This is a genomic window from Nocardiopsis sediminis (assembly GCF_042650565.1).
Taxonomy (GTDB): domain Bacteria; phylum Actinomycetota; class Actinomycetes; order Streptosporangiales; family Streptosporangiaceae; genus Nocardiopsis_B; species Nocardiopsis_B sediminis.
Window position 1 is genome coordinate 1 of the sequence record NZ_JBHSBH010000001.1, and the last position, 56,770, is coordinate 56,770.

Genomic DNA, 56,770 nt, shown 5'->3' on the forward strand with positions numbered 1-56,770 from the left:
GCACGGTTCTGAGGGGGCCGGGATGCAGCAATGCATCCCGGCTACCCGACTCCGCAAGCCCCAGCGGGTCGCGCTCCACTCCTGGGCCTTCGCCCAGCTGGGAGACTTCATCGTCTACAAGGCCAGACGGGCGGGTGTCCCGCTCGTGTTCGTCGACCCCGCGTACACGTCGCAGATGTGCGCCGAGTGCGGCCACACGGATGCGCGGAACCGTGTGGACCAGGGCCTGTTCATCTGCCGGGGCTGTGGCGTCGTTGCGCACGCGGACCGGAACGCTTCCCGCAACATCGCCCAACGGGGCGAGAGCGTGTGGAACGCGGGGCGTGAGTCACGCGTCCCTGCCACCCCATAAAGGGGTGACTGGACGGAGGAGTCCACCCGGCAGCCATCCGGGCACTACCTCCAAGCCCGGTCGTCCAAGAGACCGGGTCAAGCTGACGAAATCGCAGGTCATTCGATTCTGTACGGGTTTCCGGCCCGCCGGGGACCGATGCCGGCGGGCCGGGTGCGGCGGCCGGACCCCCGCAGGGGTCCCCACGGCCGCGGGCCCGTTCGGGGCGGGACGGGCCAGCGGCCGTGGCGCCGCGGCGGCGGTCAGTCCAGGAAGGTGACCGTGGAGCCGTCGAGCTCGTAGCGGGCGGCGACGACGCGCAGCTCACCGCTGTCGACGTGGCCGGCCAGCTCAGGGTCGGAGCGCAGCGTGTCGGCGATGTCCAGGGCGTTGGCCGAGATGCAGTCGTCGATGAAGTCGTCCCCGCTGTCGGGGGTGGCCTCCACGACGGGCAGCAGCTGCTGGACGAGGTAGCCGATGTGGCCTGCGGGCACGTCGCCGCTGCGGTGGGCCTCCACCGCGGCGGTGACGGCGCCGCAGGCGGCGTGGCCCAGGACCACGATCAGCGGGATGTGCAGGTGTTCGACGCCGTAGGCGATGCTGCCCAGGACCGATTCGTCGAGGACCTGGCCGGCGGAGCGGGTGTCGAAGAGGTCGCCCACACCGCGGTCGAAGACGAGTTCGGGGGCGACCCGGGAGTCGGCGCAGCCCAGGACGAGCGCGAAGGGGCTCTGGCCGTCGACGGCCTCGGCGCGGCGCTCGGCGTCCTCGTTGGGGTGGACCTGGTGGTAGGTGCGCCAGCGCCGGTTGCCCTCCCTCAGCAGGGTCAGGGCGGTGTCGGGGTCGGTGGCCAGGGCGGGGGCCATGACGGGTGCGGCGGAGGCGGAGGCGGCGGTGATGCCCCCGCCGGCCAGCAGCAGCCCGGTGCTGCTGAGGAGGGAGGTGCGTAAGGCGGAGCGGCGTGAGATCGCCATGGTCATCCCCGATTCAAGACGAAGGGGCGTAATGCCCGAATTCATGAAAAGCGGGGAAATCATAGATCCAAGTGACGCGACGTGCACACGTGAATCCGCGTGCACGTGCGCACGGGCGAACGCGCTCGGTGATCTTGCGCAAGCATGCGGGCAAACCCGCAGGTCACGCGAGTCGTCGGCGATAGGTGCATGGCCGGAATCGGCATTTGGGCCCCACCCGATCAGGGCGAGCGCTATGATCACCACCGTCGTCCCCCTGGGGGGCGCCGGTCCCGGCTCCCCCCAGGAGCCGGGTCAGGCGGCCGGGGCGGCCGGAGCGCAGGCGCCGGCCGGGGTGGTGGCGCGGGCCCGGTTCAGCGCCGCCGACCACGCCACGACGCCGAGCGCGGCCAGGGCCAGCGCGGCGCCCACCCAGGAGACCGACGGGTAGCCCGCACCGGCGTCGATCGCCAGCCCGCCCAGCCACGGCCCGGCGGTGATCCCGACGTTGAAGGCGGAGATGTTGACGGCGGCGGCCAGGGTCGGCGCGCCTTCGGCCAGCGCGAACACCCGGGTGTTGAGCGCCGGGTTGGCGCCGAACCCGAAGGCGCCCAGCAGCGCGGCCAGCACGACGGCCGCCACAGGGACCTGGGCCCACAGCGCCAGCGCGGCCGAGATGAGGACGGCGCCGGCGATGCTCACCGCCAGGGTCGCGAACGGGCGGGCGTCCGCGCTGCGCCCGCCGATGGTGATGCCGATGAGCGCCCCGGCGCCATAGAGGGCCAGGACCGCCGGGACGTAGGCGGGCGCGAGCCCGGAGGTGCCGGTCAGCAGCGGGGCGAGGTAGGCGAAGGTGGCCAGCAGCCCACCGGTGGCCAGGGCGGTGGTGGCGTAGGCCAGCCACAGCCGCGGCCGCGCCATGGTGCGCAGCTCCTGGCTCAGGCGCGGGGCCGGGCCGTCGGCGCCGCCGGCGGGGATGGTGGCGCGGATGCCGGCCATCGCCAGCACGGCCAGCGCCGCCAGGGCCCAGAACACCGTGCGCCATCCGAAGTGCTGGCCGATGACGGTGCCGGCGGGCAGGCCGATGATGGTGGCCACGGTCAGCCCGCCGGTGACGACGGCCATGGCCTTGCCGCGGGCGGTGGGGGCGACCAGCCCGATGGCGGTGACCGCTGCCACCGCCCAGAACCCGGCGTAGGCGAAGGCGCCGACGACCCGGGTGGCCATGAGGAGCCCGTAGCCAGGGGCCAGGGCGCCGATGGCGTGCGTGGCGGCGAAGACGGCCAGCAGGGCGAGCAGGGTGGTGCGGCGGGGCAGGCGCAGGGTGGCCACGGCCAGCACCGGCGCGCCCACGAGCATGCCGACGGCGAAGCCGGAGATCAGCAGCCCCGCGTCGGGGATGGACACCCCCAGGTCGGTGGCGATCTCGGGGAGCAGCCCGGCCAGCATCAGCTCGGACGTGCCCTGGGCGAAGATCGCCAGGCCCAGGATGTAGACGGCACGGGGCACAGTGACTCCAATTTTGGATTGATCGGTTCAAAACGGGGGCAGGCGAAGGCGGGCGGACGCGGGTGCGCCCGCCGGGGAGCCGGGGCTCAGAGGGCGGTCAGCGCGGTCCGGGCGATCGCCTCGAGCGTGGCGCGGTCGGCGCCGCCATAGGCGGCGACCTGCATGCCGCTGATGGCGGCGACGACGAAGTGGGCCAGGGCGGCGGGGTCGCGGCCGCGGTCGACCTCCCCCGAGCGCCGGCCGGCGTCGATGGCGGCGCGCAGCGCCTCCAGCCGCCGGTCCTGGTCGCGGCGCAGGCGCGCGGCGATGCCGGGGTCTTGCGGCGCCAGCTCGACGGTGGAGGTGACCACCAGGCAGCCGACGGGGTCGCCGGGACCGGGGTCGACGACGCGCCACATCATGTCGCGCACCTTGTCGCGCAGCGGCCGGTCCTCCTCCAGCAGGGCGACCAGCCCGGCGGTCTTGTCCGCCATGTAGCGGTCCAGAGCGGCCTCGTAGAGGTCGCGCTTACTGGTGAAGGTGTTGTAGATGCTGCTGCGCCGCAGGCCGGTGGCCGCGCACAGGTCCTGGGTCGAGGTGGCCTCGTAACCGGTCGCCCAGAACGCGCGCATCGCGGCGTCCAGCGCCCGGTCCTCGTCGAAGGCCTTGGGTCGTGCCATGCCGCACACGCTAACACGTTTTGAATCGATCGATCCAATATCGTGCGGTGCCCCGCGCACGGCGCCGCGGCACGCACGCGTAGCATCGGATGCGACCGCCGCACCGCCTGCCATGAGGGGACGCCGATGGCCACCGCCCTGCGCAGGGCCGGCCTGGTGCTCGCGTTACTCGCGGTGACCTTCCTGCCCTGCTGCATCGCGTTCGGGCTGGGCGTCAGCGAAGGCCCGCCCGCCTTCGCGGCCTCGCGCGGCCAGGGGACGGCGGGCACGTTCACCCCCACCGCCCGGGAGTGCACGGGCACCCGCGGGGGGCAGGCCTGCCACTGGCGGGGCACCTTCACCTCCGACGACGGCCGGGTCCGGCTGAGCGGCGTGACCGCCGGCACCGGCGACCCGCCGCCGCAGGACGCCGTGTTCCTCCTCAACCGGGGCCGCGTCCACCCCGAGGGCACCACCGAGTGGCGGCAGTGGGCCTTCTGGGGCGTCCTGGGAGCGGCCGGGCTGGCCGCCCACGCCGCGGCAGCGCTGCGATGGGCCGCGCGGCGCCTCAGCGGTGCCAGTCGTTGCCCTGGGTGAAGCAGCGGACGAGGTAGTCGCGCATCGACACCACGGTGAGGCGGCGCCGGTCGCTCTCGTGGTCCCACACCACGATCCCGGGCCCGTAGTCGGTGTGCACGTAGGCGAACTGCGGCCCCATGTCGCTGTCGCCGAAGAAGATCATCTCGTCGAAGGGGGCGTAGAGCTCCAGGTAGTCGGGTTCGGAGCGCATGGCGAGGTTGTCCTCGACGAGCCGCTCGGCCGGCCACACGACCGCGTCGCCGTACTCGTTGGTGACCCCGTTGGCCTCGCGCAGCAACGACGCCAGCTCGAAGGGCAGCGGCAGCGCCAAGGCCTTTTCGATCCCGGCGATCATCGCCTCGTCGGCCGGGCCGGGCAGCTCCGCTCCGGGGTACAGTTCACCGATCAGTTCACGCCACACATAGGGAATCATCACAGGTGGCGGCGTGGCACGGGAAACCGGTGGGCGCGAGTCCCCCGATTGGGACGCTGTTTTCCGGCCCGGATACCGCGTCGTGCCAGGCGGTATGCCCCATCTCCGTCCGGCCCGGCGGCCGCGCGATCCGTCTGCGCGCCCACACCGGGATGCGGTGGCCACCGGTGGTGACCGCGCCCTGCGCCGCGCCGCCCGCGGGCGGGCTCCCGGCGGCGCCGCGGGGGTGATCCGGTCGATCCGAAACCCCGGCGGCGCTGCGCGCAGGGCGTAGCCCGCTGTGGCGGGCGTGCCCCGAGGGGCGACCCGGCCGGCGCGGGAAAAGGCGGCCCGGCCTGGAATATCGCACCGGGCCCCCCGGTTACACTGTGTGCGGGCCGGTGCGGAACGTGTCCCCGGGCTCCATACAACTGCCTTCGTGGAATACCGCGCCTGCGCCCCGCTGTAGCGGGCGCGCCGGCGGACTTCGGAGCCGCGTTGTGCCACCGCCGTGAGGCGACCGCCGCACCGGTCCGCACACCTACCCATCCTGATGGCCGTGGCGCAGTCGACTGCGCCACGGCCATCAGGCGTTTCCGTACCCCCAGTCACCCCCGCAGGTACCCGCCGCCTGAGACCCCGCCCCGTGTCGCCGCAGGAGGCCGCCGGCGTGCACCATGAGGACGTGGTCCCCCTGTCGCTTCCGCCCTGGCCGCTCACGCCGCCGGCACACGGCGGCGTGCTCCTGCGCCAGGTGCGTGTGGAGGACGCGGATATGGCGCGGGAGCTGTCGACGGACCCGTATGTGCCCGAGACTGGCTCGCTTCCCCTCAACGCCAGTGGCGAGGAGGCCGTGGCGTGGGTGCGTCGGCAGCAGGGGCGTCACGCCGAAGGCGCGGGCTTCTCCCTGACGATCGTGGCGAGGGCGACCGGTGAGGCGGTGGGGCACTGCGGGCTCTGGCTCGGCGGCCTCGGCAACGGCCGTGCCACCGCGGGCTACGCGCTCGTTCCGTCGGCCCGGGGCCGCGGGCTCGCCACCGACGCGCTCACGGCGCTCACCGGTTTCGGGTGGACGCTGCCGGGGCTCTTGCGAATCGAGCTGTACATCGAGCCGTGGAACGCGGGCTCGATCCGGGTCGCACAACGGGCCGGCTACACCTGCGAAGGCCTCCTGCGCGGTCACCGGGTGATCGGCGGCCGACGACGCGACCTGCTGCTCTACGCGGTCGTCCGTCCCGGATAGGGGACCGGAGGGCCCCGACACCTCCGGGGCCGCCGGTGTCTCGTGTCCCCGCGCGGCCCCGGGCGGGGCGCCGTCAGGCGAACTGGCCGGGCTGGTAGTCGCCGGCGGGCTGCTGGACGATGACGCTGACCCGGTTGAACGCGTTGATGATGGCGATGAGCGCCACCAGGCCGGCGAGCTGGTCCTCGTCGTAGTGCTTGGCGGCGTTCGCCCACGCCTCGTCGGTGACGCCGCCGGCCGCATCGGCGATGCGGGTGCCCTGCTCGGTCAGCTCCAGGGCGGCGCGCTCGGCCTCGGTGAACACCTTCGCCTCCCGCCAGGCCGCGACCATGTGCAGGCGCTGCGGGTCCTCCCCGTCGTGCAGGGCGTCCTTGGTGTGCATGTCGGTACAGAAGCCGCAGCCGTTGATCTGGCTGGCGCGCAGCGTCACCAGGTGCCCCGTCGCGGTCGGCAGGCCCGATCCGGCGACCGCCTGGTGCGCCGCGATGAAGTGCTTCATGGCCTTGCCCGCGACGGGGTTGGTGAGGTCGAGTCGAGCGTCCATGGTGGGCTCCTTGCCGTTGTCGATGCTGACACCTCCTTGACGCAACGGCCCCGGCCGATGTGACAGGAGTCGATGTGACGTGCCTCTCCCCGCCCGTTCCGGACGCCGCACCGCGGACGGTGCTCGGGCGGACCTGCCGTGGGAGGGCGGCCGTGCCAACGGTGTTGGGCACGCCGGGGATGGCCGCCGCAGCGGCCGGTGTCCGCCCATCGCGGCGACGGGTGAGGTGGCCGGGCGTTCCGCCGCCGACGTGCCGCCGGGGTTCACGACCTCGCCGCGCCGACGGCGTCGCAGCGGCGACCGGAACCGGACAAGCGCCTCCGCTACGCCGGAGGGCGGATCGGCCTCCGGCGCACCCCGTCCGCCCAGGTCACCGCCCATCCGGCCGGCCGCGCACGCTCACCCGACCACAAGCGGTCACCCCGCCCCTACGCCACCGATTCCCACCCTTCGCCCCCCGGGTTGACCTGCGCCGACGCCCGTCCCGACGGTCGAAGCGGCGGGCGCGCCACCCTTGGGTTGCGCGCCGGTACCGGCCTGAACCCGCCCACCGCCCTGGGCGTCTCACCCGCAGTTGCCAACCCCGCACAGGCGGAGACTGCCATGGACGCCGTCATCGCATCCCTCCTCGTCGGCGGCTGCACCCTGCTCACCATCGGCTTGGCGCTGCTGCCCCGCATCCGCACCCTTGAAGCGCTGCCCCACCTGACGGTGGACGCCGCCCTGGCCGGCGCCGGCCAGGGGACCGCCGTGATCACCGGCCGCGCCGCACCCGACACCGCCGGCCCGCTGCGCTCCCCCCTCACCCGGCGCCCCTGCGTGTGGTGGGCGCTGGAGACCTCCCTGGTACCCGGCCCCCGCGCGGCCACCCTGCTCACCCGTCGCTCCGCCGCCTCGGCCGCCACCTTCCGGCTCACCGGCGCCACCGGCAGCATCCGCGTCCACCCCGCCGGGCTGCGCCCCCACCCCCGCCTCGTCGGCTCGCGCACCGCCGAGTCGCTGGCCGGCGCCGCCGCACCGCACCTGCTGCCCTGGGCCGCCCACCGCGTGGCCGCGCGCTTCCCGTGGATGCTGCCGCTGGCGCATGCGCCCTCGGGCCTGGAGGCCGTGGGCGTCGCCGAATGGCTGGTGGAGCCGGGCCAGCCGGTGACCGTCACCGGCCACCTGCACGCGGCCACCGGCCGCATGGTCGCCGCCCGTCTTCTGGGAGGCCGACGCGGCCCGGTATTCGGCATCTCCCCCGCCGGGCGCTCCGGCGCCGAGAGCCGCTGCCTGCGGGCAGGGCTGGGCACCCTGCTGGGCGCGGCCACCGCTGCCTGGGTCACCGCCGCCCTGCTCTTCGCCGCCGGCGCGACGTGAGAGGTGGTGGGCCCGCGGGTGGGCCGGGGCGGCGCGCCGGATCAGGGCCGAGCGCGCCGCCGGCGCCCACCGGGCCGCCAGGTCGCCAGGTCGCCGGCCCGCCGATCGCCCCGGCTCCCGGTCCCGGGCGCACGATCGCCGGGCATCGGCCCCGCGGAACGCCCGCGCCACGGCCCCATACGCCCGTCACCTGCACATTCGCCCTGGATTGACACAGAATCACCCAACGCTCACGGTGCGTGCTCGAACTACCGCCGATCCGGCTGAATGGGACAACGTCCCCCGTCCGCCGCACACGCCGGAGGCACCCATGAACAGCAGCCACCGCACCGCGACCCACCGCATCACCACCGCCCTGGCCGTCCTCGCCCTGGGCACCACGACCGCCGCCGCACCCGCCGCCGCGGCGTCCTACCCCGAGCACACCGTCAGCCGCTACACCCCGCTCAGCGGCGGCAACGCCGACCGCACCGCCGCCCGCGACGCCGGGTGCGCCGAAGGCCGCACCGGACGCGACGGCGTCCGCGTCCTGTTCTTCGGCACCCAGGAGAAGGGCGACAAACTCCGCCAGCCCGGAACCAACTCCGGCTCCTCCAGCGCCCGCGTCGCCGCCTCCACCGCCTCCGACGCCGCCACCGCCTGGGCCGAGGGCTTCAACGAATGCCGCACCGGCGGCGCCACCGCCGACCTCGCCATGGGCGTCAACAACAAGTCCGACGGCGGCCTCGACGGCGCCGCCGCCGGCCGCGCCTGGGCATCCGTCGTCAACGCCACCGACGACACCGGCGCCGTCACCATCACCGCCGCCATCGACGCCGAACCCGCATGGTCGAACCCCTCCTGGGCGCGCGGCTGGGTCGACGCCTTCACCCAGGCCAGCGACCGCACGCTCTATGCCGCCAACTCCGCCGACGGCTGCCCCACCCACGGCTCCACCTCGACCAGCTGCAACAACGGGTGGAAACTCTCCGACCTGCACTACGTGGCCACCGGCGCCGCCTCCACCATCCAGGCCATCCCGCAGATCTACCGCACCGACGGCATCCAGGCCCGCCAGTGGTCGGCCATCAGCTCCTGGGGCGCCACCAAGGGCTCCGGGCCGGTCCGCTTCGCCGGCGCCATGTCCCAAGAGGCCGCCTGCAAACAGCGCGGCGGCTGCTCCACCACCGACAACTCCCCCAAGGACGCCTGGAACCAGCTCTACACCGAACTCAACAACCACTCCGAGACCAAGGTCAGTTCACTGCCCAACGCCACCGACATGCGCTGGCCCTGACCCCGCCGGCCCACGCCGACGCCCGGCCACCCGTCCGGCCCCCGCCACCACCGGTGGCGGGGGCCGGACCACGCGCCACCACACGCCCCACCCCCAGGCGGTGCGCCGCGGAAGGCCGCCACCGTCAGGCCGCACCGGCCGCCCGGGGCCGGCGACCGGACCCGATCCACGCCAGCCGCAGGACACTCATGGCGAACAACACGACGCCCAACGGGACGTGCAGGGCCATCACGTGCATGATGCCCACCACGACCTGCGCCGACATCAGGACCAGGAACCCGGCCGCATACAGGACCGTCGCGAACGAGCCCCCGCCCGGCCGCCACACCACGACCGCCGCGACCACGTGCAGCATCGCCGCGGCGAAGACCACCCGCGCCCCGATGCTGTGCAGCGGCTCTCCGTAGGGCGTGGCCAGCACCAGCCCGGCGCTGACCGCCTGGACGAAGACCAGGAGCGTTTGCAGGATGATCGCGACACGCAGGAACGTGAGGAGCCCCTGCCGGGTCGTCGTGGAAGCGGCCATGGGAAGGCCCGCCCTTCTCGAGCTCGGCGGTGGCGGCGGCCGGAGGACCCGGCGCCCCATCCCCCCGACGAAACAGCCGCCCCCAATGTGAGGCGGCGCGCCCGCACCCTCCCCGCCGGCCTGCCGGAGCGCCCGCTACGCCACGCCCCGCCGCCGGCCCGACACCCTCCGCGCGCAGGGAGCCGGCCCGGCGACCGCCGCCCACCCCTGCTCATCGGCCCCGGATCCCGCACCACCGGGCCCGCAGCCGGCCACGAAACCGCCACCGGGCCCGCCCGGTAGGATCCAGCCGACCCCGCCCCCGCCCGCCCCGATTGGGGACCTGGCACCCCTGCCACCCGCCCGCCGCCCCACGACAATGAACACCGACACCCACCACCGCACCCCCGCCGGCGCGGCGGCCCCGCCCGGAAGGACCCCGCCCATGGCACCACCCGACGACGCCCCCCGGCCCGGCCTGCTGCACCTGCTCGCCTGGTCGCTCCTGCTCGTCGCCCACGCCGTCGCCGGAACCGTCCTGCTCGCCCTCTTCCTCATCGCCGGCGCCCTCTCCGCCATCTGGGTCGGCCTGCCCCTCCTGGTCACCATCACCCGCCTCATCCGCGCCCACGCCGACACCAACCGCCACCTGCTCGGCCGCTTCCTCGACGACGGCCCCATCCCCACCCCCTACCGGCCCCTGCCCGACACCGGCCTGGCCCCCCAGATCCGCGCCACCATCACCGACTCCGCCACCTGGCGCGACCTCGCCTGGCTCGCCGTCAACACCACCGCCGGCATCACCATCGCCGCCGTCCCCGCCGGCCTGGTCTTCCTCAGCGCCCTCAGCGCCGTCTCCGCCCTGTTCAACTGGACCTGGAGCTTCCACGACAGCTGGTACCCCCTCCTCATCGCCCTCGCCCTCCTGGTCGCCTTCCGCCTGCTGACCCCCCTGGCCGTCACCGCCTACGCCCACCTCAACCGCTGGCTGCTGGCCCCCACCGAAAAGGCCCGCCTCACCGCCCGCGTCGCCCACCTGGCCACCTCCCGCGCCGAGACCATCGACGCCCAGGCCTCCGAGGTCCGCCGCATCGAACGCGACCTCCACGACGGCGCCCAGGCCCGCCTCGTCGCCCTGGGCATGAGCCTGGGCATGGCCGAGGAGATGCTCAACGACGACCCCGCCAACGCCCGCAAACTCCTCGCCGAAGCCCGCGAGACCACCCGCCACGCCCTCACCGAACTGCGCGACCTCGTCCGCGGCATCCACCCGCCCGTCCTCGTGGAACGCGGCCTCGACGGCGCCGTGCGCGCCCTGGCCGTCGCCCAGCACCTGCCCATCACCGTCGACATCGACCTGCCCGGCCGCCCCGCCGACCCCGTGGAATCCGCCGCCTACTTCGCCGTCGTCGAACTCCTCACCAACGCCGCCAAGCACTCCGGCGCCGACCGCGCCTGGGTCCGCATCAACCACGGCCGCGGCCGCATGGTCATCATCGTCGGCGACAACGGAGGCGGCGGCGCCGACCTCCAGGGCGGCACCGGCCTGCAAGGCATCCGGCGCCGCCTGGCCGCATTCGATGGCACGATGAACCTCGTCAGCCCGGCAGGCGGGCCGACCATCGTCACCATGGAGCTACCGTGCGTGTTGTCATCGCCGAAGACCTCGCCCTCCTCCGCGACGGACTGATCCGGCTGCTACAGGCCCACGAATGCGACGTCGTCGCCGCCGTCGAAAGCGGCCCCGACCTCCTCAAGGCCCTCATCGAGCACCGCCCCGACGTCGCCGTCGTCGACGTCCGCCTGCCGCCCACCTTCACCGACGAAGGCCTCCAGGCCGCCATCGAGGCCCGCCGCAAGATCCCCGGCCTGCCCATCCTCGTGCTCTCCCAGCACGTCGAGCAGCTCTACGCCCGCGAACTGCTCTCCGACGACGGCGGCGCCGTGGGCTACCTGCTCAAGGACCGCGTCTTCGACATCGGCCAGTTCATCGACGCCGTGCGCCGCGTGGCCGCCGGGGGCACCGCCATGGACCCCGCCGTGATCTCCCAGCTCCTGGCCAAGCACGACGACGGCCCCCTGGCCGCCCTCACCCCGCGCGAACGCGAAGTCCTGGGCGAAATGGCCGAGGGCCGCTCCAACTACGCCATCGCCGGCCGCCTCTTCATCACCGACAAGGCCGTCAGCAAGCACATCAACAACATCTTCACCAAACTCGACCTGCCGCCCTCCACCGACGACAGCCGCCGCGTCCTGGCCGTCCTGGCCTACCTCAACCGCTGACACACCCGCACCCGGGGCGGACCGGCCCCGGGCGCTTGCGGGCCGCTTCGTGAAAAGGGGGCCTCAGTCCTCGTCACTCCGAGAGTCGGGAGCGGGGGCGGGCAGGGACCCGCTGCGGCGTTCCAGCCGCTCCAGCTCGCCCACGGCGTAGCCGAGCCCCGACTCCAGCCGCGCGCGGCGGTGGTCCTCGGCGGCCTCCACCACACCGCCGGCCTGGGCCTCCATGCGCTCCACCACCGGCGCGATCTCGGATGCGGCCGCGCCCTGGCGCAGGGCGGAGGCGACCTGCCATTCGACGTTGTACATCACCGTCACCTCGTCGGCGCGGTCGCGCAGCACCCGGTCGCCGCCGCGGACCGCGTCGGTGGCCCGCTGGGCGCGGGCCAAAAGGCTCGCGCCGTAGGGGTCCAAGTCATGGGCGCCGACCACGCGGTCCCTGCGGTCCCGGAGCAGCGTGCGGCGTCTGGAGCGCGGGGACGCGCGGTGGTCGCGCCAGGCGAACCCGGCGCCCAGGCCGGTGGAGCCCACGGCGGCGGCCAGGACCGCCGCCGTCGGCCCGGTGTCGGCCCCACTCACCCCCAGGATCACGGCCAGGCACATCATCAACGGACCCAGGACCGCCAGGATCCTCGCCGGCGGCCCCAAGGCCACCGGGGGCAGCGCACCGGAGCCCAGGAGCGTGCGCTCCTGCTCGGGCAGCTCGGGGTCCACGCTCAGGCGGTGCGGATACGCGGGACGGAACCGCTCGTACGCGCTCACAGGGGGCCTTCCATCGGCGAAGGGCGGACATGACGAAGGCCCGGCACTGTGCCGGGCCGTCATACTTCCCCACCGTCCGCGGGGCACGAGAGGCCTCGTGCGAGGGGTCCGACCCCGTGTTCGGGGGGTACCACAGCGTACCCGCGGGAAAGGCCGGCCCTCAACAACGGCGCCGGCCTGCGCCGCGATCCGCACGGCGCCGCCGTCCGCCGGCCACACCCACCACCCGCCCGGGACCGGAGCCCCGCACCCGCCGCTACTCCCGCGGCCCCGGCTCCGGCATGCGGTAGAGGCCGTCGATCTCCTCGGCGAACGCCCGCAGCACCGCATCGCGCCGCAGCCGCCCGTCCTCCAGCACCAGCCCGCTGCGCGGCGCGAACTCCTCGGCCAGCACGTGAAACGCACGCACCGCCCACACCGAGGGCACCGCCCGGTTGGCCGCGCGCACCCCCGCCTGGATCTCCCGCAGCAGCTCCGGGTCTTGCGCCAGGTCCTCACGCGACAACGACAGCGGCCGGTTGTTCACCAGCCGCCAGTACTCCAGCTGGTCGGCGATCAGCGTCACCAGCGCGCTCGCATAGGGCCGCCCCGACCCGATCACCATCGCCTGGCTGATCAGCGGATGCGCCCGCAGCCGCTCCTCCAGCACCGCCACATGATCCACCACCGCCGGCACCGCCACCTCGGCACGCTCCACAGCGGCCGCCGCCGGCGGCGGCGCGGCAAGGGCCCTGCGCCGCGCGGGCTGCTCCGGCGGCGCCGCCAGCGACGCCTGCGCCCGCAGCCGCCGCCGCACCGTCAAATACCCCCCGCTGTCCATCTCCCCGGCGAACCCGGTGGCCAGCCACCCGTCGCGAAACGCCGCCTGCCCTGCCTCGGGCGCCCCCCAGTACCCCGCGAACACCCCCGGGCCGCGCAGATGCACCTCGCCGTCGCGCGCCAGCCGCATCTCCACCCCGGGCAGCGGCCGCCCGGCCGTGCCCGCACGCCGCTCCCCCGGCGCGTTCGCGGTGAACGCCCCGGCGCTCTCCACCGTCCCGAACGCCTGGAACACCGCGATGCCGATCCCCGAGTAGAACCGGTCCAGCCGCTCGCCCAGCCCGCCCCCCACACACACCACCAGCCGGACCCGCCCGCCCAACGCCTCGCGGATCCGCCCGTACATCCACTCGTACATCGCCCGCGACACGCGCTTCCACGCACTCTTGCGCTCGGTCCCGTCGAACTCCACGGCCAGATCCGTCGCCGCCCGAAACGCCGTCAGGTCCTCATCGCCGCTGTCGCCCGTGCCCTCGGTCACCCGCGCATACACCTGGTCCAGCAGCTCGGCGCCGCTCACCAGCACGGTGGGCCGGAACGCGCGCAGATCGGCCTCCCACCCCGCCCCGGGCGCGCCCACCCCCACGCGGATGCCCCCCAGCACGCACGCCACCAGGGCGCCGTGCCCGGCCACGCCCGCCAGCGGCAGCCGCAGCAGCGCGCTCTCCTGCCCCGGGTCGCGCCCGGGCAGGCCCGGCGCCAGCCGCTCCACCAGACCCGCCGCCGCCGACAGGTAGTTGCCGTGCGTCAGCACCGCGCCCCGCGGCCGCACCAGCCCCGTCACCGGGTACACGATCGACGCCGGGTCGTCGCGGCGCGCCTCCTCGCGCCGGAAGCGCACCGCCGAGGAATCCATGTAGGCGCCCGGGCGCGCGATCGCCTCCAGCCCCTCCCGGTCCAGCCGGAAGACGCGCGCCAGATCGGTCAGCTCATAGGCGAGCCCCTCCACCACCGGCGCGTGGCGGCCGTCCTCCAGCACCACCGCAGCCGGGCCGCAGTCGCGCAGGATGTGGCGCAGCCGCTCAGGCGAACACACCGCCGGCACCGGAACCAGCACCGCGCGCACCGCCCACACCGCGAACGCGATCAGCGCCCACTCATAGCGGTTGGCGCACACCAGCACCACACGGTCGCCGGCGCCCACGCCCACGCCGATCAGGCCTTTGGCCACCGCGCCCATCTGGGTGAGGAACTCCCCGGCGGCCACCCGGTGCCAGTCACCCTCCGTGTCCCTGATCGCGAAGACGTGGGCGCGCGCGTCCGCGCCGGCACTACGGTAAGCGAGCTCACCCAACCCCGTGAGTTCCCGGGCCGCTGCCCCCGGGGCCGACCGAGACTGTCCCATCCCAGCGCTCGCCTCCACACCGATATCCCGCACGTCAAAACGGACGTGCCCTACTGTGCACGGTCTCCTCACCCGGCGGCAACCCGCACAACACCGGAAAACGACGCAAAACCGCCCACCTGAACAGGAACCGCCGTTCTGCGCGCCTTCCTCACCCACCGCACACACCCCAAAATCACCCAGCGTGACCGCATGCCCGCGCACCCCACCCACGAAAAAAGGCCCGGGCCCACCGCCCGCCCGGGCCACATCACACGATCATCCGACCTCACACGGCAGGACGCACCGACCTCCGCGCCACCACCACGAACACCGCCGCGGCCACCCCGCCCGTCGCCACCATCACCACCGCCATACTCGCCAGGCTCGCCTCACCCGACGCCGTCATCCCCGCCAGCGACGCCAACCCGCCGCCCAGCGCGAACTGCAACGACCCCATCAGCGCCGACGCCGTCCCCGCCACCGACGCCGGCTGCGAGGAGATCGCCAGCGACGTCGCGTTGGGGAACACGAACCCCACGCTGAACATCATCACGAAGAACACCGCCGCCACCGCCACCAGCGCACCCGGGCCGCCCACACCCGCCAGGGCCAGCACCCCCAGCGTCAGCACCGCCGCCACCATGCCCGCCAGGCCCGCCCCCAGCCGGCGCACCGTCTCCACCCGGCCGATCAGGAACCCGTTGACCTGGTTGCCCGCCATGATCCCCACCGTGGTCACCGCGAACACCATGCTGAACTGCTGCGCGCTGGCCCCGAACTCGTTCTGCGATACGAACGAGAACGCGGAGATGTAGGTGAACATGCAGCCGAAGCTCAGCCCCAGCACCAGCGTCGGGCCCGCGAACCGCACATCGCGCACCAGCCGCCCCACCGTTGCCACCAGCCCCGCCGGGTTCACCGGCCCCCGCTGCTCCCGCGGCAGGCTCTCCGGCAGCCAGAAGAACACCACCACCAGGCTCGCCAGCGACACCAGGCCCAGCGCCGCGAACAGCAGCCGCCACGGCCCCAACAGCAGCAGCTGCCCGCCCAGAACCGGCCCCAGCAACGGCGCCAGCCCCATCACCAGCATCAGCCGCGAGAAGAACCGCGCCGCGTCGTCCCCCTCGAACAGGTCACGCACCACCGCCCGCGAGATCACCGTCCCCGCCGCACCGGCCATCCCCTGCACGAACCGCAGCGCAACGAACGCCCCCGCCGAGGGCACCAGCACACACAGAAACGACGCCACCGTGAACAGCGCCGTCCCCACCAGCAGCGGAACCCGCCGCCCCCACGCATCGCTCATCGGCCCGATCACCAGCTGCCCCAGCGCCATCCCCAGCATGATCGCCGTCAGCGTCAGCTGGATCCGCGCCTGCGAGGACCCCAGGTCCTCCGCGATCGCCGGCAGCGCCGGCAGATACAGATCGGTCGCCAACGGCCCCGTCGCCGTCAGCATCCCCAGCACGAGCACCAACAGCGCCATCGAACGGCGCGACCGCGGCACCGCCGAAGCGGCCGCCGCCCCCACAGAGGAGGACGAAGGGGACAAAGACATGCGAAGACTCCCATCCACTACGGCGTCAGGGGGGACGGCTGCACCCGGCCACCGACCAATGCCAACACCCACCCCCCCACCACTACATCCGCCAACGCCGACCTCCCGAACGTGACCTCCATTACCCAACCCCCCACCAGCGACAAAACCCCGAACCCGTGGCCAACCGCCCCGGATCCACCCCACCCACCCCGCCGCACCCCCGCCGGCGCCCCCGCACCACCCGCACCCCCCGGCCAGGCCCACAACCACAAATGCCGTCGCCACCAGACCCGGCGGCGACGACGGCACCGATCACCGGGAGCCCAGCACGCGGCGAAGTGCTCGTCCCCGGCCCAGCCGCCCCGCTCAGCGACCTCGACCCGGCTCGCCCACCGGCGACCGGGGGTCCCTGACAGTACCTGGCACACGCACGCGAACTGCTGTTTCCTCGATATCGGCGGCACGCGGACGGCCACCCCGGACGGGTCCGGGAACCGTCTGCGGCCGCGCGAAGGGCCTGCCGCACGGGCAGCACGGAACGCATGGAAATCAACGCACAGGGTAATCGCAGGGCGGAGCAGACCGCACCGAAGGAGCACCAGCAAGTGAATCCCACCTACGACTTCTCCGGGCAGGTGGCCCTGGTCACCGGTGCCGCCTCCGGCATGGGCCTGGCCGCCGCCCGCGGCTTCGCCGACTCCGGCGCCGCCGTGGTCCTGGCCGACCTCGACCACGACGCCGTCCACAACGCAGCCGAGGAGATCACCGGCCGCGGCCAGCAGGCGATCGGCGTCGTCTGCAACGTCACCGACGAACAGCAAGTGCAAGCCGCCGTACGGCGCGCCGTGACCGAGTACGGCCGTCTGGACATGGCGTTCAACAACGCCGGCATCCAGGCGCCGCCCACCGGCGCCGCCGACGAGACGGCCGACTCCTTCGACCGGGTCAACGCCGTCAACCTGCGCGGCGTCTGGGCCGCGATGAAGCACGAACTCCGACAGATGCGCGAACAGGGCAGCGGCGCCATCGTCAACTGCTCATCCCTGGGCGGGCTCGTCGGGCTGCCCGAGCGCGCGGCCTACCACGCCTCCAAGCACGGCGTCATCGGCCTGACCCGCAGCGCCGCGGTCGAATACGCACCCCGGGGCGTCCGCATCAACGCCGTGTGCCCCGGCGTCATCGACACCCCGATGGTCGCCGACATGCTCGCCGACCAGGCCGAGGCCATGGCCGAGATCATCAAGGAACAGCCCATCGGCCGGCTCGGGAGAGCCGACGAGGTCGCAGCGGCCGTCCTATGGCTGTGCAGCCCCGGATCCAGCTTCGTCACCGGAACCGCCCTCCCCGTCGACGGCGGCTTCACCGTCCACTGATGCGCGCCTCCCCCGCCGGGACCGCCGACCGCGAGCTCGACGCCGGCGGGGTTTGCACATGACGTAGCGACATGTGGTGCAGTGAGCGGTGAGCACGACGCTGAGAGGCTTCCTTCATGCACCTGCCTGCAATTCCCCGCCGGGTCAAGATCGGCGACGCCGCCGCATTCACCGGGACCACTCCCCGGGCCATCCGCCACTACCACGCCATCGGGCTGCTCGCCGAACCGCAGCGGGGCGCCGACAACCGCCGCCGCTACGGCTACGACGACATGATCCGCCTCCTGTGGATCCGCAAAATGGCCGACGCCGGTATCCCCCTGGACGACATCCGCACCACCTTCGCGGGCGCCACCGACATCGAGCAGTCGCTCGCCCGGCTGGAGGAATCCCTCACCGCCAAGGCAGCCGCCATCGAACGCCAGCGCAGCGCCGTACGCCACCTGCGCGAGTCCGGCAGCCCCCTTGGCCTGCTCTCCCCGTTGGTCACCGGTCGACTGCTGCGCCACGTGCCGCCCGAGGCCCTGCGCCCTGCCGACCTCGATACCCTCCTGGTCACCGAGCGCATCTTCGGCCCGCTCGGCGCCGCCGTCCAAGCCGAGCGGTTCATCGTCCTGGCCATCCGGCCCGACCTACGGGCCGAGGACGACCGCCTGGCGGAGGCCGAGGCGGCCCTGGACGACAGTGTCTCCCCCGACGACCCCCGCGTGGACGCCCTCGCCCGCCGGCGGTGCGCACACGAGACCGCGTTGCTCTCCGCCAGCGAGAACGCCGAACTAGAAGAAGAGCGCGACGACCTCTTCGAGCAGTACGACGAGACCGCGGACGAGGACCAGAGCGAGACGACGATGAGCGCGGCGAAGGCCGTCGGCAAGATGCCGTACGACTTCTCCGCGGCCCGCATCCGCTACGAGGAACGCGCCTTCGAACTGCTACATGCCCAGCAGCACGGCGACACGCCCCACGAACTCAAGGCCTAGTTCTCCCGAAGCCACGGTGAGCCGCAAAGCACCCGGCTCACCCCACCAGCGACGCCGCCAGCCGCTCCAGATCGCCCTCCGGGTCCGCCGTCAGCCCCGTGTGAATGGGGCCCGGCTGCACGATCGTGCTCCGGGGGGCCGTCAGCCAGCGGAACCGCCGCCCCGCATCCTCACCGCCGGCGGCGCCCGCACCCGGCCCCCCGCGGCACACCCGCTCCACCGCCTCCAGCGCCAGCTCCACACCCGCCACGTCCACCGACGCGTCCAGCGCCCGCAGCCGCGCCTCGTCCAGCGCACACCGCGCCGCCAGGAACGACCGCGCCTTGCAGTACACGATCACCCCCGCGTTCACCTGCTCCCCGCGCTCCAGCCGCGGCACCACGCGCACCAGCGCATACTCGAACACATCGCGCTTCACCGCGGCACCTCCGGCAGCCACCCGCGCTCGGCGACCCGCGCCAGCAGATGCCCCACGTAGGCCTCGCGCACCTCACCGGCCGATGCGAACCCCGGCTCATCCAGCAGCCACGCATCCGGCACCAGCCCCACGACCTCCCACAACAGCTCCTCGGTCACCAGCACCGCGAACTCCGAATCCGCCCCCGCCACATCCGGCCGCGCCCCCACGAGCACGTGCTCCGAGGCGTCGTAGCGCCGCACCGCGGCCGACGCCGCGCCGGCCCAGTTGTGGTGGAAGATCAGCGTGGCCCCGTGGTCGATCAGGTACGGCCGCCCGTGCCACACCAGCATGTTCGGGTTGCGCCAGGTCCGGTCCACGTTGCCCACGAACGCGTCGAACCACACGATCCGCCCCGCGAGCTCGGCGTCGACCTCGTAGACGAGCGGGTCGAACGCCAGCGCCCCCGGCAGGTAGTCCATGCCCAGGTTCAGCCCGCCGCTGGCCTTCAGCAGCTCCTGCACCTCCGGGTCCGGCTCGCCCCGGGCGATCGCCGCGTCGAAGCCCACCAGCGCCAGCTCCGGCACCGGCAGCCCGAGCCTGCGCCCCAGCTCCCCCGAGATCACCTCGGCGATCAGGGTCTTGCGCCCCTGCCCCGCACCGATGAACTTCACCACGTACATGCCGAGGTCGTCCGCCTCGACCAGACCCGGAAGCGACCCGCCCTCGCGCAGCGGCAGCACATACCGGGTCGCCGTTATCTCTCGCAGCACGCCGCACAGCATACGGCCGATCCCCTCCGCTACCGTTCCACCATGCGGCTCGACGACCAGGCGTTCACCGCCCACGTGACCGATACCCTCGCCCGCCTCAAAGGGGTTCACGCAGTGGCGCTGGGCGGATCCCGCGCCACCGGCACACACACCGCGGACAGCGACTTCGACTTCGCTGTTTACTACCGGCACCGGTTCGACCCCGGCCAGCTCCGCCACCTGGGCTGGGAAGGGGAGGTCTTCGGGATCGGCGAGTGGGGCGGCGGCGTGTTCAACGGCGGAGCCTGGCTCCAGGTCGACGGCCGCCGGGTCGACGTCCACTACCGCGACCTCGACGACGTCGAGTTCCGCCTCGCCGAGGCACAGCGGGGGCGCTTCGACGTCGAACGCCTCGCCTTCCACCTGGCCGGCGTCCCGACCTACATCGTGGTCGCCGAGCTCGCGGTCAACGAGGTCCTGCACGGCGAGCTGCCGCGGCCCCGCTATCCCGGCGCACTGCGCACCGCCGCCCCGGACCGGTGGTGGGGCGAGGCCCGGCTCACGCTCGACTACGCCCGCACCGCCCACGCCCAGCGCGGGCACCTGGCCGACACCGTCGGCGCGATCGCGGTCGCCGCTGCCCAGGCCGCGCACGCCGTGATGGCCGCGCGCGGCACCTGGGTGACCAACGAGAAGCGGCTGCTGGACTCCGCCGGCGTGCGCGGCGTCGACACCATCCTGTCGGGGCTCGACAGCGAACCCGCGACGCTGATGGCGGCGGCCGATGCCGCCGCGGTGCTGCTCGGCGACGCGGTCGCCGCCGCCACGGAGGGCGGAGTCGCCCCCTGACGGCCCGGGCCCGTCGAGACGGCTCCGCCCTCACCTGCTCCCCCCGGCCTCTGGAGCGCCATGTCCGGGGTGCGGGCGTAGTAGTGAGGGCGGCGTAGCCGCTCCATTTTCTGTTTTTCGTGTGTGTTTGCTGTGTAGAAAAAACACAGCCGACACCTGTACTTTGTAGATTTTTGTAGAGGCTCTACAGGGAGCGTTCAGCGCGGCCGGGTGGCGTGCCGGGCGACCAGGATGAGGCAGCCCACCTCGGGCAACTCGTTGGTGACGGCGACGATGCGGCCGGAAGGCGTGTCCGTATCCGCCCGCAGCCCGCTTCGCCGGAAGCGCTCCGCCATGCGGGGCACGGTCGGCTTGGTGTGCTCCGAGGCGTCCACCAGCTCGACCACGTCGAGCCCGGCCGCGCGGGTGAGCCGCCGGTAGTCGGCGAGCGTGGCCCCTCCCCCGTTGAGCACCTCCGCCGACCGGCGCAGCGCCGTGCCCTCCACGTCCTCGGGCACCAGCACATCGGTGAGGACCAGCCGCCCCCCGCGCCGCAGCACGCGTGCCATCTCACGCAAGGCGATGCCCCGGTCCATGTGCAGGATCGACTCGAACGCCAGGACCGCGTCGAAGGAGGCGTCGTCATAGGGCATGCGCATGGCGTCTGCGCACTCGAAGGACACCGCGTGGGCCAGCCCTTCGGCCCGCGCCCGCCGGTTGGCGTCCGCCACCTGCCGTTCGTTGACCGAAATCCCCAGCACGGCGGCGCCGGTCGCCCGGGCCACCCGCAGCGCCGGCTTGCCGATCCCGCACCCGACATCGAGCACACGGTGCCCGGCGGCCACACCGAGCCGCCGGATGAGCACATCGGTGAACCGGTCGGTGGCGCTCTCGACCGTCCGCGGGTCATCGGGGTCGTCCCAGTAACCGAAATGGAAATTGTCGTCCCATGCACGGCTCAACAGCGGTCCGAGCGTGTCGTAGAAGCGGGCGACGCCGCCCGGAATCGACGGCTCATCGTGAAGTTCCACAGGTACCTCGTTATTTCTTGTCGCACGCCGCGTGCGACGCAGAGGGGCGGAAAGAGGCAAGGGAGGAGGCGCCGGCCATGGGGAACACCGACCGTGATGATCTCCGCCCATTCGGACGGATCGGTGAATTCCGACCGCAGGGGAACGTTCGGAATTCAACAGAAATCGCGTCCCAAGAACACTTTATCGAAATCCCTTGGGGCGTAGCCGTTCATCGCGGAAAGCCCGCGCATCCGTCGGCCCGGCGGCCCGGCCGCATGCCGCTGTGCGGCCCCGGGGAAAACCCGTGGCGCACGCCCGCCGCCGTCGGGTACGTTGCCCACCATGTGCGCCATCTGTGCTCTGACCGACCGCCGGGACGCGACCCGGTGGGGGGCGGCGCTCGTCCGCCGTCCGCGCCACCGGGCCGATGCCCTGGACCGGCCGGCCCGAGCCCGCCACTGACCCGCGTCGCGGCCTGATCACCCGATCACCGGCCGCCGCCCGCGGCACCACCGTGCCGCCCGACCGCCTGCGCGCCCACCGCCCGCAGGGGTCCCGACGCGTATCCGGCGCCCTCGCCACCACCGCCCCGTGCGGCGGCCCACCCCGGTCCGGGGTCCAGCCATGTCCACCGAACATCGGACGGGCGGCCCGGACACCTTTCGCATGCCCATGGCCGCAGCGCGGCCACCGCGCCGCCCGTCCCCGTCCGCCGCCCCAAGGCGGCAGGAACGGACAGTGCCATGGGATCCGCCCGACGCGACCGCACCCAGCCCGCCCCGCCCCGCACCGGCGCCCCTGCGCGCCGCACCGCGGACGGCCCCCGCCGCAGCGGCGGCGGCCGGCGCCGCGCCCTTTCGCAGAACTTCCTCACCGACACCGGCCTGGCCCGCGCGCTGGTGCGCACCTCCGGGGTCGGCCCCGGCGACCTGGTGGTCGAGATCGGCGCGGGCGAGGGCATGATCACCCGGTTCCTCGCCCCCGCCTGCCGCAGGGTCATCGCCTACGAGATCGACCCCGTCCTCGCCGCGGGCCTCTCCCGCCGCTTCGGCGCGCACGGGGTCAGCGTCGCCCTCGCCGACATCCGCACCGCGACACCGCCCAACGGGCCCTTCGCCGCCGTCGGCAACATCCCCTACTCCATCACCGCCGACATCGTCGACTGGTGCCTGACCGCCCGCGGCCTGACCTCGGCCACCCTGGTCACCCAGCTCGAATACGCCCGCAAGCGGACCGGCGGCTACGGCCGCTGGAGCCGGCTCACCGTCCGCACCTGGCCCGACTTCTCCTGGGAGATGGGGCGGCGGATCCCACGCGAGCGCTTCCACCCGGTCCCCCGCGTCGACTCCGCCGTCCTGCTGCTGCACCGGCGACGGCGCCCGCTGCTCCCGGCCCACCTGCGCGGCGGCTACCGGCGCCTCGTCGACCTCGGCTTCACCGGCACGGGCGGCTCCCTGCGCGCCTCCCTGCGCACGGCACACGCCACCCACCGGGTCGACGCCGCCCTGGCCGCCGCCGGGGTCGGCCGCACCACGGTGGTCGCCTTCGTCTCCCCCGGCCAGTGGATCACCCTGGCCACCCACCTCCTGGACACAGGCCGCCCCGGCCCCCGCCGCGGCGGATGACCTCGCAGGGCGGGGCGCCGGCCGTCACCGGCGCCCCGCCCTGCCTGGGTCCGGCCCCCGAGCGTGTCGTTACGGAAGCCGCCGACGATGACCTGGAAGATCAGGGTGGACCACATGCACCAGGTGCAGCAGCGGGTCGTCCGGCACAGCGTCCCTCTCCTCCTGCCGGCCCGGGGCACACCGGAGAATCTCGGTGGGGAGAGGGTATGGACGTCAAGATCCTTCCGCTGGCGATCACCATGATGGCGGGGCCGCAGATCATCGCCGCCCTCGTCCTGGTCACGACCAGGCGGGCGGTGCGCGTGTCCCTGGCGTTCCTGGCGGGCGTGGCCGTCGCCACGAGCGCCGGGGTGGCCATCGCCCTGGGCCTCTTCGGGCTCTTCGGCACCGCGGTGCCCTTGGGCAGTCCCGCCAAGGCCGGCTCGGTGGGCAGCCTGATCCAGTTCGCGCTGGTGGCACTGCTCGTCATCGCCGCGATCAGGGCCTTCCTTCACCGCGAGACGGCCAAGCCGCCCGGATGGCTCACGGGGCTCATGGAGGCGGGGCCCGCACATGCGCTCGCGGCCGGGCTGCTGGTGATCCTCGCGATGCCCTCGGACGTCATCGTCATGCTGACGGTGGGAGCGCACCTGGCCCACGGCGCCGAGGAATTCGCGGCCGCGCTCGGGTTCATCGCCGCGACCGTGCTGATAGCGGCCCTGCCCGTGCTCACGTTCCTGGCCGCGGGCCGCCGCGCGAGAGACGCCATGCCCGCCGTCCGGGACTGGCTGACCTCCCACAGCTGGGTGGTCACCATCGCCACGTGCGTCGTCTTCGTGTTCCTCATCCTGTGAGCGCGGCCGGTGCCCGCCCTGGGGAGCGGGTGTTCTCCGGCAGGCGGTGCCGGCCGCTCCCGCCGACCGCATCGCCCCAGGGGCGCTTTGGGGCTCGCCGGAGCGCCGGGAGCACAGTGCCGGCGCGCCCCCACGCGCCCCGGGCGGCGGCACACGCGATCTCGCCTGTGTGAATGGGCTAGCCTCACCTCCGGAGGGGGCCGGAACGCCGGAGGAGCCGCAGGGCCGGCGGGGCGCCGGATCGTGTACCGGCCGAGCCGCCGCGCCCCCGTCCGCCCCCGGGGAGGCCTCCGCCGGGGACGTCCACGACGCCGGAGGGGGCGCGGGTTGCTCGTCGTCCATGGAGCCTGGCGGACCTCGCCCGCGGGCGGGGAGCTGCTGGTGTGGGCGGAGGACTCCACCGCGCCCGCCCGCACCGCCTCGCGGGCGAGGCCCCACCCCCACCCCTATGCCGCACCCGAAGCCCTCCTGCGCGACACCCTGACCGGGCCCATCGGCGGCGCCCACCCCGACCACGGCGCCCCGCTCGCCAAGGCCCGCGCGATCACCTTCGACCTCCTCCTGCCCGGCTCGCCCACCCACCCCCTCCCCTCCCCCGCCCTGGGCCCCGTGCCCGGCGCCCCCGATGTCCGCGCGCCCGCCCTGCACCCCTGGCGCGTGCCCGCGCTCGCGTTCCCCGCCGCACACGCCCCTGCGCTCCTGACCGCCCTGCGCAGCACCCCCGCCGGCGACACCGCCACCGGCCCGGGCCTGCGCCACCTCACCGCCGTGCTCGACTTCGCCGGCCACCTCGCCTCGACCGGCCGGCTGATCCCCCGCCTGGTCGGGCACCCGCCCCGCGCGCTCTGGCGCCCCGTCCTCACCGGCGCCGACGCCGCCCACGCCGCCGAACTCGCCGCCGCCCTGCCCCCTGTCGCGCGCGCCCACACCGACCCCGACCGCGACCCGCCGCAGGCCCTCGCCGCCCACGCCCTCAACGACCTCCTCGACGCCGTCGCCCGCACCCGGCTCGTGGCCCCTTCCCGCGGCCGGTCCCCGCTCGCCGCGGCCCTCACCGCCGCCGGCCCCGCGCTCGCGGCCGACGCCGCCGGCGAGGCCGCCCCCCTGGCCGCCCGGCTGCGCGCCTGGCACCATGACGCCGAACGCCCCCGCACCCGGGCCCGGCTCCTGTTCCGCCTCATCGAGCCCGAGCGCGACACCGCCCCCGGACCCCACGCCGGCGCCGAGACCTGGCGCGTGGAGTTCTGGGTGCAGTCGAGCACCGACCCCAGCCTCCAGCTCCCCCTGGCCGACCTCTGGCTGGGCCACGGCGGCGCCTGGCTGCCCGACGACGTCGAATCCGCCATGCTCGCCGACCTCACCCGCGCCGCCCGCCACTACCCCGCCGTGCGCGGCGCGCTGCGCGAGCTGGCCCCCTCCGGCCTGACCATGGGCACCGGCGGCGCCCACGTCTTCATCCGCGACATCGCACCCCGGCTCGACGCCGCCGGGTTCGCCGTCGTCCTGCCGGAGTGGTCGGGCCGGCCGGCCCTGGGGCTGCGGCTCACCGCCCGCGAACGCCCCGCCGCCACCGGCGGCGGCATCTCCCCCGGCGACCTCGTGGACTTCTCCCTCGACGCCGTCCTCGGCGATACCCCGGTCGACCTCGACGAACTCACCGAGCTCGCCCGCCTCAAACAGCCGCTGGTGCGGCTGCGCGGGCGCTGGGTCGAGGTCGACCCCGCCCACCTGCGGGGCGCCCTGGACTTCCTGCGCCGCCGCGGCCGGGGCGCCATGCGCCGCGAGGAGGCCCTGCGCATGGTCATGGCCCCCGACGCCGGGGCGTTGCCCGTCACCGCCATCGACGCCGACGGCCCGCTGGGCGCCCTGCTCAACGGCGACACCGAGCACCGGGTCGCCCCCATGGCCACCCCGCAGGACTTCAGCGGGGCGCTGCGCCCCTACCAGGAACGGGGGGCGGCCTGGCTGCGCTTCCTCGGCGGACTGGGTCTCGGCGCGATCCTCGCCGACGACATGGGGCTGGGCAAGACCGTGCAGCTGCTCGCCCTGCTCACCGACGAGCGCGGGGCCGGCCCCTCCCCCGGCCCCACCCTGATGGTCTGCCCGGTCTCCCTGGTCGGCAACTGGCAGCGCGAGGCCGCCCGCTTCGCCCCGGACCTGCGCGTGCACGTCCACCACGGCCCCCAGCGCCTGCGCGGCAACGACCTCGCCCGCGCCGCCGGCGGCAGCGACCTGCTCATCACCACCTACGGCGTGGTGCTGCGCGATCGTGCGGAACTGGCGGCGCTGCCCTGGCACCGGGTCGTCTGCGACGAGGCCCAGGCCGTCAAGAACAGCGGAACCCGCCAGGCGCAGGCCGTGCGCGAGCTGCCCGCCGGCTCGCGCATCGCCCTCACCGGCACCCCGGTGGAGAACAACCTCGGCGAACTCTGGTCGATCATGGAGTTCGCCAACCCCGGCCTGCTGGGCTCCCAGGCCGCCTTCCGCGCCGCCGTCGCCGACCGCGTCGAGCGATCGGTCCAGGGGCGCAGCGGGGACGATCAGGGGCCCGCCGGCGGCGACGACGGCACGGCCCTGCTCAAGCGCCTCACAGGCCCCTTCATCCTGCGCCGCCTCAAGACCGACCGCTCGATCATCGGCGACCTGCCCGAAAAGCACGAGATCCGCACCTGGTGCACGCTCACCCCCGAGCAGGCGAGCCTCTACAAGGCCACCGTCGACGACATGACCGAGCGCATCGACGACGCCGACGGCATCCAGCGCAAGGGGCTGGTGCTGGCGACCATGGCCCGGCTCAAGCAGATCTGCAACCACCCCGCCCAGTTCCTCGCCGACGGCTCCCCCCTGGCCGGGCGCTCGGGCAAGCTCGACCGGGTCGAGGTGCTGCTGGAGGAGGCCATGGCAGAAGGCGACAAGGCCCTCTGCTTCACCCAGTACACCGCCCTGGGCGACCGGATCGCCCCCTACCTGGCGGCGCGGCTGGACCGCGAGGTGCTGTGGCTGCACGGCGGCACGCCGCGCGCCCGGCGCGAGGAGATGATGCGCCGCTTCCAGGAGTCCGCCGAACCCGCCGTGTTCCTGCTCTCCCTCAAGGCCGCCGGCACCGGGCTCAACCTCACCGCCGCCAACCACGTCGTCCACTTCGACCGGTGGTGGAACCCGGCCGTGGAGGACCAGGCCACCGACCGCGCCTTCCGCATCGGCCAGCGGCGCGACGTCCAGGTCCGCAAACTCATCTGCGTGGGCACCCTGGAGGAACGGGTGGACGACATGATCCAGCGCAAGAAGGCCCTCGCCGAAAGCGTCGTGGGCACCGGCGAGGACTGGCTGACCGAACTGTCCACCGAGGACCTGCGCGACGTCATCCGCCTGGCCCCCGAGGCGGTCACCCGGTGAGCGCCGCACCGGAGGGCCCCCGCGGGGGCCGCACCTGGTGGTCGCGCCGGTTCATCGAGGCGCTGGAATCCGGCACCGAGGCGGGGCGGCTCCAGCGCGGCCGCGGCTACGCCGGCCAGGGGGCGGTGCAGTCCCTCACCGTCCGCGCCGGCGAGGTCACCGCCCGGGTCCAGGGGTCGCGTGCCCGCCCCTACCGGGTCAGCCTCATCGTGCCCGTCCTCGACGACGACCAGTGGGCCACCGTCACCGCCGCACTCGCCGGCCAGCCGCTGTTCCGCGCCCACCTGCTCGCCGGAGAACTGCCGCCCGAGGTCGAGCGCGTCTTCGAGGTCCTGGGCCTGCGGCTGTTCCCGGCCGGGCTCGGCGACACCGTCCTCACCTGCTCCTGCCCCGACTGGGGGCACCCCTGCAAACACGTGGCCGCGGCCCTCTACGTCCTCGCCGACTCCCTCGACGACGACCCGTTCCTGCTCCTGGCGTGGCTGGGCCGCGAACGGGGCGCGTTCCTGTCGGAGCTGCGCCGCCGCTCCCGCAGCGCACCGGAGGACCCCTCGGACGAGGGCGGCGACGCCTTCGGCGACCTCCCGCCGCCCGCGGGCGCCGCGCCCGCGCCCCTGCCGGTGACCCCCGAGGGGTTCTGGTCGTCCTCCGCGCCGCCCCGGTCCGTTCCGGCGACGCGTCCGGAGCCGGTGGTGTGGGCGGTGGACCCGCCGGAGGGTTCCGCGGGTCTGGTCGGCGACCTCGCGCCGCTGTACGAGCGGCTGAGTGGCGGCGGTCCGGCCGGTGGCCCCATGGGATCGATTCCGGCAGACTTTATTGAGAAATCACCTATCGAACCGGACTCGGCTGGCTAGGATGCGCAGCATCCGCACGATCTTCGATGCCGCGCAAGGTGGGCGTTTCCCATGGCAGACCGCGAGCCCCCCGGCCGCTTTCCCCCCGACATCGACCTGAGCGTCCCCAGTGTCGCCCGGATGTACGACTACATCCTCAAGGGCAAGGACAACTTCGAGGTCGACCGGGCCGCGGTCGACGCGATGCTCGAACGTGTCCCCGAGATGTTCCGGTTCAGCTACGACAGCCGCGCGTTCCTGACCCGCGCCGTCGAGACCGTCGCGGCCCAGGGCCTGGACCAGTTCCTCGACCTCGGCGCGGGGCTGCCGACCAACGAGAACACCCACCAGGTGGCGCGCCGGGTGCGCCCCGGAGCGCGGACCGTCTACGTCGACAACGACCCGATCGTCCTCGCCCACGGCCGGGCGATCCTCGCCGACAACCCCGGAACCGCGTTCGTGCTCGCCGACATCCGCGACACCGACCGCCTCGTGTCACGGGTCGCCGCCACCCAGCTCATCGACCTCGACCGCCCGGTGTGCCTGATGCTGGTGTCGCTGTTGCAGTGCGTCCCCGACGCCCACGACCCCTTCGGCCTGCTGCGGCGGCTCCTCGAGCGGCTGGCGCCCGGGTCGGCGCTCATCTACTCGCACATGGTCTCCGACGACCCCGCCACACGGACGTGGCTGACCGAGAAGGTGCTCTCCCTGGGGACCGCCTGGGGCCGGGTCCGCACCCCCGAGGAGGCCGGGGCGGCCTTCACCGGCCTGGACCTGGTGGATCCGGACCTCGGCGCTGGGGGCGGGCCACCGCGGCCCGTCGACTGCGCCACCTGGCGCACGCCCGGCGAGCCGCCCGCCGACCGACCCCGCGGCCCCGCACAGCGGGTCTGGGAGACCGCGGGCGTGGCCTTCACGTTCTGAGCGCCGCCGCCGGGGGGTCAGGGGGCGGCGCGGCCGAGTTCGGCGGGGCGGATGCGGAAGACCTGGAGCCGGTTGTCGTAGTACTTCTCGGTCTCGCCGACCCACTCCATGCCGATGCGGCGGGCGGTGGCGATGGCGCGGGTGTTCTTCGGCCGCGCCACGGCGAACAGCTCCTCGATGCCCTGGTCGAAGGCCCACGCGCTGATCCGGCGACCCGCCTCGGTGGCGTAGCCGTTGCCCCAGGCATCGGGGCGCAGCTGCCAGCTCAGCTCGAAGTCCTCCTCATAGGGCGGCAGCTGCCGCAGCGACAGGCCGCCCACCAGGAGGCCGTCCTCGCGGCGGACGATGGCCCACCGGCCTGCGGGCGGGACCAGGTTGGGCTGGGCCTCGACCCAGGCGTGCAGGACCGACCGCATCGCCTCGACGTCGTTGACCGTGCGCATCTCGGGGGTCAGCCAGCGGGCGACCTCTTCGGCGCCGTACACCGAGAGGGCCGCAGGGGCGTCGGAGAGGTCCCAGTCGCGGATGATGAGCCGGTCGGTGCGCAACTCCGGGGTCGAGGTCATATCCGGCATGCTAACCAAGATCGCCGGATTGGACCCTCAAGACTCGGCAACGACGCACACGAGCGGGGGCCGCCCGGTCGCCCGGACGGCCCCCGCCGATATGGCTGTGAAGGTCTAAGGCTTAGAGGCCCTGGACGTTCTCGGCCTGCGGGCCCTTGGGGCCCTGCGTGATGTCGAACTCGACGCGCTGGTTCTCTTCCAGGTTACGGAAGCCAGAGCCGGCGATGTTGCTGTAGTGCACGAAAACGTCGGGGCCCCCGGCGTCCTGCTGGATGAAGCCGAAGCCCTTTTCGCCGTTGAACCACTTGACGGTTCCCTGCGCCATGCGCGATCTCCCCATTCCGAAGATCAAGTCCGGACCCGCACCCTGCGGTGTCCGTGGGTGCTGCGAACCTTCTCGGAACAGAAATGCCCGCTGGTCAAAAACTCCGCGGGCGATCACATGGGATCAGGCGAAATCAAGACTATGCAACCCACCTGTGACGTTAGCACAGTCGGCCGGGCTTGATCATGTGCCGCACGTCACACCTTCCGCGGGGGTCCCGCCGCGGTAGGGAAACCTGTCTTGCCGGCGGACCGGGGGCGGCCTACGATCAGGGGCACGAGGCCGCGAGATCGAGAACCCCCATTCTCCCCTGATCTCGACGAGGTGCCGATGTCCTCTGCCCGAAGCCTCCGATCCCCCTTCCGCCGCGTCTCCGTGGTGGCCTCGGCCGTCCTCATCCTGCTGTCGGTGTTCCTCGTGGGCAACGCCGCCGCCCACGGCTCCACCATCGACCCGCCCTCCCGCAACTACGGCTGCTGGCAGCGCTGGGGCGGCGACTTCCAGAACCCCGACATGGCCACCGAGGACCCCATGTGCTGGCAGGCCTTCCAGGCCGACCCCCAGGCCATGTGGAACTGGAACGGCCTCTACCGCGAACAGGTCGGCGGCGACCACGAAGGCGCCCTGCCCGACGGCACACTGTGCAGCGGCGGCCGCACCGCGTCCGGGCGCTACGACGCCATGGACACCCCCGGCGCCTGGCAGACCACCGATGTCGCCAACGACTTCACCGTGACCGTGCACGACCAGGCGCTGCACGGCGCCGACTACTACCGCGTCTACGTCACCCGGCAGGGCTTCGACCCCACCACCGACCGGCTGGGCTGGGGCGACCTGGAACTCGCCGGCGAGACCGGCGTCATCGCCCCCGGCGAGGGCGCGCCCAGCACCGAGCCCGACCTCAACGGCGTCTCGGTGGAGATCGACGTCTCCGCACCGGGCCGCACCGGCCACCACATCGTGTTCATGATCTGGCAGGCCAGCCACTTCGACCAGACCTTCTACGGGTGCAGCGACGTCAACTTCGTCTGACCCCGCCCCGCACCCTTCCGGAGCGCCCCCGAACGGGGGCGCTCCCCCGGCTCCGCACCTCCCGTCAGGCGCGGCGACGGATGGCCAGGGACATCGCCGCGGCAACCGCGCACAGCGCGCCCGCGCCGTACCACGCCGGGTCGTAGGCGCCGAAGTGGTCGCGGACGAGCCCGGCCAGCAGCGCCACGACGCCGGCACCGACCTGGTGCGACGCCAGCACCCACCCGAACACGATCGCGCCGTCCTCGCCGAAGTGCTCGCGACACAGGGCGATCGTCGGCGGCACCGTCGCCACCCAGTCCAGCCCGTAGAACACGATGAAGAACAACATGGGCGGGTGCACGGTGTCGGCGAAGAGCAACGGCAGCAGCAGGAGCGACACGCCGCGCAGCGCGTAGTAGGCGCCCAAGAGCACCCGCGGGTCGAAGCGGTCGGTGAGCCAGCCCGAGGCGACGGTGCCGATGAGGTCGAACACCCCGATCACCGCGAGCAGGCCCGCGGCCATGGTGGTGGGCATGCCGTGGTCGTGGGCCGCGGGGACGAAATGGGTGGCGACCAGCCCGTTGGTGGAGGCGCCGCAGATCGCGAAGGCCCCGGCGAGCAGCCAGAAGGGCCGGGTGCGGGCGGCGGCGAACAGCGAGGTGAGCGCGCGCAGGGCCGCCCCGGACTGCGGGGCGGCGGGGGCGGGGCCCTCCGCCCCGTAGGCGGTGAGGCCGACGTCCTCGGGGCGGTCGCGCAGCAGCCAGACCACCAGGGGCACGACCGCAAGGGCGACGGCGGCGACGGTGAGGGAGGCGGTGCGCCACCCGCGGTCCTCGATCACCACGGCCAGCAGCGGCAGGAACAGCAGCTGGCCGGTGGCGGTCCCGGCGGTGAGGACGCCGGTGACCAGGCCGCGGCGCTTGACGAACCACCGGCCGGTGACGGTCGCGACGAACGCCAGGGCCATCGATCCGGTGCCCAGCCCCACCAGCACCCCCCATAGGAGCACCAGCTGCCAGCTCGCCGTCATGAACACGGTCAGCCCGCTGCCGGCCGAGACCAGCAGCAGCGCGGCGGCGACCACCCGGCGCATGCCGAAGCGCTCCATCAGCGCCGCCGCGAAGGGCGAGGTGAGCCCGTAGAGCACGATGTTGACGGAGATGGCGGCGGAGATCGTCGCGCGCGACCAGCCGAACTCCTCGTGGAGGGGTTCGATCATGACGCCGGGGGTGGCGCGGAAGGCCGCGGCGCCGACCAGGGCCGTGAAGGCGACGGCGGCGACCCACCAGGCGCGGTGGATGCGCGGGGGCCGGGAGCGGGGGGTGTGCGGGCGGACGGGGTCGTCGGAGGAGGTCTGGGTCACCCGATCATCCTGGGCCGGGGCCCGGGGGCGGCGAGTGGCCCGGAGGCCAACATGTGCAAATATCGGGCCATGGTGCATCGTGTGGCGGTCTTCGTGATGAACGGGGTGATCCCGTTCGAGCTCGGCATCCCGGCGCGGATCTTCGGTGTCGCCCGCGGCTCCGACGGACGCCGGCTCTATGAGGTGCGGACCTGCGCCGCCCTGCCGGGCCCGGTGCGGACCGACAGCGACTTCGCGGTGGAGGTCCCCCACGGCCCTGAGGCGCTGGCGGAGGCCGACACCGTGGTCGTGCCCGCCTCCCACGAGCTGGGCACCGCCTACACCGAGGGACGGCTGGCCCCTGAGGCGGCCGCGGCGTTCGCCCGGATCCGGCCGGGCACGCGGACCGTCTCGATCTGCACCGGGTCCTACGTGCTGGCGGCGGCGGGGCTGCTGGACGGCCGCCCGGCGACCACGCACTGGCGCAACGCCGAGCATTTCCAGCGGCTGTTCCCCCGGGTCGCGGTGGACCCCGACGTGCTGTTCATCGACGACGGCGACGTGCTGACCTCGGCCGGTGTGGCGGCCGGGATCGACCTGTGCCTGCACATCGTGCGCCGCGACCACGGCACGGCGGTCGCCAACCGGGTCGCGCGGCGGTGCGTGGTCCCGCCGTGGCGCGACGGCGGCCAGTCGCAGTACATCGACACCCCGGTCCCCGAGCCGGCCGTGACCACGACCGCGGCGGCGCGGGCGTGGGCGCTGTCGCATCTGGACGCGCCGTTGACCCTGCGGGAGATGGCCGGCCGGGAGGCGATGAGCGTGCGCACCTTCACCCGCCGCTTCCGCGCGGAGATGGGGGTGAGCCCCGGGCGCTGGCTGACCCGGCAGCGGATCGACCGGGCCCGGCAGCTGCTGGAGGACACCGACCTGCCCGTCGACGAGATCGCGCGCCGCTGCGGCTTCGGCACCGCCGCCTCGATGCGCCACCACCTGCAATCGGGGCTCGGTGTGTCCCCCAGCGCCTACCGCCGCACCTTCCGCGCCGCCCGCCCGGTGGGGGCCGCTGCGGCCCCCACCGGCTGATCGCGCAGCGGGTCCTCCCCGCCCGTACGGCACCCCGGTCCGCGGGGTGGGCGACGGGGGAGCCGGCCGTGGCGACGGGCCGGGAGGATCATCGCCACGGCCGGGGATCAGGCACCGGTCAGGCCGCGGGGGCCTCGGTGACGTCGACGACGGTGCCGGCGTCGCAGTCGGCGGCGATCGTCGTGAGGGCGTCCTGCTCGGCGGGGTCGGCGGCCAGGCCCCAGCGCAGCTTCACCGCGACCCACTCGCTGATGTAGCGGCAGTGGACCTCGGCCGACGGCGGCAGCCATGTGGCCGGGTCCTGGTCGGCCTTGGACCGGTTGGCGGCGGCGGTGACGGCGACCAGGGAGCGCGGGTCGCCCAGGTCGTTGGCGTAGTCGCGGCGCCGGTCGGCGTCCCAGGCCGATGCGCCGCTGTCCCAGGCCTCGGCGAGGGGGACCATGTGGTCGATGTCGAGCCGGCGCGGGTCCGAGTGGGTGACGCCGTCGTAGTAGGAGGTCCACTCCCCTCCCTGCAACTGGCAGCGCGCGTCGACGACCGGGGCGGTCACGGCCTCCTCGATCAGCACCTCATAGCGGGTGTTGCACCCGTCACTGTCGGTGTCCACCCAGTGCCGGAAGGCGTTGCGCTCGTAGCCGGTGCGGTCCTCCTCCGCGGTCGTCAGCGAGGCGACCGCGTCGGTCAGGGGCAGGGTGAGGGTTTCGGCCTGGGCGGCGGCGGGGGTGAGCACCACAGCGGCGGCGAGGGTACCGGCGGCGACGACGGTCGAGAGACGCTTCACACGTGCTCCATTCGGCTCGACTGATTCGGCGAGCCGAATCGTGTCCGCGCGCCTACTCAGCGAAACCGCTCCCCGTTGTCATCGCCGCCGTGACCGGGCGGGAAGGCGGGGCAGAGGCGCCGATAGCGGGGCATGGCGCCCCCGCTGCCGGCGGCGGACCCCGGGATTCGGCCGCGCATCCACTGCCGTTCCCGCCGGGAAGGAATTCCCGCGGCGGACGCCGCCCGGAGCGACGGCCCGCGATTTGACGTCGGCAGGCCGGAGACCTCGCGTCTCCGTCGGCGGCCCGGTCCGGCCGTCCGGCGTTCCCCCGTGCCGGTGACCGGCGGTGATACCCCCGGGTCCGCGGTCCGCGGCGGGGCCGGGGCGCGGTCGGCCCGGGGTGGTCGGCCCGTCCGGCCCCCGCCGTCCCCAACCGCCCGTTGTCGCGTTCCCGATGCAGGACCGGGGGCGGCGGCTAGCATGGCCTCATGTCGGGCGTCGAGTGGCTCTCGTTCGTGGCCGCCGCTGCCGTGGTGGCCGTCTCCCCCGGTGCCAATCAGCTCCTCGCCCTGCACAACGCCCTGCGGCACGGCGCCGCCCACGCCGTCGTCGCCCTCGCCGGCCGGTTCACGGCGTTCCTGGTGCTGCTCGCCGCCACCGTCGCGGGCCTCGGCGCCCTTCTCCTGGCATCGGAGGCCGCGTTCACCGCGGTGAAGTGGTGCGGGGTCGCCTACCTGCTGTATCTGGGCGCACGGTTGCTCTGGCGCAGCCGGGCCCCCGCCACCGACGGGCCGGGCGGCCCCGATGGCTCGGCGTCGCCGCCCGGCCCCGCCCCGAGCCGGTGGGACCTCACGCGCGGGGAGTTCCTGGTCGCGTTGTCCAACCCCAAGGCGATGCTGCTGTTCGCGGCCTTCCTCCCGCAGTTCACCGACCGTGCGGCGGGCGCGGTCCCCGGCCAGCTCGCGGTCCTGGGCGCCGCCTACATCGGGGTCGAGGCCCTCGCGGCGCTCGGCTACGCGGGGGTCGGCGGGCGCCTGTCGCGGTCCGGCCTCTCCGCCGGCGCCCGGCGGCTCGCCGACCGCGCCGCCGGGACCGCGTTCCTCGCCCTGGCCGCCTCGCTGGCCACCGCGCGCCGATGAGCGCGTCCCCGCCCGCCCCGCCGGGCGACCGGCCGCTCCGGCGGACGGGGACGCGCCAGGGTCAGCGCCGGTACTCCCCCGCCAGGTAGCGCTCCCGGCACAGCGACCGCTGGAGCTTGCCGCTGGAGGTCTTGGGCAGGGTCGCCTTGGGGACCAGGACGAAGTCGTGCACCGTGACACCGTGGTGCTCGGCCACGGCCCGGCGGGCGGCGGCGCGCACGCGTTCGGCGTCGTCGCCCTCCAGTGCGGTGCCCGGAGCGCGCTCGGCGACGACCACGAGCCGCTCCCGGCCCCCGGCGTCCACCGGAACGGCGGCGATGTGCCCGCGCCGCAGCCCCTGTGTGGCGTTCTCCACGCACACCTCGACATCGGCCGGGTGGTGGTTGCGGCCGTCGATGATGATGACGTCCTTGATACGGCCGACCACGAACAGGTCACCGCCGTCGGTGAACCCGAGGTCACCGGTGCGCAGCCAGTCCTGCTCGGGCGCGCCGACGAGGCCGGCCCCGAAGGCGTCGGCCGCGGCGGCGTGCTCCCCGTGGTAGCCGGCCGCGATCACGGGCCCGCGCACCCAGATCTCGCCGACGTGACGGTCGGCCAGCTCGATGCACGTCTCGGGGTCGACGATCGCGATGTCCTCCCCCCAGGCGATACCGCAGGAGACGACCCCCCGGGCCTCGCCGGGCGCGTCGGCCGGCGCCGGAACGGCCTGCCCCTTGGCCAGTTCGCGGCGGTCGCAGGAGAAGACCCGCGGTTCCTGCCCGGGCGGGGTGGCGGTGACCATGATGGTCGCCTCGGCGAGCCCGTAGGAGGGGGCGTGGGCGCCGGGGCGGAACCCCAGGGGCGCGAACGCCTCGGTGAACCGGCGCAGGCTCTGCTCCCGGACGGGTTCACTCCCGTTGACCAGGGCGGTCACCGACCCCAGGTCGAGTCCGGCGCGGTCGCTCTCCGGTGCCCGCTCCAGGGCGTCGGCGCACATGCCCAGCGCGAAGTCGGGACCCGGCACGAAGGTCGCGCGGTGCCGCGAGACCAGCCGCGGCCAGCGCAACGGGTGCTGGACGAAGGCCATGGGGTCGAGGGCGACGACGTGCGCGCCCACGGCCAGCGGGATGGTGACGGCGCTGGCCAGGCCGAAGTCGTGGAAGAACGGCAGCCACGTGGCCGACACCGACGTGTCGTCGACCCGGAAGGCGGCCGAGCACTGGTCGGCGGTGTGGGCGAGGTTGGCGTGGGTGACCCGGACGCCGCGCGGCCGGGCGGTGGAGCCGGAGGTGTACTGGAGGTAGGCCAGGGTGTCGCCGGGCGGGTCCTCGGGCTCCCACGATCCGGCGTCCCCCCGGCCCATCGTGGTCACGTCCAGCACGGGCCGGGCCTCCGCCAGGCCGGCGTCGTGCAGGTAGCCCGCGATCGCCCCGGCCAGCGCCCCGTCGGCGAGCACGGCGGCCGGGCCGGCGTCGGCCAGCAGCGCGTTCAGGCGGTCGTTGGGCCGGAAGGGGTGCGGGGGGTGCAGGGGGACGGCGCACACGCCCGCGAAGAGGCAGCCGAGGAATGCGGCGACGTAGCCGTGGCCCTGGGTGCACATGATGGCGACCACCTCGCCGGGTGCGCAGGCGGCGCGCAGGGCGACGGCGACCTCGCGGGCACGCAGGTCGGTCTCGACGTAGGTCCAGGTGGTCTCGTGTCCGGCGGGGTCCGCTGCGAAGTCCGCGAACGTCATGGCCGGGGCGTCTGGGCGCCTGTTGACGTGCCCGCGGAACCGCGTGATGAGCTGCGGTGGAGTCGGGTGGGCCGGCATGCCGGTGGTCATCCTTTCGTGGCTGTCCGGCGCCGCGGCGTGTGGGCACGCGCGCGGAACCGGGGCGGTCGCTGTCGCTACGGGGGCGGCCGGGCGTGAGAGGGCCCGGAGTCGTCGGCCCGGCGCGGGAGGGGATCCGGCTCGGGCGGTGCAGGCGGGCGGCGCCGGAGAGGGGAGGGGTGCCGGTAGGGGTCCCGGGACGGGGACGGGTCGGCACCGGACGGCGGCGGCACGATGGTGGGACGGCGGCGCCTGAGGGGACGCCGGCGGGTGCGGGGGCGGGGACGTGCCCCGCGGAGGCGGTATCGCTGCATGCGCACACGTGGCCCGGCCCGGATGTCGGCGGTGCGGCGCCGCGCCGGCCTCCGCCGCCGGGCGGCACCGTGGCCTCCGGCGCCGCGGGCCCGCTGTCGCCACAGGAGTCCTGCGGGCTGCGCGGCGGCCCCGCACCACGACCACGACGGAGCGGGGCACGTCATCGCCGGCGCTGCTCCGTCACCGTGGCCGCAACGGTCTCCAGGGTCCCGCCGTCGCCACACTGGCCCGACGGGCCGCGCGGCGGCCCCGCACGGCGGCCGCGATGGGGCGGGGGCGCGGGTCATCGCGGCCCCTGCTCCGTCACGGTGGCCGCGATGTGGGCGGCGAGGCCGCCCAGGGTGCCGTCGGCCCACACGAGTTTGGCGGGGACGCGCACGCCGAGGCGCTGCTCGACGCGGGTGCGCAGCTCCAGGGCGCGCAGCGAGTCGACGCCGAGGTCGGTGAGGCGGGCATCGCCGCCGATGTCGCGCGCACCCGCGCCGAGGATGTCGCGCAGCTCGGCGGCCAGGTGCTCGGTGACCAGCTCGGCGGCGCGGGCGCCCCCGGCGGCGCGCACCCGCCCGAGCAGGCCGGTGTCGCGCGCGTCGTCCACCCGGCCCGTTCCCTCGCCCACCATGTCGGCGAAGTAGGGGGAGGCCGCGGCGTGGGGCATGGTCTTGCTCCACAGGTCGGCATCGGCGGGCAGGTAGCCCGTACACGTGCGGTCGTGGCGCAGCAGCCGGTCGATCGCCGCTATCCCCTCCTCCGGGGTGATCATGGTGTACCCCTGCCGGGCCAGGTGCGCCCCGGCCCCGAGGTCGGCCCAGGCGCCCCAGGCGATGCTGGTGGCGGTCAGCCCTTGGGCGCGCCGCCAGGTGGCCAGGGCGTCGAGCCAGGCGTTGGCCGCGGCGTAGCCGGCCTGCCCGGGCGGGGCGACCAGGGCCGCGGCCGAGGAGAACGCCAGCCACCAGTCCAGGTCGCGGCCGGCGGTGGCCTGGTGCAGCCGCCAGGCGCCTTCGGCCTTGGGCCGCCACGTGCGGTCGAGGGTGGCGTCGTCGAGCAGGGCGACGGTGCCGTCGGCGATGACGGCCGCGGCGTGCGCGGCGCCGCGCAGGGGCACCCCTCCCGCCTCGGCCTCGGCGACCAGCCGTTCGGCGGTGCCGGGCGCGGCGATGTCGCCGGGCACGACGCGGACGTCGGTTCCCCCGGCGCGCAGCCCGGCGACGGCCTCCTCGGCCGCGGGCCCGGGCGCGTTGCGGCCGTTGAGGACCACCCGGGTGGCCCCGTTCGCGGCGAGGTGGGCGGCCAGGCGCAGCCCGATCCCGCCCAGCCCCCCGGTGATGACGTAGGCGCCGTCGCGCACGACGGGCACGTCGGCGGGGTCGGTGACGGCGTCGGCCGTGCCGTCCGGTCCGGGCAGGGTCAGGACCAGCTTGCCGGTGTGGGCGGCGGCCGCCATCGTCCGAAACGCCGGGACCGCCTCGGCCAGCGGCAGGGCGGTGACCGGCAGGACCGGGAGGCGCCCGGCGGCCAGCTCCGCGGCGACCTCGGCGATCAGCTCGGCGAGCAGGTCGGGGCGGTCGGCGGCGATGCGCGCCAGGTCGACGCCGGCGAAGGAGATGCTGTTGCGGAAGGGCGCGGGGTCGATGCCGGCCCCGGAGTGGATGTCGCGCTTGCCGATCTCGATGAAGCGGCCGCCCACCCGTAGGGCCGCCATGCCGGCCCGCTGCGCGGGGCCGGTGAGGCTGTTGAGGACCACGTCCACCCCGGCGCCGCCGGTGGCCTGGCGCGCCTGGTCGGCGAAGTCGAGGGTCCGGGAGTCCATGACGTGCTCGACGCCCATGGCGCGCAGCAGGTGGCGCTTGGCCTCGCTGCCCGCGGTCGCCAGCACCCGGGCGCCCATGGCGCGGGCCACGTGGAGCGCGGCGAGGCCGACCCCGCCGGTCGCGCAGTGGATGAGCACGGTCTCGCCGGGGCGGGGCCGCGCCAGGTGGCGGAGGGCGTACCAGGCGGTGACGTAGGCGCAGGGCAGCGCGGCGGCGTCGGTGAGGTCCAGTCCGGCGGGCAGCGGGAGGACGGTGCCCGCCGGTACGGTGACGTGCCCGCGCAGGGCGCCGTCGGCCATCAGGGCGACCCGGTCGCCCGGGGCGAGCCCCGGCACACCGGGCCCGACGCGCTCGACGGTCCCGGCGGCGTCGGCGCCGAGGGGGCGCACGCCCGGGTACACGCCCATGGCCTGGAGGACGTCGGCGTAGTTGAGGCCCGCGGCGTGCACCCGCACCTCGGCCTCGCCGGGTCCGGGCGCGCGGCGCGCGGCCAGGGCCGGTTCCAGGCTGGCGAGGTCGCCGGGGGTGCGCACGCGCAGGGCGACGGTGGTGCGGCCGGGATCGCAGGGGGTGCGTCGGCGCTCGTCGGGGCTGAGGGGGGCGCGGCGCAGCCGGGCGGTGTGGCGGCGCCCGGCCCGCAGGGCGACGTCGGGGTCGGTGCCGCCGCTGAGGAGCTCTTCGGCGATGCGGGCGGGCGGGGTCGCGGTGTCGGTGTCGATGTGGACGATGTCGAGTTCGGGGTGCTCGTGGCCGGCGGTGCGGGTGAGCGCGCGCAACGGGGCCTGGTCCACGGCGAGCCCCTCCCCCGGCGACACGGGGCAGGCGTCGGTGGTGACAACGGCGAGCCGGGGCAGGCGCCCGGTGTCGTCGGCGACGAGCCGGCGCAGAAGACCCAGCACCGCGCCGACCCGCGCACGGGCACGCCCGGGGTCGGGAACGGGGGTCGGCGGGGCCGTGACGACGACGATGCCCCGCAGGTCGCCGGGGTGGTCGTGCAGGACATCGGGGAGGGTGCCGTCATAGGACAGCTCAACGATGGTGACGGCCCCGCCGCGGTCGATGATGTGATCCCTGATGCCCGCAGCGAGCACCGCCCCGGGCTCGGCGAGCACCGTCCACGCCCCGATGGATACGTCGCCCTCCCCGGGACCGGCGATGTCCACCCGGCACGCACCGCCGTCATCCGTCCCAGTGGCGGTACCCTCGACGCGCCCCCCGGCGGCACCGACAGCGGCGCCCGCGACGCCCCCCGGAAGCACGCTCCCGGCGAGGACGGCACCCGGCTCGGCGAACGCCGCCCCGGCGCCCGAGATGGTCGCCTCCCCAGCGACGACCGCGTCAGCTCGGGAGACACCGCCGTCATCCGCTCCGGCGGGTACAGCGACGACGCGCCCGCCCTTGGCACCCCCCGCAGCGGCCGCCGTGGCGCCGACGGCGGCCCCTGTAACGGTGCCCGCAGCCGTGGCCCCGGCGAGGACGTCATCGGCACCCGCCACGGAGAGCGCCGCTGGGGCGGGGCCGGATTCGGCGCGTGCCGGGACGGCGAGGGTCTCACCGAGGGTGAGGTGCTCGGGGCCTTGCGCGACCTCGACCGTCCCGGTGGCCGTGTCGGCAGGGGGCACAGAGCCGGCACCGCCCGAGAGACATGCGGCCGCGCCGATACCGGTCAGGCCGTCGGCCTCCCCCACGGCCGCGGTGAGGGACGGGGCCGGGCTTTCCGACCAGACGATGCAGTGGAGGCGTTCGGCGAGGTGGGGGTGGTCGTCGGTGTCGACGACGATGCGGACGTCCTCGGCGTCGAGCAGCGGTGTGCCGTCGTCGGACCGTAGGCGGAACCGGCCGGTCACGCTGCCGGAGGCGGTGCGACGGCCGTGGATCTCGCAGTGCGCGCCAGCGCCGACCAGGCCGTGTAGCCGGACCCTGCCGACGGCGTTGGGCAGGCCCACACGGCCGTCGAGCATCCGGTCCAGCAGCGGGGCGGCGAAAAGCTGGAGGCAGGCGTCCAGGAGCAGGGGGTTGAGGGTGCAGGCAGCGGCGGCGGTGCGGGCGGCGGAGGCCACGGCCAGCCGCCCCACGGCCGCGACGGTGTCCGCGGGAGCGTCGGCGGGCATCCGCACGGCGCGGACGCCGCGGAAGAGCGGACCCAGGCCGATGGGGGTGCGGTCCAGCCGGCAGTAGAACTCCTCGGCGGTGATCTCGTGGGAACCGTCGCCGTCGGGAGACGGCGCGTCTGGGGCCCGGTCGCCGCTGGAAGGCGCGGTGGCCGGGACGGTACGCCCCTCAACGTGCGCCGTGTCCGGGGTACCATCCCCCGTCGGGCACGCCGCGTCCAAGGCGTCGCCCCCCTCCCGGTAGGCCGCGTTGACAGGACGGGCATCGGCCTCCCGGCCCCCGGCCGCGGGGGGCCGGCCGGTGTGGTGGAGGCGGGCCGATGCGGTGCGGACCCACTCGGCGCCCTCTTTAGCGAAGACGGAGAAGGCCGCGGTGCCGCCGCCGACGTCCAGGTCGGCGCGGGTCGATACGAGCGTGTGCTCGTCGACGGCGAGGAAGGTCTCGAGCCGCAGGCCGGTGACCTCGATGTCGGTCTGGTCGGCCGTGAAGACGGTGCAGGCGGCGGTGACCGCCATCTCGACGTAGGCGGCCAAGGGCACGAACACCACCCCGTTGAACCGGTGGTCGCCCAGCCACGGGAGTTCGGCGGTGCCGATGTCGGCGTTCCACACATGGCGGCCGTGGTCGTCGGGCAGGACGGTGTGGACGCCCAGGAGCGGGTGGTGCGGCGCGCCCCGGTGCACCGCGCCGTCGGCCGGGGGCAGCAGGAACGTGTGGTGGTCCCAGGCGCTGGGCGGCAGGTCGGCGGCGTGGGCGCGCCCGGGGTGGGCGCGGTCCCAGGCGACGGGGGTTCCGGCGCAGTGGAGGGCCCCGACCCGGGCGCGCAGCGCGGTGGGGCCGTCCTCGTCGCGGCGCAGGGAGGGCAGCGCGGTGACGGTGCGCCCGGCCGCGCGGGCGGTCGCCTCGACGGCGCGGGTCAGCAGCGGGTGGGGGGCGAGTTCGACGAACACGCGGTGGCCGTCGTCGACGAGTGCCCGCACCGCGGAGTCGAAGCGCACGGGGCGGCGCAGGTTGTCGGCCCAGTAGGCGGCGTCGAAGGCGGGCACGGCGCGGGGGTCGGGATCGACCGTGCCGTAGCACCGCACGTCCGGCCTGCCGGGCCGGATCCCGGACAGCGCCGCGGTGATGCCGTCCAAGAGGGGGTCGACCGCGGGCGAGTGGGAGGCGACGTCGACGGCGACCCGGCGGGCGGGGGCGCCGCCGTCCTGCCAGACGCCGATCAGCCGGTCGACCTCGGCGGGTGGACCGGCCACGACCGTGGACTCCGGGGAGTTGCGGACGGCGACCACGACCCCGGCCGCGCCGTGGACGTCGAGCGCGCGCTCGACGTCGTCGCCGGAGAGCTCGACGGCGGCCATGGCGCCATCGCCGCGCAGCCCCGCCAGCAGGGCCGACCGGCGGCAGATGACCGCCACGCCGTCGGCGAGGCCGAGTGCCCCCGACACGACGGCGGCGGCGGCCTCGCCCATGGAGTGGCCGACGACGGCGCCGGGCTCGACCCCGTGGGAACGCCACACGGCGGCGAGCGCGACCTGGAAGGCGAACAGGGTCGGCTGGACGCGATCGATGCCCGCGACGGCCGTCTCGCCCGCCAGCGCATCGCGGACGGAGAACCCGGCCTCGGCGCGCACGAGCGGATCGACGGCGTCGACGGCCGCGGCGAACGCGGGCTCGCCGCGCAGGAGCCCGGCACCCATCCCGGCCCACTGCGAGCCCTGCCCCGAGAACACCCACACGGGCGGTCGCCCCCCTGCGGCGGGGGCGGTACCGTGGGCGATGCCCGCCGCCGGGTCGCCGTCGCCGGTGGCGGCGGCGCGCAGCCGTCGGGCGAGCCCGGCGTGGTCGTCGGCGACGACGGCGATGCGGGCGGGGCGGTGCGTCCTGCGGCGGGCCAGCGCGTGCCCGATGTCGGCGAGGGGCACGTCGGAGCCGTCGGTCTCCACCCACGCGGCCAGCCGCAGCGCGGTGGCGCGGGCGGCGGCGGGGGTGGCGGCCGAGATCGGGAACACGAGGGGCGGGCTCGCGTCAAGGCCGGCCGCGGCGGCGGTGACGTCGGCGGATCGCTCTTCCGGACGGTGCGGACGCCCGCCGCCCGGCTCATCGGCACCTTCCTCGTGAGCGACACCGCCATGACGGCGATCGTGTCCGCGCATGTCAGCGGTGTTCTGGACCGGCCCGCCGCCGCCAGCGGCCAGCGGGGTGCCGCGCCGCTCCGGGGGGCTTTCGACGATGGCGTGGGCGTTGGTGCCGCTGAGGCCGAAGGAGGAGACGGCCGCCAGACGCGCGGCCCCGGGCACCGGCCACGGGACGGTCGCGCCGGGGACGAACAGCCCGGTGCCCTCGGCGGCGATCTCGGGGTTCCAGCTGCGGAAGTGCGGGGTGGCCGGGACGGCGCCGTGGCGCACGGCCAGCACCGCCTTGATGAGCCCGACGATGCCCGCGGCGCATTCGGTGTGGCCGAGGTTGGCCTTGACCGATCCCAGGGCGGTGCGGCGGTCGCCACCCGCGGCCCCGTAGACCGATGCGAGGGCGCCGAACTCGATGGGGTCGCCGAGCGGCGTGCCGGTACCGTGCGCCTCGATCATGCCGATGTCGTCCGGAGCGCTGCCCGCGGCGGCCAGCCCCCGGCGCAGGACGTCGGCCTGGGCCAGGGGCGAGGGGGCGGTGAGCCCGTTGGAGCGCCCGTCCTGGTTGAGCGCCGAGCCGCGCAGCAGCGCGTGGACGGCGTCGCCGTCGCGCAGGGCGTCGCCGAGCCGCTTCAGCACGACCGCCCCGCAGCCCTCGCTGCGCACCAGGCCGTCGGCGTCGGCGTCGAAGGGGCGGCACCGGCCGGTGGGTGAGAGCATGCCCCAGCGGGCGAAAGAGACGCTGACGCCGGGGTCGAGGATCAGGCTGACCGCTCCGGCCACGGCGGTGTCGCATTCGCCCAGGTGCAGGCTCTGCGCGGCAAGGTGCACCGCGGTCAGCCCCGATGAGCAGGCGGTGTCGACGGCGAGGCTGGGGCCGGTCAGGCCCAGCAGGTAGGAGATGCGGCCGGCGGCGACGGCGTGGGAGTTGCCGGTGGGGCCGTAGGTCTGGACGGCGTCGTCGGCGGTGCGCGCGGCGGCGCAGCGCAGGGCGTAGTCGATGTGGGACAGGCCCGCGAAGACGCCGGTGTGCGAGGCCTCCCGCACGCCGGCCGGAAGCCCGGCGTGCTCCAGGGCCTCCCAGGCGACCTCCAGGAGGACGCGCTGCTGGGGGTCCATCGCGGTGGCTTCGGGGGCGGTGATGCCGAAGGAGGCGGCGTCGAACCCGCCCACGTCGTCGAGGTAGCCGCCGGCGCCGTAGGCGGGCCGGCCGGGCGCGCCGGGGTCGGTGTCGGGGTGGCGGGCGGGGTCCCAGCGGTCGCGGGGGGCCGCGCCGATGGTGTCGCGGCCGTCGGTGAGCAGCCGCCACAGCGCCGCGGGCGCGTCGGTTCCGCCGGGCAGGCGGCAGGCCATCCCGATCACGGCTATGGGTTCGCTCCCAGCGGGGGCGAGGCTGGAATTCCCGGTGTGCGCGGCAAGGGGGCCATGACGGGTCGACCCGGCGCGCTCGGGGTCGCCGGCGCGGGTCGGCTGGCTGCCGGTCATGTGGGTGGTGCTCCGTTCGCGGTGGGCAGGGCGACGGCGGGGGCCGCGCGGCGGCCCGGGACCGGCTCAGCGCCGGAAGGGCTCCTCGGCGGGGGCGCCGGCGGCAGGTGCGGGGCCGGCGGCCGCTGCCGGGTGGGCGCCGGTGACCAGGTGCCGGGCCAGGGTGTCGATCGAGGGGTATTGCCACGCCAGCAGGGTGGGGACGGGCCGCCCCATGTGTACCTCCAGTGCCCCGGTCAGTTCGGCCGCTCCGCGGGAGGTGAGCCCGAGCGCGGAGAACGGCAGCGCCGGATCGACCCGGCGGGGATCGGTCGCGGTGCGCCGGGCGACCTCCTCGATCAGCCAGGCGCGCAGCTCGGAAACACCGTCGACCGAGTCGGTCATTTACTTGCCCCAATTTCGAACCGGATTTCAGCGACAGAAATACACGCCACGTCGGACGCCGGATGCGAGTATCCTCCCACATTCACCACGGTGCAACACGCACCGCGCATACCCACGTGCCACGGAAGCGGACATTCCGCCCGTGCGACTCACCGGGTCGGCAAGCATCGCACAACAGAGAAGGAGCACCTCAGAGCGCACGGGAAGAAATATCGAAGGAATCCGTCAAAGGTTTTCAGAATGCCAATGCGAAACGGACACCGACGCCGTTGATCGCATTTCAGGCGACTTGCGTATCCGAGCAACCGATGCCCGCGAGACAACGGATCCGAAATTGCACGAGCGCCCCGCGCGCGGGCCGATGCGCTCCCGCCCGGAGGGGGCGCAGGAATGGCGGTGCGCGGCCCGATGCCCGCGGGCCGCGCACGGCGGGGCGGCGGACGGGGACGCCGCCCCGTCCGCCGCCGGGGTCAGCCGGCCTGGACCGGGACCTGGGGGCCTTCGGACGCCTGCACCAGGACGAACCCCTTGCCCTCGAACGCCAGCTGCATCGCCTCGCCGCTGCCGCGGCCGATGAGCGCCCCGGCTCTGACCGTGCGCCGCACACCGGTGTGCAGCGACGACGACCAGGCGACCGCGGAGTCGGTGTCGACGAAGGTGGGCCGGTCGACGTCGAGCAGCACCGGTGTGCCGTGGCAGGCGATGGCGATGCGCCCATGGCCGGTGAACACCGTGTTGAACAGCCCGCCCGAGGCGATACCCGCGCCCTCGACCCGCTTGATGTCCCAGTTCAGGCCGGATTCGAAGGCGAGCACGTTCTCGCCGCTGACCGTCACGGAGTCGCCGTCGAGGTCGATGACGTGCACGTCCCAGGCGTCGCGCGCCAGGAAGACGTCGCCCTCCCCGGTGACCTTCATCAACGGTAGGCCCTCGCCTGTCACCGCCTTCTTGAACAGCTTGCCGATGCCCCCGGACCCCTGGTAGGCGAAATCGACGTCGCCCTGGTAGGCGACCATCGCACCCTGGCGGGCGAAGAACTCCCCGCTGAAGCTCACCCGGAGCATCTTGGGGTTCTGGAGGCTCATCCCCGGCCGGTCGGATTCCCGTACCTGATCGAACAGTTCGCTACGCATGCGCTTATCCTGCCCGATCGCCGCACAAATGGGGCCGGATTGGGGAGGTCGGCGGTGGCCGGGTCAGGCGGCGGCGGCGCGGATGCGGGCGATGAGGGCGTCGTCGCGCGCCGCGGCGGCCAGGCCGGCGGCGAAGGCCGCGGTGTCCTGGCCGGGCACCAGGGCCCCCAGGCGGGCTTCGGACTCGGGCAGGCCCAGGCGTGCGGCGCCGTCGCGGGCGCGGCGGTCGGTGTAGGGGCGCAGCCATGGCCAGACCTCCTGCGCCTCGCGGCAGAACATCGCCGCCCCGGTGGGGCCGATGCCCGGGAAGCGGCGCAGCGCCTCTTCGAGCCGCCCGCGCGAGCCGCCGGCCGCGGCGCCGAGGCGGCGCAGGTCGCCGCCGTAGTCGTCGAGCACCATGCGGGCGCACTCCCCCAGCCGGGTGGCGGTGCTCTCGTCGTAGCGCACGTAGTGGCCCCGCCCCAGCGCGTCGACCCGTTGCTGCCAGGTCAGCCCGGCCATCCCGCGCGGCGTCGTGCCGCCGGCCGCGTTCAGCTCGCGGGCGGCGGCCACCGCGATGCCGGCCGAGATGCGCGCGGAGAGCAGGTTCACCAGGACGAGCAGCTGCCACAGGGGCGCGGGCCGGTCGGCCAGGCGGATCCCGGCGCGGCGCGACAGCGGCCCGCCGGCCTCGTCGATGACGGCGCGGGCGGTGTTCTTCTGCGACGCCATGGTCTCTCCCCCTTTCCGAGGGGCCGCGGAAAGGCCCTCGGCGGCGCCACTACCCGCACGGGCGCCCTTCCACCGTCCCGGCGGGGTGGCCGCCCCGCGGCGTCCGGCACCGGGGCCGCCGGATCCGCCGGCCCGCGCGGCGGTGCCGGCGGGTCCTCCTGCCCGTCCGCCGCGGGGATCCGGCCGAAACCACCGGCCCCGGCCGGGTGCGCCCAGGTAAGCTGAACCCATGACCAGCAGCCCCGAAGCCGCCCCCGCCGGGAGCGCCGGCCTCTTCGACGACGTCGCGTTCGACGTCTTCGCCCGGCGGTGCGCGTCACGCAGCGCCCTGGAGAACATCACCGGGCGCTGGGGCGTCCTGGTGCTCGCCGCGCTGCACGACGACACCTACCGCTTCAACGCCTTGCGCCGCCGGGTCGACGGCGTCAGCGAGAAGATGCTCGCCCAGACCCTGCACACCCTCGAGCGCGACGGCTTCGTCGTGCGCACCGTCCAGCGGCAGATCCCGCCCCGCGTCGAGTACTCCCTCACCCCGCTGGGCCGCGACACCTCCGCCAAGCTGCTGGAGCTCATCGGCTTCCTCGAACACCGCATGGACGAGGTCGTCGCCGCCCGCGACGGTTACGACTCCGCCCGCGACTGACCCGCGCCGCCGCCCGCCCCCGCGGGTCCGGCCGCCTCAGCGGTCCGGCCCGCGGCCCGACCACGTCCAGGCGTAGCCGGGGTCCTCGGCGGCGGCCCCGCCCTCGCCCAGCTCCAGCGGGCGGAAGGTGTCGACCATGACCGCCAGTTCGTCGAACGCCTGCACGCCGATGCTGCGCTCGTAGGCGCCCGGCTGCGGCCCGTGGGAGTGCCCGCCCGGGTGCAGCGAGACCGACCCCTGGCCGATCCCGGATCCCCGGCGCGCCTCGTAGTCGCCGCCGCAGTAGAACATGACCTCGTCGGAGTCGACGTTGGAGTGGTAGTAGGGCACCGGGATCGACAGCGGGTGGTAGTCCACCTTGCGCGGGACGAAGTTGCAGATGACGAAGTTGGTCCCGGCGAACACCTGGTGCACCGGCGGCGGCTGGTGCACGCGTCCGGTGATCGGCTGGAAGTCGCCGATGTTGAAGGCATACGGGTAGAGGCAGCCGTCCCAGCCCACGACGTCGAACGGGTGGTGGGGGTAGGTGTAGCGGGTCCCGGTGATCCCGCCGGGGCCGTTGCCGCGGTGCTTGATGAGCACGTCGACATCGGTGCCCTCCGCCGGCAGCGGCGCCGAGGGGCCGCGCAGGTCGCGCTCGCAGTAGGGGGCGTGCTCCAGGAGCTGTCCGTAGGCCGACAGGTAGCGGCGCGGGGGCGCGATGTGGCTGTTGGCCTCGATGGCGTAGGCCCGCAGCGGCTCGGCGCCGCGCGGCACCCAGCGGTGGGTGGTGGAGCGCGGGATGATCGCGTAGTCGCCGGTGGCGACCTCCAGGGCGCCGAACACGGTCTCCAGGGTGGCCGATCCCGACTCGATGTAGACGCATTCGTCGCCGATGCCGTTGCGGTACAGCTCTGAGGGGCGCCCGGCGGCCACGTAGGAGATGCGCACGTCGTCGTTGCCCAGGATCAGGCGCCGCCCCGTGACGGCGTCGGCCTGCGCCCAGTCGTCGGCGCCGAAGAGCGTGTGCAGCCGGAGGTGGCGCGGGATGAGCGGCGCGTTGGGCGTGCGGGTCTGGTCGGGGGGCTGCCAGGGGGCGGCGTCGACGATCGCCGAGGGGATGTGCCGGTGGTAGAGCAGGGAGGAGTCGGCCGAGAACCCCTCCTCGCCCATCAGCTCCTCGTAGTAGAGGCCGCCCTCGGGGGTGCGGTGCTGGGTGTGGCGGGTGGGCGGGACCTCACCCAGGAGGCGGTAGTACGCCATCGCCGTGCTCCTTCCGTGGTGTGGGGATGCGTGTGGCCGCAGGGCCGCCCGGCCGGCCGTCCGCGGCGCCGGTGGCGGCGCGCACGGCCGCGGCGATGCCCGCGGGGTCGCCGGCGCCGGGGACGGCGGCGATGTGGGCGTCGGGGCGCAGCAGCCACACGTCGCCGGGGCGGCTGTCCAGGGCGCGTGTGAGGGCGCCGGAGGGGTCGATGCGGGGCAGCGCCCAGGCCGCGACGGGGGCCGGGGTCGCCCGCTCGGCGGCCGTGCGCACCGCCTCCAGCTCGGCGGTGCCGGTGGTGAGCAGGGTCAGCCCCGACCGGGCGAGCGGGCGCAGCCGGGTGGCGCCGGGGACGGCGACGGGCGTGTCGGGCACCAGGACGCCGGGGCAGGGCGCGGGGGCGCGGCCGCGGGGCGGGCGGCCGGGGAAGGGGCGGTCGGCGGCGGGGGTGGTCAGCGGCGAGGCGGTGTACCAGAAGGGCTCGCTGAGCCGGCCGGAGTCGACCAGGGCCTTGGCGGCGTCGTCGGTGAGCGCGCGCCGCAGGACGTCGCGGCGGTGGGCGTGGCCGGCGTCGTCGCGGGGGACGAGGAAGCGCATGGTCGCGCCGGTGACCTCGGCGTTCTCGCGGGCGGCGGCGCGGCGCTCGGTGTCGTAGGTCTCCAGCAGGTCGTGGCCGGCCCACCCGTTGCGGTCGAACGCGATCTTCCAGGCGGCGTTCTCGGCGTCTTGGACGCCGGAGTTGAGTCCGCGGGCGCCGAAGGGGGCGTAGAGGTGGGCGCAGTCGCCGGCCAGGAGCACCCGGCCCGCCCGCATCCGGCCTGCCACGCGGGTGTGGAAGCGGTAGACCGAGCGCCACACCACCTCGTAGGGGGTGTCGCCGATGATCTGGCGGATCCGGCGCTCCAGCCCGCCGGTGGCCTCTTCGCGGCCGAGGTCGAAGCCGGGCGGGACCTGCCAGTCGATGCGGTACACCGACCCGGGGCAGGGGTGGATGAGGACCTGTCTGCCGGGGTTCCAGGCCGGGTCGAAGTAGAAGCGGCGCTCGCGCTCCCATCCGGCGAGGTCGGCGCGGATGTCGCAGATGAGGAAGCGGTCCTCGAAGCTCTCGCCGGGAAAGCCGATGCCCAGGCCCTCGCGGGCCACGCGCCCGTGGGCGCCCAGGCAGGCCAGGGCGTGGGTGCCGCGCAGGCGGACCGTCCCGGTGGGGGTGCGGCAGTGGGCGGTGACCCCGTCGCCGTCCTGCTCGACGGCGACGACCTCGTGGGACCACCGCAGGTCCAGGCCCAGGTCGGCGATGCGCTCGTCGAGGATCTGCTCGGTGCGCGCCTGGGAGATGTTGACGAACGGGGGCAGGGTGGCGGTGCCGGGGGCGGCGGGGGCGAGGCTGAACAGTTCGCGGTCGCGGTAGAAGGTCCGGGCGGTGTCCCAGGTCAGGCCCTCTTCGGCGATGGCGCCGGCCCCGACGGTGTCCCAGATGTCGAGGACGTCGCGCTGCTGCACGATGGCGCGTGACCCGGAGTCCTCGCGCCGGGGCCGCGCGTCGAGCAGGGTAACGGGGACGCCCCAGCGGGCCAGGAGCAGGGCGGCGGTCTGGCCCACGGGCCCGGCCCCCAGCACCAGGACCGGGGGGTCGGTTGCGGTGGTGTCGGCGGGCACGGGGGCCTCCCTAGTCCTGGAGGAGGTCCCAGACCTCGCGGTCGCGTTCGGCGGTCCAGATGACGGGGCGCTCGATGCCGGAGAGCTCGTCCCAGAGGCGGGAGACGTCGAAGGGCAGGCAGTGCTCGAAGATGGGCCAGTGGCCGTAGCGTCCGGCCAGGGCGGCGCGGGTGGCCTCGAAGGCCTCCTTGAGGGTGCCGCCGCGGCCGTGGACGGCGCCGACCTCGCGCAGCATGGTCGCCAGGAAGTGGCGGGTCTGGCCGATGGCGGCGTCGACCGCGGCGCGTCCGCGGGTGACGGGGCCGCGCCCGCCGATGAGGGTGTCGGGGCGCAGGGCGGCGACGGCGTCGAGGGTGGGGCCGGCCCAGTCGCGGTGGTAGGCGTCGCCGGTGTAGAGGGCGGCTTCGGCTTCGACGAGGTCGCCGGCGAAGAGGATGCGCCGCCGGGGCAGCCAGGCGACGATGTCGCCCTCGGTGTGGCCGCGGCCGGGGTGGCGCAGGACGAGGTCGCCGCGGTCGCCGCCCAGGGCGATGGTGAAGGTGTCGGAGAAGGTGGCGGTGGGCCAGGTCAGCCCGGGGACCGACGCGGCGTCCTTGGCCAGGCGGGGCATGCGGCCGAACTCGCTCTTCCAGTCGGCTTCGCCGCGTTCGGCGATGAGGGCGCGGGTGGCGTCGTGGGCGACGATGGTTTCGGCGTCGAAGGCGCTGGCGCCCAGGACGCGGACCGCGTGGTAGTGCGAGAGCACCAGGTAGCGCACGGGTTTGGCGGTGTGCTCGCGCAGCAGGGCGAGCCATTCGCGGGCGGCGGTGGGGGTGGCCAGGGCCTCGAAGCAGACGAGGAAGTCCTCGCCTTCGATGGCCCCGATGTTGGGGTCGCCCTCGGCGGTGAGCGCGTAGACGCCGTCGTCGAGGATCTCCAGTGTCCGGGGTTTGTCCGTGAGGTCCGCCGATGATGCGAAGGGTTTGGCTGCCATGGTCCTGCACCTCCGGGCCGCTTCCGGGTGAACCGGGAACCGGGAAAATATGATCAAATATTTGATTAATAGGACCGTAACGTGACGGCCTGGACTCACCATAGAGAGGGGCATCACTTTCTATGGTGACGTGAATCACATGATCTCCGGAAAGCGCCCTACCTGGAGCGATGTCTGCCCTAGCCTTGGGGAGTGACCCCGGATCCCGTATCCCCCGACCGGTTGGACTTCTGGTCCTTCGTCGACTACGCCGTCGGCGAGGCCCGGCGGGAACTTCCGGGTATCGACACCGACGCCATGCGGCTGGTGCTCACCCTGCACCGGGTCACGGGCATGGTCGTCTACGACCTGGAGTCCACCGTGCACCGGCCCAGCGGCTGGACCTGGCCGGGGTTCCGGGTCCTGTTCGTCCTGTGGCTGGCCGGCGACGTCGAGGCCAAGACCGCCGCGGAGCTGTCGGGCATGAGCCGCGCCTCGGTGTCGGCCCTGCTGAAGACCTTGGAGAAGGACGGCCTCGTCACCCGCCGCCCCGCCGAACACGACCGCCGCGCCGTGCGCCTCAGCCTCACCCCCACGGGCCGCACGGCGATCACCGAGGCGTTCGGCGAGCACAACGCCCGCGAAAGCTCATGGGCCTCGGCCCTCTCCCCCGAGGAGCGCACGACCCTGGTCGCCCTCCTCAACAAACTCATGACCGGCCCCACCTCGACCCGCGCCAAACGCCGCACCTGAGCGCCCTGCCGGGCGGGCGCGGGACGCCCGCCGCACCACGACGAACGCCTCCGGGCGGCGGCCGCAGCGGGGTAGTGCGGGCCGTCGCCCGGAGGCGTGGGCGTGCAGGGGTCAGACGGCGCGGGCCCGGACGGCCAGGTGGGCGGCCGACGTGCCCAGGCCGGTGGGGCGCAGGGGCAGGGTCGGGCGCGGGGCCTCGGCGGCCGTGCGCGCCGCGGTGGCCGGATCCGCCGGGACCGCGGGTCCCGGGGCGGCCACCGCCGCAGGGCGCGCGGGGGTCGCCGCAGGACGGGCGGTGGCCGGCGGGCGCGGGGTGAGGCGGCCCCCCGGCAGGCCCGGGAGACGCGGGGCGTGGGTGGTGCGGAGTTCGGCCTCGGTGTAGCGGACGCACTTACGGTGCCATTCGAGGATCCCGGACATCCAGTCCTTGAGCTCCTCGGCGTGGCGGGTGAGCGCGGCGCGGGCGGTGTCGTCGAGGCCGAGCCGGTCGAACAGGGCGGGCAGCTCTTCGCCGGCCAGGTGCTCGAACTGCTCCATGCGCGCGGTCATGAGGTCGGCGACGATGTCGCGCGCGGTCCAGCGGTCGACGTCCAGGAAGTTCTGCACGACCACGACCATGTTGTGGACCTCGCCCTCGAACTCCACCTCCTTCTGGTAGGAGTGGATGTCGTTGGCGAAGCAGGCGTAGTCCTGGGCCGATGTCTCCAGCTCGCGCAGGACCCGGTGGTCGTGGAGGCCGTCGGGGACCGCCCCCATGTGGGCGATCCGCGCCAGGCTCATGGTCATGTCCGACCCGAACGTCCGGCGGCGCATCTCGATGTAGTCCACGGGGTCGGGCACCCGGTTGGCGGCCTGGTTGTCGAGCTCCCACAGCCAGCTGTCGACCATGACCTCGACCGACTCACGGAACTGCACGCGGGCGGGCATCTCCAGGGGCCCGGCGGTGCGCCGCCACAGGTCGGCGAGGCCGCGCTCGATGGGGTCGGCCGGCTCGGGTGTGGCCCCGGCGTCGAGCGGCATGAACGCCCCCAGCCGCTCGGTGGCGGCCCGGGCGGCGATGAGGTTGCGCGTCGCGCCGTAGACCGCGGGGTAGTAGTCGTCGCCGTAGGTGCCCCAGGCCAGCCAGTGGCTCGACAGGTTGAGCGCCTCGAGGTCGGAGTCGGGGTGGATCATGGCCGCGCAGTGGGGCAGGTCGATCCCGGCGCACCGGCGCTCGTCCCACACCCCGCCGGCCTCGACCCCGGGCAGGGAGTCGAAGAAGCCCATGCGGCGCGACCAGTCGATGCAGTCGCGGCGGGCCTGGTCGAGGTGGGGGCTGGTGCGGACGGGGAAGGGCATGTACAGCTCGGGTACCGGCAGGTGCCCCACGGACTGGAAGGGCCGCCGCGTCAGCTGCCGGGCGCGGTGGCGCAGCCCGGGTGCCAGCGCCAGAGACGGCAGGAGGGAGGCGGTGCCCAGCCCGGTGGGGCCGCCGAGGACGCCGGGGGCGGGGGTGGCGGCGCCCTCGTTCATGTACCGGCTGGAGCGGGCGTGCCATTCGTGCCCGCCGGCCTGCCAGTCCTGGAGGCCCTTGACGTAGGCGGCCACCCCGGCCTGCTGGTCGGGGGTGATGGCGTGCTCGGCGAAGAGCGGGGCGACCTCGCCCAGCGCGGTGTCCTCGAACTGGATGAGGCGGGAGGTCAGCAGGTCGTTGACGAGTTCGGCGGCCTCCTGGGTGGGCCGGTCGAAGAACCGCTCGAAGACCAGGACGGCGTTGGAGTTCTCGCCTTCCTCGCGGACCTCGCGCTGGTAGGAGAACAGGTCGTTGCGCAGGTGCACGGCGTCGGCGAAGGTGTCGCTGAGCACCTGGAGGGGGCGCGAGGCGGCGATGGAGTCGGGCACCTCGGCGCCGACGGCGACCTCGACGAGGTTGGCCGACCATGGGGCGCCGCCGACCCGGCGCCGCATCTGGATGTACTCGATGGGGTTGGCGATGCGGGCGCGGTTGATGTTGTCGAGCTCCCACATGGACTCGACCATGAGGTTGTGGGTGCTGGTGATGAAGCGCCGCCGCCACTCGTGGGACATCATCGGCACGGTGCGCCGCCACAGGTCGTCGAGCCCGGCTTCGGCGGCGTTCTCGGGTTCGGGCGCCTCCTGGCCCTCAAGCGTCATGAACAGTTCGAGGCGGTCGAGGTAGTCCTGCGCGCCGTCGAGGTCGCGGGCGTACTTGAACTGCTCCAGGAAGTGGTCGTCGAAGAAGAACACCCACGTGTACCAGTCGGTGATGAGGTCCAGGGTGGGGGCGTCGCAGTCGGGGTGGGTGTAGGCGCACATCAGCGCGTAGTCCATGGCGGCCAGGGCGGCGTGGTCCCAGACCAGGCCGCCGCCGGGGGTGGGGGTGTCGAGCATCCCCATGCGCCGGGCCCATTCCATTCCGTGCGCGCGGGCCCCTTCCATGTGCGGGTTGATCCTCGCGGGGTGCGGAAGGTAGAAGTCGGGCAGGGTGAATGCTTGCATGAGCGCGCCTACTCTCATCGGCCGCGGACGGTCGTATGTTCCGGACGGTATCGGCCGGGGCGTGCGGGGGCCGGCCGTTTCCCGAAAAAAGTGCGGGATAGGCGGGATACACGTTGATTCGGCGGCGGCGCGGTACGTGTAGGCGTCCCGCCGTATCCCGGCGGGAGGCGCCACGACCCCTGGCCGGCATACCGGACCGGCCTGAATGCGTTCTTCGGATTCCCGATTCGCAGATGGCGTGACGTCCGCGGTTATCGCATTTCGGCGGACATGACCCTGAGTTTCGGATATCGGGCGCTATTCACCGGAACTCGCGGATGCCCGCCCCGCAATGTGTGCGGGTGCGTCCCGTTCCGCCGGACCCCGCACCCGGGCGCCCGCGCCCCGGGCCGCGGCGGACGAACGGCCACGGCCACCCCCGCATCGGATACCCGGCGCCATTTCACCGCAAGGAGGTGCGCTCCGGTCCGGCGCGCGGGTTCCTCGGCTCCGGCGGGCTCGCCGGACCCAGGGCGGGTAAATACCCTCCGTGGTCACATCGGCACTACGGGGAGATCCGACGGCGTGTCGCACCGGAGGGACACATGCTCAGAGTGATAGGAGCGGGATTCCCGCGCACCGGGACGAGCTCGATGAAAGCCGCACTCGACCGGCTGGGGTTCGGCCCCTGCCACCACATGTTCACCGTCATGGGCACCCCCGGCCTTCCCGGCCGGTGGGCCGAGGTCCCCGCCGCCTGCACCGGGCGGGGGCGCACACCGGTCGACTGGAGCCGCGTCTTCGCCGGCTTCGCCTCGGCCGTCGACTGGCCGGCCTCCTTCTTCTGGCGTGAGCTGTCCGCGGCCTACCCCCAAGCCAAGGTCGTGCTCACCGTGCGCGACCCCCGCAGGTGGTACGCCAGCGCCCGCGACACCGTCCTCGGCGAAGCGGCGGAACGGGTCACCGATGGGACCTCTCCGGCTCTCAGGGAGATGACGAGCTTGCGCCCGGTACTTGATCTGATCTGGCGGACCTACTTCGGCACGCGCTCCGGCGTCCTGCCCGACGAGACGACGGCGATCGGCGCCTACGAGCGGCACAACGCCCGGGTGCGCGCCGAGATCCCACAGGAGCGACTGCTGGTCTATGAGCTGGGGCAGGGGTGGGAGCCGCTGTGCCGGTTCCTCGGCGTGGACATCCCCGCCGACGAACCGTTCCCCCACCTCAACGACACCGCGTCCACGCAGCGCCGGCTCGGCGAGGCCCTCAGCGGGGGGGCGGTGAGGTCCCCGTTCACATCGCCCGACTGACCGGGACCGGCGGGCGGCGGCCTCTTGCAGCGCCTGCCGCCCGCTCTAGAGGCCGACCCCCTCGGCCGCCAGCTCGCGCACCGTCTCGGCGAACGCCGGCACCAGCCGGTGCCCGCTGTCCAGCGGCCAGCCCAGCGCCACCCGCAGCGGCTCCACCCCCGTCAGCGGCCGCCACACGATGTCGGGCCGCTGGTAGTAGGCGGAGATGGACCGGGACACGATGCAGATCCCCGCCCCCGATGCGACGTACTCCAGCAGCTCCTCGGCGTTGTCGTTGGCCGGCCCCCACACCGGCTCGGAGCCGTCGGGGCGCGGCACCACCCCCCACCACTCCACCCACTCCCGCGGGGCGTGGCGGGCCCAGGGCATGGGTTCACCGCGCAGGTCGCCGATCGTCAGCGGCCCCCGCCCCGCCAGCCGGTGCCCGGCCGCCATCCCCACCGCCCGCGGCTCCTCGGCGACGATCTCGGTGTGCAGCCCCGTGAGGTCGTTGGGCAGCCAGACGAAGGCGACGTCGACCTCCCCCTCGCGCAGCGCCGGCACCTCGCCGCCCCAGTCGAACCGGTGCGGCACCACCGTCACCCCCGGGTTGCGCTGCTCGAA

General features: G+C 74.4%; 47 protein-coding genes (1 of these 47 cut by a window edge). 21 read left to right on the forward strand and 26 right to left on the reverse strand.

Annotated elements, in window-relative coordinates; all coding sequences use genetic code 11:
* Nucleotides 1–352 (forward strand): zinc ribbon domain-containing protein (locus ACFOVU_RS00005; protein ID WP_378529156.1); only part of this gene is annotated, 352 nt, incomplete at its 5' end.
* A 242-nt stretch (nucleotides 353–594) separates the two neighbouring features.
* On the opposite strand, the gene ACFOVU_RS00010 is transcribed toward ACFOVU_RS00005, so the two are convergent.
* The 3 genes from ACFOVU_RS00010 to ACFOVU_RS00020 form a co-directional block, all read right to left on the reverse strand.
* On the reverse strand, nucleotides 595–1,305 hold the full coding sequence (locus ACFOVU_RS00010) for a carbonic anhydrase (RefSeq protein WP_378529157.1): 711 nt from the start codon (nucleotides 1,303–1,305) through the stop codon (nucleotides 595–597).
* A gap of 294 nt (nucleotides 1,306–1,599) precedes the next feature.
* Nucleotides 1,600–2,793 carry a Cmx/CmrA family chloramphenicol efflux MFS transporter gene (locus ACFOVU_RS00015; RefSeq protein WP_378529158.1) on the reverse strand — a complete coding sequence of 398 codons (1,194 nt, stop codon included), beginning with the start codon at nucleotides 2,791–2,793 and terminating at the stop codon, nucleotides 1,600–1,602.
* 86 nt (nucleotides 2,794–2,879) lie between these two features.
* Nucleotides 2,880–3,452: a TetR/AcrR family transcriptional regulator gene (locus ACFOVU_RS00020; RefSeq protein ID WP_378529159.1), complete on the reverse strand. Its 573-nt coding sequence runs from the start codon at nucleotides 3,450–3,452 to the stop codon at nucleotides 2,880–2,882.
* A gap of 126 nt (nucleotides 3,453–3,578) precedes the next feature.
* Here ACFOVU_RS00020 and ACFOVU_RS00025 point away from each other — a divergent pair, with 126 nt between their 5' ends.
* Nucleotides 3,579–4,028, forward strand: coding sequence for a hypothetical protein (locus tag ACFOVU_RS00025; protein ID WP_378529160.1), 450 nt, complete (start codon nucleotides 3,579–3,581; stop codon nucleotides 4,026–4,028).
* Here ACFOVU_RS00025 and ACFOVU_RS00030 read toward each other — a convergent pair.
* Nucleotides 4,000–4,443 carry an SMI1/KNR4 family protein gene (locus ACFOVU_RS00030; protein ID WP_378529257.1) on the reverse strand — a complete coding sequence of 148 codons (444 nt, stop codon included), beginning with the start codon at nucleotides 4,441–4,443 and terminating at the stop codon, nucleotides 4,000–4,002. The two genes, ACFOVU_RS00025 and ACFOVU_RS00030, sit on opposite strands and share 29 nt — an antisense overlap.
* Nucleotides 4,444–5,092: 649 nt before the next feature.
* Here ACFOVU_RS00030 and ACFOVU_RS00035 point away from each other — a divergent pair.
* Nucleotides 5,093–5,665, forward strand: a complete 573-nt coding sequence (locus ACFOVU_RS00035; protein WP_378529161.1) for a GNAT family N-acetyltransferase — start codon at nucleotides 5,093–5,095, stop codon at nucleotides 5,663–5,665.
* A 73-nt stretch (nucleotides 5,666–5,738) separates the two neighbouring features.
* Here ACFOVU_RS00035 and ACFOVU_RS00040 read toward each other — a convergent pair whose 3' ends face one another.
* Nucleotides 5,739–6,209: a carboxymuconolactone decarboxylase family protein gene (locus tag ACFOVU_RS00040; protein WP_378529162.1), complete on the reverse strand. Its 471-nt coding sequence runs from the start codon at nucleotides 6,207–6,209 to the stop codon at nucleotides 5,739–5,741.
* Between the two features lie 603 nt (nucleotides 6,210–6,812).
* On the opposite strand from ACFOVU_RS00040, the gene ACFOVU_RS00045 reads away from it, so the two are divergent.
* Nucleotides 6,813–7,568, forward strand: coding sequence for a hypothetical protein (locus ACFOVU_RS00045; RefSeq protein ID WP_378529163.1), 756 nt, complete (start codon nucleotides 6,813–6,815; stop codon nucleotides 7,566–7,568).
* Between the two features lie 310 nt (nucleotides 7,569–7,878).
* Nucleotides 7,879–8,844: a hypothetical protein gene (locus ACFOVU_RS00050; RefSeq protein ID WP_378529164.1), complete on the forward strand. Its 966-nt coding sequence runs from the start codon at nucleotides 7,879–7,881 to the stop codon at nucleotides 8,842–8,844.
* A gap of 124 nt (nucleotides 8,845–8,968) precedes the next feature.
* Here ACFOVU_RS00050 and ACFOVU_RS00055 read toward each other — a convergent pair whose 3' ends face one another.
* Nucleotides 8,969–9,370, reverse strand: a complete 402-nt coding sequence (locus ACFOVU_RS00055) for a hypothetical protein (protein ID WP_378529165.1) — start codon at nucleotides 9,368–9,370, stop codon at nucleotides 8,969–8,971.
* 424 nt (nucleotides 9,371–9,794) lie between these two features.
* On the opposite strand from ACFOVU_RS00055, the gene ACFOVU_RS00060 reads away from it, so the two are divergent.
* Both ACFOVU_RS00060 and ACFOVU_RS00065 read left to right on the forward strand, forming a co-directional pair.
* Entirely contained in the window at nucleotides 9,795–11,039 is a 1,245-nt protein-coding gene (locus tag ACFOVU_RS00060) for a sensor histidine kinase (RefSeq protein ID WP_378529166.1), read from the forward strand.
* On the forward strand, nucleotides 10,991–11,632 hold the full coding sequence (locus tag ACFOVU_RS00065; RefSeq protein WP_378529167.1) for a response regulator: 642 nt from the start codon (nucleotides 10,991–10,993) through the stop codon (nucleotides 11,630–11,632). The genes ACFOVU_RS00060 and ACFOVU_RS00065 overlap by 49 nt, the downstream gene beginning before the upstream one ends.
* Before the next feature lie 63 nt (nucleotides 11,633–11,695).
* Here the strand turns inward: ACFOVU_RS00065 and ACFOVU_RS00070 are convergent, their stop codons facing one another.
* From ACFOVU_RS00070 to ACFOVU_RS00080, 3 genes are all read right to left on the reverse strand, one after another.
* Nucleotides 11,696–12,391, reverse strand: coding sequence for a hypothetical protein (locus ACFOVU_RS00070; RefSeq protein WP_378529168.1), 696 nt, complete (start codon nucleotides 12,389–12,391; stop codon nucleotides 11,696–11,698).
* Nucleotides 12,392–12,647: 256 nt separating this feature from the next.
* A complete protein-coding gene (locus tag ACFOVU_RS00075) occupies nucleotides 12,648–14,504 on the reverse strand; it encodes an AMP-dependent synthetase/ligase (RefSeq protein WP_378529169.1) in 1,857 nt (618 codons plus the stop codon).
* Between the two features lie 319 nt (nucleotides 14,505–14,823).
* Entirely contained in the window at nucleotides 14,824–16,095 is a 1,272-nt protein-coding gene (locus tag ACFOVU_RS00080; RefSeq protein ID WP_378529170.1) for a multidrug effflux MFS transporter, read from the reverse strand.
* Between the two features lie 587 nt (nucleotides 16,096–16,682).
* Here ACFOVU_RS00080 and ACFOVU_RS00085 point away from each other — a divergent pair.
* Nucleotides 16,683–17,450 carry an SDR family NAD(P)-dependent oxidoreductase gene (locus tag ACFOVU_RS00085; protein WP_378529171.1) on the forward strand — a complete coding sequence of 256 codons (768 nt, stop codon included), beginning with the start codon at nucleotides 16,683–16,685 and terminating at the stop codon, nucleotides 17,448–17,450.
* 116 nt (nucleotides 17,451–17,566) lie between these two features.
* A complete protein-coding gene (locus ACFOVU_RS00090; protein ID WP_378529172.1) occupies nucleotides 17,567–18,430 on the forward strand; it encodes a MerR family transcriptional regulator in 864 nt (287 codons plus the stop codon).
* A gap of 37 nt (nucleotides 18,431–18,467) precedes the next feature.
* On the opposite strand, the gene ACFOVU_RS00095 is transcribed toward ACFOVU_RS00090, so the two are convergent.
* Both ACFOVU_RS00095 and ACFOVU_RS00100 read right to left on the reverse strand, forming a co-directional pair.
* Nucleotides 18,468–18,848, reverse strand: a complete 381-nt coding sequence (locus ACFOVU_RS00095; protein WP_378529173.1) for a DUF3037 domain-containing protein — start codon at nucleotides 18,846–18,848, stop codon at nucleotides 18,468–18,470.
* On the reverse strand, nucleotides 18,845–19,612 hold the full coding sequence (locus tag ACFOVU_RS00100) for a HipA family kinase (RefSeq protein WP_378529174.1): 768 nt from the start codon (nucleotides 19,610–19,612) through the stop codon (nucleotides 18,845–18,847). The genes ACFOVU_RS00095 and ACFOVU_RS00100 overlap by 4 nt, the downstream gene beginning before the upstream one ends.
* 30 nt (nucleotides 19,613–19,642) lie before the next feature.
* On the opposite strand from ACFOVU_RS00100, the gene ACFOVU_RS00105 reads away from it, so the two are divergent.
* On the forward strand, nucleotides 19,643–20,428 hold the full coding sequence (locus ACFOVU_RS00105) for a nucleotidyltransferase domain-containing protein (protein WP_378529175.1): 786 nt from the start codon (nucleotides 19,643–19,645) through the stop codon (nucleotides 20,426–20,428).
* 197 nt (nucleotides 20,429–20,625) lie between these two features.
* On the opposite strand, the gene ACFOVU_RS00110 is transcribed toward ACFOVU_RS00105, so the two are convergent.
* Entirely contained in the window at nucleotides 20,626–21,438 is an 813-nt protein-coding gene (locus tag ACFOVU_RS00110) for an SAM-dependent methyltransferase (protein WP_378529176.1), read from the reverse strand.
* Between the two features lie 725 nt (nucleotides 21,439–22,163).
* Here ACFOVU_RS00110 and erm point away from each other — a divergent pair.
* The 5 genes from erm to ACFOVU_RS00135 all read left to right on the forward strand — a co-directional run bounded on the left by erm (nucleotide 22,164) and on the right by ACFOVU_RS00135 (nucleotide 29,031).
* A complete protein-coding gene (gene erm, locus ACFOVU_RS00115) occupies nucleotides 22,164–23,045 on the forward strand; it encodes an ErmE/ErmH/ErmO/ErmR family 23S rRNA (adenine(2058)-N(6))-methyltransferase (RefSeq protein ID WP_378529177.1) in 882 nt (293 codons plus the stop codon).
* Between the two features lie 206 nt (nucleotides 23,046–23,251).
* Complete coding sequence (locus tag ACFOVU_RS00120) at nucleotides 23,252–23,878, forward strand: GAP family protein (RefSeq protein ID WP_378529178.1); 627 nt, start codon at nucleotides 23,252–23,254, stop codon at nucleotides 23,876–23,878.
* A 327-nt stretch (nucleotides 23,879–24,205) separates the two neighbouring features.
* A complete protein-coding gene (locus tag ACFOVU_RS00125; protein WP_378529179.1) occupies nucleotides 24,206–27,274 on the forward strand; it encodes a DEAD/DEAH box helicase in 3,069 nt (1,022 codons plus the stop codon).
* On the forward strand, nucleotides 27,271–28,128 hold the full coding sequence (locus ACFOVU_RS00130; RefSeq protein WP_378529180.1) for an SWIM zinc finger family protein: 858 nt from the start codon (nucleotides 27,271–27,273) through the stop codon (nucleotides 28,126–28,128). Before ACFOVU_RS00125 ends, ACFOVU_RS00130 begins: the two co-directional genes overlap by 4 nt.
* Nucleotides 28,129–28,179: 51 nt before the next feature.
* A complete protein-coding gene (locus tag ACFOVU_RS00135) occupies nucleotides 28,180–29,031 on the forward strand; it encodes an SAM-dependent methyltransferase (protein WP_378529181.1) in 852 nt (283 codons plus the stop codon).
* A 17-nt stretch (nucleotides 29,032–29,048) separates the two neighbouring features.
* Here the strand turns inward: ACFOVU_RS00135 and ACFOVU_RS00140 are convergent, their stop codons facing one another.
* Nucleotides 29,049–29,597, reverse strand: coding sequence for a GNAT family N-acetyltransferase (locus ACFOVU_RS00140; protein WP_378529182.1), 549 nt, complete (start codon nucleotides 29,595–29,597; stop codon nucleotides 29,049–29,051).
* A gap of 121 nt (nucleotides 29,598–29,718) precedes the next feature.
* Nucleotides 29,719–29,922, reverse strand: a complete 204-nt coding sequence (locus ACFOVU_RS00145) for a cold-shock protein (protein WP_067963294.1) — start codon at nucleotides 29,920–29,922, stop codon at nucleotides 29,719–29,721.
* A 330-nt stretch (nucleotides 29,923–30,252) separates the two neighbouring features.
* Between ACFOVU_RS00145 and ACFOVU_RS00150 the strand changes: the two genes are divergently transcribed.
* On the forward strand, nucleotides 30,253–30,954 hold the full coding sequence (locus tag ACFOVU_RS00150) for a lytic polysaccharide monooxygenase auxiliary activity family 9 protein (protein WP_378529183.1): 702 nt from the start codon (nucleotides 30,253–30,255) through the stop codon (nucleotides 30,952–30,954).
* Nucleotides 30,955–31,018: 64 nt separating this feature from the next.
* On the opposite strand, the gene ACFOVU_RS00155 is transcribed toward ACFOVU_RS00150, so the two are convergent.
* On the reverse strand, nucleotides 31,019–32,299 hold the full coding sequence (locus ACFOVU_RS00155) for an MFS transporter (protein ID WP_378529184.1): 1,281 nt from the start codon (nucleotides 32,297–32,299) through the stop codon (nucleotides 31,019–31,021).
* Between the two features lie 69 nt (nucleotides 32,300–32,368).
* Here ACFOVU_RS00155 and ACFOVU_RS00160 point away from each other — a divergent pair, with 69 nt between their 5' ends.
* Entirely contained in the window at nucleotides 32,369–33,364 is a 996-nt protein-coding gene (locus ACFOVU_RS00160) for a GlxA family transcriptional regulator (RefSeq protein ID WP_378529185.1), read from the forward strand.
* A gap of 118 nt (nucleotides 33,365–33,482) precedes the next feature.
* Here the strand turns inward: ACFOVU_RS00160 and ACFOVU_RS00165 are convergent, their stop codons facing one another.
* The gene (locus tag ACFOVU_RS00165) at nucleotides 33,483–34,145 is read right to left on the reverse strand and encodes an HNH endonuclease family protein (RefSeq protein WP_378529186.1); all 663 of its coding nucleotides are present in this window, start codon (nucleotides 34,143–34,145) and stop codon (nucleotides 33,483–33,485) included.
* Between the two features lie 470 nt (nucleotides 34,146–34,615).
* Here ACFOVU_RS00165 and ACFOVU_RS00170 point away from each other — a divergent pair, with 470 nt between their 5' ends.
* Entirely contained in the window at nucleotides 34,616–35,266 is a 651-nt protein-coding gene (locus tag ACFOVU_RS00170) for a LysE family translocator (protein ID WP_378529187.1), read from the forward strand.
* Nucleotides 35,267–35,327: 61 nt separating this feature from the next.
* On the opposite strand, the gene ACFOVU_RS00175 is transcribed toward ACFOVU_RS00170, so the two are convergent.
* From ACFOVU_RS00175 to ACFOVU_RS00195, 5 genes are all read right to left on the reverse strand, one after another.
* A complete protein-coding gene (locus ACFOVU_RS00175; RefSeq protein WP_378529188.1) occupies nucleotides 35,328–37,073 on the reverse strand; it encodes a fatty acyl-AMP ligase in 1,746 nt (581 codons plus the stop codon).
* Between the two features lie 586 nt (nucleotides 37,074–37,659).
* The gene (locus ACFOVU_RS00180; protein WP_378529189.1) at nucleotides 37,660–44,907 is read right to left on the reverse strand and encodes an SDR family NAD(P)-dependent oxidoreductase; all 7,248 of its coding nucleotides are present in this window, start codon (nucleotides 44,905–44,907) and stop codon (nucleotides 37,660–37,662) included.
* A gap of 66 nt (nucleotides 44,908–44,973) precedes the next feature.
* Nucleotides 44,974–45,291, reverse strand: coding sequence for an acyl carrier protein (locus tag ACFOVU_RS00185; RefSeq protein WP_378529190.1), 318 nt, complete (start codon nucleotides 45,289–45,291; stop codon nucleotides 44,974–44,976).
* Between the two features lie 470 nt (nucleotides 45,292–45,761).
* Nucleotides 45,762–46,424, reverse strand: coding sequence for an AIM24 family protein (locus tag ACFOVU_RS00190; protein WP_378529191.1), 663 nt, complete (start codon nucleotides 46,422–46,424; stop codon nucleotides 45,762–45,764).
* A gap of 63 nt (nucleotides 46,425–46,487) precedes the next feature.
* The gene (locus ACFOVU_RS00195) at nucleotides 46,488–47,135 is read right to left on the reverse strand and encodes an endonuclease (protein ID WP_378529192.1); all 648 of its coding nucleotides are present in this window, start codon (nucleotides 47,133–47,135) and stop codon (nucleotides 46,488–46,490) included.
* Nucleotides 47,136–47,364: 229 nt separating this feature from the next.
* Between ACFOVU_RS00195 and ACFOVU_RS00200 the strand changes: the two genes are divergently transcribed.
* Entirely contained in the window at nucleotides 47,365–47,778 is a 414-nt protein-coding gene (locus ACFOVU_RS00200) for a winged helix-turn-helix transcriptional regulator (RefSeq protein WP_378529193.1), read from the forward strand.
* Between the two features lie 36 nt (nucleotides 47,779–47,814).
* Here the strand turns inward: ACFOVU_RS00200 and ACFOVU_RS00205 are convergent, their stop codons facing one another.
* From ACFOVU_RS00205 to ACFOVU_RS00215, 3 genes are read right to left on the reverse strand one after another with little or no spacing between them, the layout of a single operon-like run.
* A complete protein-coding gene (locus ACFOVU_RS00205) occupies nucleotides 47,815–49,020 on the reverse strand; it encodes a homogentisate 1,2-dioxygenase (protein WP_378529194.1) in 1,206 nt (401 codons plus the stop codon).
* Nucleotides 48,995–50,674 carry an FAD-dependent monooxygenase gene (locus tag ACFOVU_RS00210; protein ID WP_378529195.1) on the reverse strand — a complete coding sequence of 560 codons (1,680 nt, stop codon included), beginning with the start codon at nucleotides 50,672–50,674 and terminating at the stop codon, nucleotides 48,995–48,997. Before ACFOVU_RS00210 ends, ACFOVU_RS00205 begins: the two co-directional genes overlap by 26 nt.
* Nucleotides 50,675–50,684: 10 nt before the next feature.
* Complete coding sequence (locus tag ACFOVU_RS00215) at nucleotides 50,685–51,647, reverse strand: MBL fold metallo-hydrolase (protein WP_378529196.1); 963 nt, start codon at nucleotides 51,645–51,647, stop codon at nucleotides 50,685–50,687.
* A 192-nt stretch (nucleotides 51,648–51,839) separates the two neighbouring features.
* On the opposite strand from ACFOVU_RS00215, the gene ACFOVU_RS00220 reads away from it, so the two are divergent.
* Nucleotides 51,840–52,379, forward strand: coding sequence for a MarR family winged helix-turn-helix transcriptional regulator (locus tag ACFOVU_RS00220; protein ID WP_378529197.1), 540 nt, complete (start codon nucleotides 51,840–51,842; stop codon nucleotides 52,377–52,379).
* A 111-nt stretch (nucleotides 52,380–52,490) separates the two neighbouring features.
* On the opposite strand, the gene ACFOVU_RS00225 is transcribed toward ACFOVU_RS00220, so the two are convergent.
* Entirely contained in the window at nucleotides 52,491–54,878 is a 2,388-nt protein-coding gene (locus tag ACFOVU_RS00225) for a terpene synthase family protein (protein WP_378529198.1), read from the reverse strand.
* Nucleotides 54,879–55,462: 584 nt separating this feature from the next.
* On the opposite strand from ACFOVU_RS00225, the gene ACFOVU_RS00230 reads away from it, so the two are divergent.
* The gene (locus tag ACFOVU_RS00230; protein ID WP_378529199.1) at nucleotides 55,463–56,167 is read left to right on the forward strand and encodes a sulfotransferase family protein; all 705 of its coding nucleotides are present in this window, start codon (nucleotides 55,463–55,465) and stop codon (nucleotides 56,165–56,167) included.
* A 45-nt stretch (nucleotides 56,168–56,212) separates the two neighbouring features.
* Here ACFOVU_RS00230 and ACFOVU_RS00235 read toward each other — a convergent pair whose 3' ends face one another.
* A protein-coding gene (locus tag ACFOVU_RS00235; RefSeq protein ID WP_378529200.1) for a LysR family transcriptional regulator crosses the window boundary here: on the reverse strand, nucleotides 56,213–56,770 show its 3' portion. Its footprint extends 342 nt past the window's final position; 558 of the gene's 900 nt are visible here — the last part of the coding sequence; its start codon lies off the right edge, out of view — the gene reads right to left on this strand; the stop codon is at nucleotides 56,213–56,215.

Excerpts from the sequence above, each read along its gene's own strand:
- ACFOVU_RS00225 (WP_378529198.1), bottom strand. The coding sequence starts at position 54,878 with ATGCAAGCATTCACCCTGCCCGACTTCTACCTTCCGCACCCCGCGAGG.
- ACFOVU_RS00060 (WP_378529166.1), top strand. The coding sequence starts at position 9,795 with ATGGCACCACCCGACGACGCCCCCCGGCCCGGCCTGCTGCACCTGCTC.
- ACFOVU_RS00135 (WP_378529181.1), top strand. The coding sequence starts at position 28,180 with ATGGCAGACCGCGAGCCCCCCGGCCGCTTTCCCCCCGACATCGACCTG.
- ACFOVU_RS00080 (WP_378529170.1), bottom strand. The coding sequence starts at position 16,095 with ATGTCTTTGTCCCCTTCGTCCTCCTCTGTGGGGGCGGCGGCCGCTTCG.
- ACFOVU_RS00185 (WP_378529190.1), bottom strand. The coding sequence starts at position 45,291 with ATGACCGACTCGGTCGACGGTGTTTCCGAGCTGCGCGCCTGGCTGATC.
- ACFOVU_RS00045 (WP_378529163.1), top strand. The coding sequence starts at position 6,813 with ATGGACGCCGTCATCGCATCCCTCCTCGTCGGCGGCTGCACCCTGCTC.
- ACFOVU_RS00025 (WP_378529160.1), top strand. The coding sequence starts at position 3,579 with ATGGCCACCGCCCTGCGCAGGGCCGGCCTGGTGCTCGCGTTACTCGCG.
- ACFOVU_RS00175 (WP_378529188.1), bottom strand. The coding sequence starts at position 37,073 with ATGACCACCGGCATGCCGGCCCACCCGACTCCACCGCAGCTCATCACG.
- ACFOVU_RS00205 (WP_378529194.1), bottom strand. The coding sequence starts at position 49,020 with ATGGCGTACTACCGCCTCCTGGGTGAGGTCCCGCCCACCCGCCACACC.
- ACFOVU_RS00200 (WP_378529193.1), top strand. The coding sequence starts at position 47,365 with ATGACCAGCAGCCCCGAAGCCGCCCCCGCCGGGAGCGCCGGCCTCTTC.
- ACFOVU_RS00170 (WP_378529187.1), top strand. The coding sequence starts at position 34,616 with ATGTCGGGCGTCGAGTGGCTCTCGTTCGTGGCCGCCGCTGCCGTGGTG.
- ACFOVU_RS00100 (WP_378529174.1), bottom strand. The coding sequence starts at position 19,612 with ATGCTGTGCGGCGTGCTGCGAGAGATAACGGCGACCCGGTATGTGCTG.
- ACFOVU_RS00230 (WP_378529199.1), top strand. The coding sequence starts at position 55,463 with ATGCTCAGAGTGATAGGAGCGGGATTCCCGCGCACCGGGACGAGCTCG.
- ACFOVU_RS00040 (WP_378529162.1), bottom strand. The coding sequence starts at position 6,209 with ATGGACGCTCGACTCGACCTCACCAACCCCGTCGCGGGCAAGGCCATG.
- ACFOVU_RS00140 (WP_378529182.1), bottom strand. The coding sequence starts at position 29,597 with ATGACCTCGACCCCGGAGTTGCGCACCGACCGGCTCATCATCCGCGAC.
- erm (WP_378529177.1), top strand. The coding sequence starts at position 22,164 with ATGGGATCCGCCCGACGCGACCGCACCCAGCCCGCCCCGCCCCGCACC.
- ACFOVU_RS00195 (WP_378529192.1), bottom strand. The coding sequence starts at position 47,135 with ATGGCGTCGCAGAAGAACACCGCCCGCGCCGTCATCGACGAGGCCGGC.
- ACFOVU_RS00020 (WP_378529159.1), bottom strand. The coding sequence starts at position 3,452 with ATGGCACGACCCAAGGCCTTCGACGAGGACCGGGCGCTGGACGCCGCG.
- ACFOVU_RS00190 (WP_378529191.1), bottom strand. The coding sequence starts at position 46,424 with ATGCGTAGCGAACTGTTCGATCAGGTACGGGAATCCGACCGGCCGGGG.
- ACFOVU_RS00090 (WP_378529172.1), top strand. The coding sequence starts at position 17,567 with ATGCACCTGCCTGCAATTCCCCGCCGGGTCAAGATCGGCGACGCCGCC.
- ACFOVU_RS00030 (WP_378529257.1), bottom strand. The coding sequence starts at position 4,443 with ATGATTCCCTATGTGTGGCGTGAACTGATCGGTGAACTGTACCCCGGA.
- ACFOVU_RS00145 (WP_067963294.1), bottom strand. The coding sequence starts at position 29,922 with ATGGCGCAGGGAACCGTCAAGTGGTTCAACGGCGAAAAGGGCTTCGGC.
- ACFOVU_RS00010 (WP_378529157.1), bottom strand. The coding sequence starts at position 1,305 with ATGGCGATCTCACGCCGCTCCGCCTTACGCACCTCCCTCCTCAGCAGC.
- ACFOVU_RS00055 (WP_378529165.1), bottom strand. The coding sequence starts at position 9,370 with ATGGCCGCTTCCACGACGACCCGGCAGGGGCTCCTCACGTTCCTGCGT.
- ACFOVU_RS00120 (WP_378529178.1), top strand. The coding sequence starts at position 23,252 with ATGGACGTCAAGATCCTTCCGCTGGCGATCACCATGATGGCGGGGCCG.
- ACFOVU_RS00180 (WP_378529189.1), bottom strand. The coding sequence starts at position 44,907 with ATGACCGGCAGCCAGCCGACCCGCGCCGGCGACCCCGAGCGCGCCGGG.
- ACFOVU_RS00105 (WP_378529175.1), top strand. The coding sequence starts at position 19,643 with ATGCGGCTCGACGACCAGGCGTTCACCGCCCACGTGACCGATACCCTC.
- ACFOVU_RS00215 (WP_378529196.1), bottom strand. The coding sequence starts at position 51,647 with ATGGCAGCCAAACCCTTCGCATCATCGGCGGACCTCACGGACAAACCC.
- ACFOVU_RS00160 (WP_378529185.1), top strand. The coding sequence starts at position 32,369 with ATGGTGCATCGTGTGGCGGTCTTCGTGATGAACGGGGTGATCCCGTTC.
- ACFOVU_RS00150 (WP_378529183.1), top strand. The coding sequence starts at position 30,253 with ATGTCCTCTGCCCGAAGCCTCCGATCCCCCTTCCGCCGCGTCTCCGTG.
- ACFOVU_RS00050 (WP_378529164.1), top strand. The coding sequence starts at position 7,879 with ATGAACAGCAGCCACCGCACCGCGACCCACCGCATCACCACCGCCCTG.